Below are 55382 nucleotides of genomic sequence, written 5' to 3'. Positions count from 1 at the left end.
CGCTCCTACAGGAGCAGGCTGCCTGCGTGTGGGGGAGCACCTGTCCAATGCCGTGCGGCAGTGGTTGGCCGCCGCCTCTGGACGTGGTGCAAGTCATCAGCAGCGCCAGCGTTCGCTTCTGTAGGAGCGGCGTAAGCCGCGAAGCTGGCGATGCGGCAGCGTTGGAGAGGGCTGCAATTGCGGGCTCCTGCATGGTCCGAGCCGCTACGAGTCTCGCGGCTGACGCCGCTCCTACAAGAGCAGGCTGCCTGTGTGTGGAGGAGCACCTGCCCAATGCTGCGCGGCAATGGTTGGCCGCCGTCTCTGGACGGGAGGCAATTCATGGGCAGCGTCAGCGTGCGCCTCTGTAGGAGCGGTGTAAGACGCGAAGCTCGCAATACGGCAGAAGTGAGGGGGCCTGCAATTGCGGGCTCCCGCCCAGTCGGAATCGCCACTCGCCGCTCGCCTCGCGGCTGAAGCCGCTCCTGCGAGCTGAGGATTGCCTACGTGGCGAGCAGCAACTGCTGCACCTGCGCCAATGTCGCGCGCGGCAGTGGCTTGCCGTTGTCGCCGGAGACCGGGGGGTGGCGCAGGGCGTCTTCGGGCAGGACGATCAGTTCGAAAGCGATGCCGTCGGCAGCAAACTCCCAGCCGGGGTAGTGCTGCCTGGAGGTGTGACCAGCCAGTTGCAACGGCCAGGCGCGCGCTTCGATGGGAATGCGTTGGTCATGCAGAAACTGCTGCACCGCTTCGGTGTCATCACAGTGCAGGTGCAGGATCACCGGGCTGTTGTCACCGGCCACGCCGGTCAGTACCGGCCCACTCAGTCGCGGCTGGAACGCATGCAGGAACTGCATCGCCTGCGCGGCCGATTGGCGGCGCTCGTGCAAGGCGCCAGGCTGGGTGGTGGAGGCAAACAGGCGTTGATGTTCGCGCAATGCCTGTTCGACTTCGCTCAGGCGCGGCCATAGCGCTTCATCGTGAATACCCAGGCGGGTGGCGGCCTTGCGTCGTGCGTGCTCGAAATCCTGGATGCCGCTTTCGACGATCAGGCGTGCCGCCTCCTGCGCCACGCGCTGGCGGCCGCGTTCAATGCGCTGGGCACTCTGGGGGCTGGATGGCATCGGTGTCTCCTGGTGGCTGCTGCGGGCCCGCACAGGCGGGCGGCAGGATGGTCCATCCCGCCGCCCGTGGCCCGGCTCAGAAGATATCGAAAGCGGCGTCGTCGGTCTTCTGTTCGTGCTGGCCGAAGTCGAAGTCCTGCACGCGGTCCATGTCTTCGTTCTTGACCCACTCGACCGCGCCGTTGAGGGTGGCCTGGACCATGCCCGAGGGCGGGTCGTTGCTGGCGATCGGCGCGTCCTTCAAGGCCACGCGCATGTAGTCGATCCAGATCGGCAGGGCTGCCTTGCCGCCGTACTCGCGGTAACCCAGCGAGCGGAAGTCATCACGGCCGACCCATACGGTGGTGGCCAACGGGCCGCCGAAGCCGGAGAACCAGGCGTCGCGGTGGTCGTTGGTGGAGCCGGTCTTGCCGCCGACATCCTCGCGTCCCAGTACCTTGGCTTGGGCGCCGGTGCCGCGCTGGACCACATCGCGCATCATCGATACCAGCTGATAGGCGGTGCGTTCATCGATTGCGCGCGGTGCGATGCGGGCATCCGGATTGACCGGCTTGGGCGCTTCCGTGGCTTCTTCCTTGCCCGTCGCGGGCGTGGCCGTGGCCGGGGGTGCTTCGGCGCCAAAGTTGAAGCCGTCGACCACCTGGCTGGCCGGGCTGGTGCTGCTGCTACCGGCGACGCCGCCGCAGCCGCGGCAGGCCAGCGCGGGATCTTCCTTGAAGATGACGTTGCCGTCGCGGTCGTTGATCTCGTCCACCACCCAGGTGTCCACGCGCGAGCCGCCGTTGGCGAACACGGCGTAGCCACGGGCCACCGACAGCGGCGTCAGCGAGGCGGTGCCCAGCGACATCGACAGGTTGGGCGGCAGCTCGGCTTCCTGGAAGCCGAACTCGCTGATGTACTTGCGCGCGTAGTCCACGCCGATGCTGTCGAGCAGGCGCACCGAAACCAGGTTGCGCGACTGCACCAGCGCTTCGCGCAGGCGCATCGGGCCGCGGAAGCCGCCGCCGTCGTTCTGCGGTTGCCAGGTCTTGCCACGACGGTCGCGGAACACCACCGGTGCGTCGAGCACGATCGAGGCCGGGTTGAAACCCTTGTCGAATGCGGCCGCGTAGATGAACGGCTTGAAGCTGGAGCCGGGCTGGCGCCGGGCCTGGGTGGCGCGGTTGAACTTGTTGCCGGCAAAGCTGAAGCCGCCCACCAGTGCACGCAGTGCGCCGGTTTCGGCATCCAGCGAGACCAGTGCGGCTTGGCCGCGCGGGATCTGGTCGATCAGCCACTGGCCCTCCTTGTCGCCGGCGCGCACGCGGATCATGTCGCCGCGCGTGACCAGCTTTGCAGGGCTGCGGTTGGTCCAGCGGCTGGCAGCGACCGGCAGCACCAGTTCGCTGCGGTCAGCCAGCACCACGCTGATGCTGCCGTCGGCATGGGTCGCCGAGACCACGGCCGGGATCAGGCCGGACTGGGCGGGGATGCCGGCAATATGCCGTGCCAGCGCAGTGGCGTCAGCGTCGGCAGCCACGTCGAAGTGCTGCTCCACGCCGTGCCAGCCGTGGCGGTGGTCGTACAGGATCAGGCCATCGCGAACGGCGGTGTTGGCCGCGTCCTGCAGTGCACCGTTGATGGTGGTGGTGACGTGGTAACCCTTGTTGAGTACGTCGCCGCCGTATTTGGCCACCATCTCCTGGCGCACCATTTCGGCCACGTAGGGTGCGTAGATCTCCACCGGCGGCTCGTGCGGCGTGGCGTGCATCGGCACCGCCTTGGCGGCATCGGCCTCGGCCTGGGTGATGAAGTTCAACTCGGCCATGCGTTGCAGCACGTAGTTGTCGCGACGCTGGCGGGCACGTTCGGGATTGCTGATCGGGTTGCCGCTGGAGGGGAACTTGGGAATGCCTGCCAGCGAGGCCATTTCGTCCAGATCCAGCTCGTTGAGCTTCTTGCCGTAGTAGTACTCGGCGGCAGCGCCCACACCGTAAGCGCGGTTACCGAAAAAGCTCTTGTTCAAATACAGCTCGAAGATCTCGTCCTTGCTCAGTTCGCTTTCGATCTTACGAGCGAGCAGGATCTCGGCCAGTTTGCGCGTGTAGCTGTACTCGGAGCTGAGGAAGAATTGGCGCGCGACCTGCTGGGTGATGGTCGAACCGCCCGGTACGCGCTTGGCGTCGGTGGTGGCCAGCAACCAGATCGCGCGGCCCACGCCCTTGTAATCGACGCCGTCGTGCTCGTAGAAACGCGCATCCTCGGTGGCCAGGAACGCCTGTTTCAGGCGCTCGGGAACGTCCTTCATCTGGATGGGGTAGCGCCGGGTCTCACCGAACACCGCCATTAGTTTCCCTTGGCTGTCATAGACATACATCGGCTCCTGCAACTCGACGTCGCGAAGGGTCTGTACGTCCGGCAGCTTGGAAGAGACAACGTAATAGAGCGAGCCGGCTGCGATCGCACCCACCAGGGCGAGGGCGACACACAGGGCCAGCAGCCAGCGCAGCCAGCGACGGAAACGTGCCATCCAGTAGGTTCCAATTGCGGTTTTTGTGGCCGCAGAGTATAGATTACGCAGGGGAGCGGCTGGGGCCGGGTCCTTGGGGAGAGCAAAAAGCAAACCTGACCGGGAGTGCGTGACGCGCATCGCGTCTCGTGTTCGGAGCGGTTGCCAATTGCTGTAAAACCGTTATTAATGCGCGGGCGCAAAAAGTGCGTCCAAGTGCCCATCGGCAGGGGAGAATCCGTGGGGCTTATCCCAAAGAGCCAGACGCCAATCATTGGTGTCGACATCAGTTCGACTGCGGTGAAGCTGCTTCAGCTTTCACGCAACGGCAACCGTTTTCGCGTGGAACATTACGCTGTGGAACCATTGCCGCCGAATGCGGTCGTGGAAAAGAACATTGTTGAGGTCGAAGCGGTCGGGGAGGCCATTCGACGAGCCGTAGCGCGTTCCGGGACCAAGGCCAAGAGCGCAGCCGCGGCAGTGGCCGGTTCGGCCGTGATCACCAAGGTGATCCCGATGCCGTCGGACCTGGACGAGGGTGAAATGGAAGCGCAGGTCGAGCTGGAGGCGGTGAATTACATTCCGTATCCGATCGAGGAAGTGAACCTCGATTTTGAAGTGCTCGGAGCAGTGCCGAACAATCCGGAAATGGTGCAGGTGCTGTTGGCCGCCTCGCGTTCGGAGAACGTGGAGTTGCGTCAGTCGGCGCTTGAACTGGGCGGATTGACAGCCAAGGTGATGGATGTGGAGGCGTTCGCGGTTGAGAACGCGTTCGCGCTCGTCGCCAGCGAGCTTCCGGTGGCCAGTGATGCGGTGGTGGCGCTGGTGGATATCGGCGCGACCATGACCACGCTCAACGTTCTGCGCGGCGGTCGCAGCCTGTACAGCCGCGAGCAGGTGTTCGGCGGCAAGCAGCTCACCGACGAAGTGATGCGCCGTTACGGGCTCAGCTACGAGGAAGCAGGCCTGGCCAAGCGCCAGGGCGGGCTGCCGGAGAGCTACGAGGTTGAAGTGCTGGAGCCGTTCAAGGAAGCGACGGTGCAGCAGATCAGCCGCCTGTTGCAGTTCTTCTATGCCGGCAGCGAGTTCAATCGCGTCGATCACATCGTGTTGGCAGGCGGCTGTGCTGCACTGGCCGGGTTGCCGACGATGGTGGAAGAACAGCTTGGCGTGGCTACCTCGGTCGCCAACCCGTTGGCACAGATGACATTGGGGCCGAAGGTGCAGGCACATGCCCTGGCACAGGACGCACCGGCGTTGATGATTGCCACCGGCCTGGCCATGAGGGGATACGACTGATGGCACGGATCAATCTTCTGCCGTGGCGCGAGGAGCGCCGCAAACAGCGTCAGCGTGAGTTCTACGCGATGCTGGGTTTTGCCGCGTTGACGGGTGTTTTCCTGTCCGGCCTGCTGTGGTTCTTCTACAGCCAGCAGATCAGCGGGCAGAACGAACGCAACGCCTATCTCGATACGGAAATCGCCAAGGTCAAGCAACAGAACGAGGAAATCCAGCGCCTGGACAAGCAGAAAGCACGTCTGCTTGCACGCAAGGCGGTGATCGAGGAGTTGCAGGGCAAGCGGTCGCAGATGGTGCACCTGTTCGATTCGCTGGTGCGCACCATCCCTGATGGCGTGGTGTTGACCGCGCTCAAACAGGAAGGCGACATCCTCACCCTGGAAGGTCGGACCCAGTCCAATGCGCGCGTGAGTACCTACATGCGCAACCTGGAAGGGTCGGGTTGGATGAGCAGCCCCGAGCTTTCGATCATCGAAGCCAAGGCCCAGGAAAGTACCGGCGCTGCGGTGGACATCAAATCGTTGCCTTACGTGTTCACCCTGCGGGTGAAGCTGCCGGCACCTGGTGAGAATCAGGAGCAGCAGCCTGCTACCGAAGCGGCAGGTGCGGCAACGGTACCGACTGATGCTGCTGCCAGCACCACGGGTGAACCCAAGGCCAGCGAGCCAGCGGCTGCGCCCGTGCAGAAGGAGGCGCGTTCGTGAGCAAGAAGTTCAACGCCAAAGAGCTGGATTTCAACAACATCGGCAACTGGCCACAGAAAGCGAAGATGGTTTTCTGCGCCTTGTTGGCAGTGCTGATCGTAGGCTTGTCCTACCTGGCGGTCGTCCGTGGCCAGGCGGAAGAGCTGGAAACGCTGGAAGGGAAGGAGGTCAAGCTGCGCGAGGAGTTCTCCAGGGAGCAGCAGCGTGCCGCCAACCTGGAGCCGCTGAAGCAGCAGCTGGCGCAGATGGAGCAGGTGTTGCAGCAGATGCTGCGGCAGCTGCCCAGCAAGACCGAGATGCCGGACCTGATCATCGACGTGTCGCAGACGGCGCTGTCCAGCGGTTTGAACAACGAGCTGTTCCAGCCCGGTGCCGAATCGCTCAAGGAGTTCTACGCCGAGAAGCCGATCGCACTGCGTCTGGTGGGCAGCTACCACCAGTTCGGTGCCTTCGTCAGCGGTGTGGCCTCGCTGCCGCGGGTGGTGATCCTGACCATGCACGACATCAACCTCAAGCCGCGCGATCCCAAGGGAGTGATCTCCAGGGGCGGGGCATTGGAGTTGTCCGGCACGGTCAAGACCTATCGCTACCTGGATGATGGTGAGCTGGAAGACCAGGAAAAGATGCTGGCCGAAGCCGAGAAAGCCAAGAAAAAGGGAGGGAAGTAAGACATGAACAAGACTTCCTCCCTCGCCATGGGCATCACTTGTCTGATGGCGCTTGCCGGCTGTACGCGAAGCGTGACCAGCACGCCGGGCGAAGCACCCAATCTGGAAAAGTGGGTGGCCGACGAACGCGCGCGCCCGGCCGAGGCTTTGCCGCCGCTGCCGGTCATGCAGCAGTTTGAAACCTTTGAATACGCAGCACAGGGGATGCGTGATCCTTTCAGTGATGCCTGGGTGATGGCCGATGGTGGCAACCAGCTGCGGCCCGATCCGGACCGTCGCAAGGAGCCGCTGGAAGCTTTCCCGCTCGACAGCCTGGACATGGTTGGCACGCTCGGTGGCGGCGGCGCTGGCATGGTCGCCCTGGTGATGGGGCCGGACAAGGTCACCTATCGCGTTCGTCCGGGTGTGTACCTGGGCCAGAGCGATGGCCGCGTCACCGGTGTGCGCGAGGACGGGATTGAACTGATTGAACTGGTGCCGGACGGCGCTGGCGGTTGGCTGGAGCGTCCAGCCTCGCTTGCGCTGGACGATCGTTGATTGATTAGGGGATAGCACGATGACTTTTACCAAAGCCCTGAGCCTGCGTCCCATCCGGCGCCATGCACTGGTCCGCGTCTGCGCCTTGGGAGTGGCGTTGGCAGCGGTGTGCGGCTCTTCGTTCGCAGCGCAGCCGATGGCTGCCGGTGGCAGTGCCGCCGGTACCCAGCAGGCGGCGTCGGCGGTTGCCGTAACCAAGATCGACTTCAAGCGCGGGGATGACGGCGCCGGTCGGTTGATCCTGCAGTTCGACGGACAGGGCGCGAGCCCTGACCTGCGCAACCAGGGCAACAGCGTGGTGGTGGATGTGGGTAATGCCACGCTGCCGGCCGAACTGCAACGCCCGCTCAACGTGGTGGATTTCGCCACGCCGGTGCAGCGCATCGACGCCAAGCCTTCTGGCGGTGGTTCGCAATTGGTGCTGAGCACCAATGGCCCGTTCGAGTCGTTGGCTTATCAGGCCGGCAATGAGTATGTGGTGGAGATCTCGCCGCGCCAGGAAGCATCCGCAACCGGTGCGATCACCGCAAAGACCGTGGCCCAGGCCGCAGCGACCGTCGCCGCCCGTGGATACAGCGGTCGCCCGGTGACCTTCAACTTCCAGGACGTGCCGGTGCGCACCGTGCTGCAGTTGATCGCCGAGGAGTCCAATCTCAATGTGGTGGCGTCTGACACCGTGCAGGGCAACGTCACGTTGCGCCTGGTCAACGTGCCGTGGGACCAAGCACTGGACATCGTGCTGCGTGCCAAGGGCCTGGACAAGCGTCGCGATGGCGGCGTGATCTGGGTCGCCCCGCAACCGGAGTTGGCCAAGTTCGAGCTGGAAAAGGAAGACGCACGCATCGCGATTGAAAACCGCGAAGGCCTGATCACCGACTACGTGCAGATCAACTACCACAACGCCGGCGTGATCTTCAAGGCGCTGACCGAGGCCAAGGGCATCGGCAGCAACGGTGGTGGCGGTGGCAATGGTGGAAGTGGCGACAAGCAGGAAAACGGATTCCTGTCGCCGCGCGGCATGTTGGTGGCTGATGACCGCACCAACACGCTGATGATCAGCGACATCCCGAAGAAGGTCGCGCAGATGCGCGAGCTGATCAGCGTGATCGACCGCCCGGTGGATCAGGTGTTGATCGAGGGTCGCATCGTCATCGCCTCGGACACGTTCGCACGTGACCTGGGTGCGCGCTTCGGCTTCCAGGGGCGTCGCATCGGTGACCGTACCCAGGCTGTCAGTGGTTCGCTGGAAGGCAACACCACGATCATCGAGGATGGCGAAGTCAGCACTGACGGCCTGAACGTCAATCTGCCGGCCAAGATCTTCACTTCGAATCCTGCGGGTGCCCTTGCGTACACCTTGCTGGGCCGCAACTTCTCGCTGGACGTCGAGCTGTCGGCCATGCAGGAAGAGGGCCGTGGCGAGGTGGTTTCGAACCCGCGCATCGTCACCGCCAACCAGCGTGAAGGTGTGATCAAGCAGGGTAAGGAGATCGGCTACGTCACCATCAGCGGTGGCGGCTCCGGCGGTGCAGCCACCGCCAACGTGCAGTTCAAGGAAGTATTGCTGGAACTGCGGGTCACCCCGACCATCACCCAGGACAACCGCGTCTTCCTCAACATGAACGTGAAGAAGGACGAAGTGGATTCCTACATGGACGTGGAGGAGTACGGCAACGTGCCGATCATCAACCGTCGTGAAGTGAATACGGCGGTGCTGGTGGAGGACGGCCAGACCGTGGTGATCGGCGGCGTGTACGAGTTCAGTGATCGCAGCAGCGTGGCCAAGGTACCTTTCCTGGGCGACATCCCGTTCCTGGGTGCGCTGTTCAAGAAGCGCGGCCGCAGCAAGGAAAAGGCTGAGCTGCTGGTGTTCGTCACGCCCAAGATCCTGCGTGTGGCCAAGGGCACCTGAGTCAGTTGACCAAAACCTGAAGAAGGGCCGCCCATGGCGGCCCTTCTTCGTTTGGCGCCAGCAGAATTGAAACTATTTCACAGCAAGTCGGTCAAACTGCGCCTATGGACCTGTCCCCCTCGCTGCCTACCCCGATGGACGCGCCGGCCGCTGATGCTGGCCTGCACCAGGAATTCACCGAACTGCGCGAAGCGCTGGCCAGCGAGATCGTCGGCCAGCAACTGCTGATCGACCGGTTGCTGATCGCGCTGCTGGCTGACGGCCACCTGCTGGTCGAAGGCGCGCCCGGCCTGGCCAAGACCACCGCGATCCGCGCCTTGGCCTCGCGCATCGATGCCAGCTTCGCGCGCATCCAGTTCACCCCGGACCTGCTGCCGGCCGATCTCACCGGCACCGATATCTGGCGCGCGGCGGAGGGGCGTTTCGAGTTCCAGCCCGGCCCGATCTTCCATCCGATCCTGCTGGCCGACGAGATCAACCGTGCGCCGGCCAAGGTGCAGTCGGCATTGCTGGAAGCGATGGGCGAGCGGCAGGTGACCGTAGGCAGGAACACCTACCCGCTGCCGGATGTGTTCCTGGTGATGGCCACGCAGAACCCGATCGAGCAGGAGGGCACGTTCCCGTTGCCGGAAGCACAGTTGGACCGCTTCCTGATGCACGTGCGGATCGGCTATCCCGACGCGAACGCGGAGACCGAAATCCTGCGGCTGGCACGCGAGCGGGCATTGCGCGCGGTGCAGCATATCGTGGCGGTCGAGCAGAAGTTGTCGTTGCAGAAGATCGAACAGGCACGACGTGCGGTGCTTGAACTGCATATGGCGCCGCAGCTGGAGCGCTATCTGGTGGCGCTGGTATTGGCTTCGCGCGATGCGCGTCCCTATGACGTTCGTCTGGCCGCGCGGATCGCATGGGGCGCGAGCCCACGCGGTTCAATTGCCTTGGAGCGTTGCGCACGTGCGCGTGCCTGGCTGGCAGGCCGTGACTATGTCACGCCGGATGACATCCGCTCGGTCGCGCCGGACGTGCTGCGTCACCGCGTTTTGCCCAGTTACGAAGCTGCGGCCGAGGGCTGGGATGGTGAGCGTCTGGTGGCGGCGTTGCTCGATTGCGTGCCGTTGCCTTGAGGCCGGCCCGATGGACCGCAGCCAAGGGCCAGCGCGGCGCGATGATGCCCGGATGATGTGGGGCGTTACATGAGTAGCCATGTGGCGGATGCAGCTGTTGCCGCCAGCGAGCCGGGCAACGGAATCGTTCCACGGCTGGCCGAGTTGATCGCCTTGCGCCAGTCCGCTGTGCAGGGGCGGCAGGGGCGCCGCGGGCATTACGTGGTGAGCGGTCGCGCCGCTTCGACACAGCGTGGCCGTGGCATGGAATACGCCGAGTCACGCGAGTATGTGGCCGGCGATGATGCGCGCCACATCGACTGGAAATTGACCGCGCGCACCGATGCGACACACACCAAGACTTTCCAGACCGAGCGCGAGCGGGTCACGTTGATCGTGGCCGATACCGCTGCCGCGCTGTACTTCGGCACGCGTGTGCGCTTCAAGTCGGTACAGGCCGCACGAGCCGGTGCGGTCGCGGCCTGGTCGGCGCTGCGCGATGGCGATCGCCTTGCCGCCCTGCGCGGGTCGCAGCAGCAGTCGCTGGTGCCGCCAGCCGGTGGAACGCGGGGCGTGCTTCGGGTGCTGGATGCATTGAGCCGTTGGTATGCCGAGCCACCGGCTGATGATGCCGGGCTGCAGTTGGCGCTGGAAAGGGCGACGCGCGTGCTGCACCCCGGCGCGCGAGCGGTGGTACTGGCCGATCCCGCCAGTGCCGTGGCGGTGCCGGCGGCAGTCTGGTCGGCGCTGTCGATGCATGTGGAAGTGCATCTCGTGCTGCTGCTGGACCCCTTGGAAACCACCCCACCACAGTGCGTGCTGCCGCTGGCCACCTCGGCCGGACGCATGCAGGTGGATCTGGGTTCCGAAAGCGTACGGCAGGGTTGGCACGCGGCGATGGTTGGCCCGGTGGAAACGTTGGCCCGGCAATTGCCCGGGCGACGAATCAGGGTCAGCAGCCTCGTCAGCGACGAAGCCAGCGATGCCTGGCTGACCGCGCCGATGCAGCGGGTGGTGGGCTGATGGCTGCGCAGTTGCCCCTGCGCGATGTGCATCTGCCGGCCGCACCGGCCTGGTGGCCGCCGGCTCCGGGCTGGTGGTGGGTGATCGCCGTCGTGGTTGCGCTGGCCGTGCTGGTGTTGGTCATGTACGGGCGTAGGCGACGCCAGCGTCAGCGTTGGCTGGCGTTGTTCGACCAGCAGGTGATGCGCGCGGCCACCGATGCCCCGGCACGATTGGCCGCGGCATCGGAACTGCTGCGGCGTGCCGCGCGGCGGGTGGATGCGCAGGCGGTGTTGTTGCAGGGGCAGGATTGGTTGCGCTTCCTGGATGGCCGCAAAGGCAATGATTTCAGTGCCGGTGATGGTCGGCTGCTGCTGGATGGTGGGTTTCGTGCAAGCGTGGATGCCGGGGCCGCCGATCGTGCCTGCCAACTTGCGCAGGCGCGTTTCCTTGAATTGATGGCGGGGCGGCGCTGATGCAGGCTTGGCTGGATGCGCTGCTGGCTACGCTGCCCGGTTTTGCCTGGCCGTGGTTGTGGCTGTTGTTGCCGGTGCCGGTGTTGATGCGTTGGTGGCCGTTGCGCGAGCAGGCCGATACGCCGGCCTTGCGCGTGCCTTATGCGCCGTCCCGGTTGCAGTTGCAGCATGTCGACGGGAAAGGTTCGGCCTGGTTGCGCGGCCTGCTGCTGTGGCTGGCCTGGTTCTTCCTGTGCGCAGCCATCGCACGGCCGCAGCAATTGGGCGAGCCGGTGGAGCCGCCGCGACAGGCGCGGCAGATGATGCTGGCGGTGGACCTGTCCGGCAGCATGAGCGAGCCGGACATGCAACTGGGCGGGCAGATCGTGGACCGGCTGACCGCTGCCAAGGCGGTGCTGGCCGACTTCCTGGAGCGCCGCGAAGGTGACCGCATCGGTCTGGTCGTGTTCGGCCAACAGGCTTATGCATTGACGCCGCTCACCGCCGACCGCGCCACCGTGCGCGAACAGCTGCGCGACAGCGTGGTCGGCCTGGCGGGGCGCGAAACCGCATTGGGGGATGCCATTGCGTTGTCGGTCAAACGTCTGCGCGACCAGCCACAAGGCCAGCGGGTGTTGATCATGCTGACCGATGGCGTCAATACCGCCGGCGTGCTGGACCCGCTGAAGGCCGCCGAGTTGGCCAAGACCGAAGGCGTGCGCGTGTACACGGTGGCCTTTGGCGGCAGCGGTGGCGTCTCGCTGTTTGGCGTGCAGCTGCCCGGTGGCGAAGACCCGGTCGACGAGCAGACCCTGCGCGGTATCGCAGAACAAACCGGTGGCCGTTTCTTCCGCGCGCGTGATACCGACGAACTGGTTGGCATCTACGCCGAGCTGGATCGGCTTGAACCGGTCAGGAGCGAAGGCCCGGCAGTGCGCCCGCGCATTGAACGTTATGCATGGCCGTTGGCGGTTGCCCTGCTGCTGGGTGTACTGGCGCTGGCCTGGCGTGGGGTGCGTGCATGAACCTGTGGCAGCAACTGCATTTCCTGCGCCCGGAATGGCTGTGGGCATTGTTGCTGGTGCCAGCGGCACTGCTCGGCAGCTGGTATCGGCGTCGGCGGCGCACGCGCTGGCATGAAGCGGTGGACCCGCATCTGCTGCCGCACCTGCTGGCCGGCAGCGGCAAGCACGGCTGGCTGGGTAGCGCGGCGTTGGTGCTTGGTTTGTTGCTGGCGGTACTGGCGTTGGCCGGGCCGAGTTGGCGCCAACTGGAACAGCCATTGTGGGAAGCAAAGACACCGTTGGTGGTGGTGCTGGACCTTTCCAACAGCATCCGCGCCACCGACCTTCCACCCTCACGGTTGTTGCAGGCACGCAGCAAGCTGGCAACGCTGCTGCGCGAGCGCAAGGGTGGCGAAGTGGCGCTGGTGGCGTTCGCCTGGGAGCCGTTCACCGTGGCGCCGCTGACCGACGACACCGCCAACGTGGCGTTGTTCCTTGACGCGTTGTCGCCGGAGATCATGCCGGTGGACGGGCACAAGCCGGACAAGGCATTGGCCTGGGCTGGCGAACTGCTCAAGCAGTCCGGCGCGCGTCAGGGGCAGGTACTGTTGATGACCGATCACAGCGATGCGGCTGCGCTTGCCGCTGCCGCGCAGCTGCGTGCGGGCGGTTATCAGGTGTCGGCACTGGGCTTGGGCACGCTGCAAGGTGCCGCGTATCGCGATGCGCGTGGCGCCATCGCGCACGCGCATCTGGATGAGGGCTCGCTACGTGCGTTGGCTGTTGCCGGCGGCGGTCGCTACCAGCGCATCGCCAGCACCGATGCGGATCTGCGCGCACTGGACGTGCTGGAGCCACTGGCACAGGCCACGAAGAACGCGCAGGACAAGACCGGCAAGGCCTGGCTGGACGAAGGTTACTGGTTGCTGCCGCCGGTGCTGCTGCTGGCGTTGCTGGCGTTCCGTCGGCCGCGTCGGGTCTTGCCCGTGGTTGCGTTGTGCCTGTTGTTGCCGATGATGCAGCCGGCGCACGCGGCCGAACCCGGTGGTTGGTGGCAGCGTGCCGACCAGCGCGAACATCAACGCCTGGCCGAGGGCGTTGATGCCTACCGGCGCGGTGATTTCGCCGCCGCACAGCAGCGCTTTGAAGGCATCCAGAGCGACCAGGGCAGATACAACCTGGGCAATGCACTGGCCCGCCAGGGCAAGTACGACGAAGCCATTGCTGCCTACGATCAGGCGCTGAAGCTGCAACCGGGCATGCCGGATGCGCTGGCCAATCGTGCGGCGGTCGATGCTGCGCGCAAGCGCGACAAGTCGCAGGGCCAGCAGCAAGGCCAGAAGGGCGACGCAAAACAGAATTCTTCGGATTCTCAGCAGGGCCAGGGGGCGAATGACCCCGCCGCGCAGCAGGGCCAACAGGGCCAGCAGTCCCAGCAATCGCAACAGGGGCAGGCGCAGGATCAGCAGCCGTCACCGGCGTCGAAACAACCGGGCAAGGATGAGCCGTCTTCACCACGTTCCGGTCAGCAGAAGCCGGAAACCGAAGATGCCGGCAAGCAGCAGCAGGCCGACCAGGCACAGCGTCAACGCATGGAGCAGGCGATGCGCCAGCAACAGGCACAGGCCGATCAGAACAAGGCCCAGAAGGATGCCGCGCGCGCGGCGATGACCCCGCAGCAGCGTGAGCAGCAGCAGGCGGTCGATGCGTGGATGCAACGTGTGCCGGACGAACCGGGGAATCTGTTGAAAGCGAAATTCCAGCTCGAGTACGAGCGACGGATGCGGGAAGGCCGATGAAGACGAACAACGGACGCGGTTACGCGAGGCTGTGGTTGCTGATGGTCCTGCTGGCCTGTGTAAGTGTGGTGCAGGCGCAGACCCGCGCCTGGCTGGACCGCGACAGCATCAACCAGGGTGAAACCGTCACCTTGAACATCGAGACCGACCAGGCGGGGGCGCCCGACTACCGGCCGTTGCAGGCCGATTTCGAAGTGAGCGGGCACAGCAGCAACCGCCAGATGCAGATGGGCAATGGCGGCATCCGCAGCAGCGCTTTGTTTGGTGTGGTGCTGAAGCCGCGTCGCAGCGGAACATTGAACGTCCCTGCATTGCAGGTGGGCAGTGCGCTGACCACGCCGCTGCAATTGGTGGTTCGCGAGGTGGCGGTGGCCACGCGCGGCAGCAACGCATTGGCCTTCATCGAAACCGAGGTGGATGACCCGCAGCCCTACGTGCAGCAGAGCGTCGGCGTGGTGGTGCGGCTGTACTTCGCCACCCAGTTGGCATCCGGTGAACTGGTGCTCGACACGCCGGCCGGTGCTTCTCTGCAGCGTGTTGGTGATGACCGTACTTCGACGCGCGATGTGGGCGGGCGGCGCTACAACGTGGTCGAGCGTCGCTTCCTGCTGATACCCGAGCGTAGTGGTCCGCTGGTGGTGGCCGGTGCGCGTTTCAGCGGCAAGGGCGTGGGCGGTTTCTTTGACGATTTCTTTGAACGTGACAGCGGCCAGCTCAGTGCACGCGCACCCGACCAGACCCTGCAGGTGCAGGCCATTCCGACCGATGCACCGCAACCATGGCTGCCGTTGAAGAACCTGCAGCTGCGATACATCGCTGCGCCGGACGCAGGCCGCACCGGTGAGGCGATCACCTTCGAAGTGCAGGCCACCGCCAGCGGCGCGACCAAGGCGCAGTTCCCGGAACTGCCGGTGCCTTCGCTGGGCGATGTGGCGCAGGTGTTCGCCGAGCCGCCGCAATACGATGAAACCTTCAGCGGTGGCAGCCCGCAGCTGACACTCAAGCGCCGCTATTCGATCGTGCCGCAGCAGGCCGGTGCCTTGATTGTGCCGGGTATCCGCATGCAATGGTGGGACGTGCAGGCCGGCCAGTTGCAGACCGCCGCGTTGCCGGAGCAGCGCGTGCAGGTGGCGCAGGGCAGCGGTGGGCTGGTTCCGCCGCCGCTTCCACAAGCCGCGCAGGCCACCTCGGTACTGGATGCGAACGCGCTGCCTGTGGCGCCTGCCAGCGGCGTGGGCTGGTTGTGGCCGGCCTTGGCCGCTGGCTTTGCATTGTTGTGGTTGGTCACCTTGATCTGGGGATTGTCGCGACGACAGCCGGCCGCGCCCGTGGACGCGCCGCAGGGCGGTGAGCGTTCTTCGCCGGGAACCACCTACAGCCAGACCGATCTGCGTCGTGCGCTGGATTCGGGTGGATTGGACGAGGTGGTCCACATCCTCGCGTCGATGGCCGGCGTGGCCGACCTGGATGGCGTGATCGCGCGGCTGGACGACGCTGGGCAACGGCAGGCGCTCGAGCGCATGCAACGCGCCCGCTGGGCCGGTGAGGGCGACGTGTCGCAGGCCCGTGCGCGCCTGCGCGAGGTGTTCCGCAAGGGCCCGCGATGGTCGAAGGCGGTGGCAACAACGGCGGAAAAACCGACGCTGGATCCCCTCTATCCAGAGCAAAGCTGAAAAGGACGGCCGTTCACTGTCTGTTAGGCTGTTCGATTCTCTGGAGGGAGCAACCCATGGGTCATGCAGCACCATCTAGCGGCAAGATGCCGTTCCACTGGAAGATCGGAATCGGCTTCGCCATCGGTCTGCTGCTCGGCCTGATCGTTCACTTCGTGAGTCCCGGCGCCAGTTGGGTGCACGGGGTCACCACGTACCTGACCACCCCGGTTTCCGGGCTGTTCCTGAGCCTGATCTTCATGCTCATCGTGCCGCTGATCTTCTCGGCGCTGGTGATGGGCGTGTCGGAGATGGGCGACATCCGCGCGCTGGGCCGCATCGGCTGGAAGTCGCTGGCCTACACGGTGGTGTTGTCCGGTGTGGCGGTGCTGATCGGCCTGGTGCTGGTCAACCTGCTCAAGCCTGGTGCGGGTGTCGATCCGAACGTCGCCGCGCAGCTGCTGGCCGAGAATGCCGAGCGCAGCAAGGAGATCGTGGCCGGTGTCGGCTCCCAGCCCAAGGGCTTGGAAATGCTGCTGTCGATCGTGCCGAACAACGTGCTCGAAGCGGCTTCCGACAACGGCAAGATTCTGTCGCTGATGTTCTTCGCACTGATGCTGGGCATCGGCATGGTGCTGTCGCCGGCCGAAAAGGTGGCAACGCTGCGCAAAGCCATCGAGGGCTTGTTCGAAGTCTCGATGACCCTGATCAACCTGGTCATCCGCCTGGCGCCGTATGCGGTGGCCTGCTTCATGTTCAACCTGGCGGCCATTTTCGGTTTCAGCCTGCTGATCAAGCTGGGTGCCTATGTGGGCGTGGTGGTGCTGGCGCTGGCGCTGCACATGTTCGTCAGCTTTGGTATTGCTGTGAAGCTGGCCGGCCGCTCGCCGCTGGCGTTCTTTCGTGAGACTCAGGAAGCCACGTTGATGGCGTTCTCCACCGCCTCGTCCAACGCGACCCTGCCGACCGCGCTGCGCGTGGCCGACCAGATGGGCTTCCCACACAAGGTTTCGCGCTTCGTGCTGACCGTGGGTGCCACCGCCAACCAGAACGGCACGGCGCTGTTCGAGGGCGTGACGGTGATCTTCCTGGCGCAGTTCTTCGGCGTGGACCTGAGCATCGGCCAGCAGCTCATGGTGATGGTGGTCTGCATCCTGGGCGGCATCGGCACCGCCGGCGTGCCGTCCGGTTCGCTGCCGGTGGTGGCGCTGATCTGTGCCATGGTCGGCGTCAACCCGGTCGGAATCGGCCTGATCCTGGGCGTGAACCACTTCCTGGACATGTGCCGTACCGCGCTCAACGTCACTGGCGATCTGGCCCTGACCACCCTGGTGGCGCGGGGTGAGAGCGACGACAGCCTGGGCCGGCACCACCCGCAGGGCTGAGCTTTCGACCAGCGCACGGCCAAATGGCCACCCTGAACGGGTGGGCATTTTGTTGGCCGATTGTGCAGCTTCCGGCTGCCGGCGGGGCCTTTCACGGACTGAACCGCGCGGTGGCTTGTGGGACAATAGGCCGCCCGCAGTTCCGCGGGAGCCTCCCGATTCCGACGAACCATGACGCAGCCCACCCGCCGCCAGTTGGCGAACGCCATCCGTTTCCTTGCCGCTGATGCGGTCGAAGCCGCCAAGTCCGGTCATCCCGGCATGCCGATGGGCATGGCCGATATCGCCGAAGTGCTCTGGAACGACTATCTCCGCCACAACCCGAACAACCCGAAGTGGTTCAACCGCGACCGCTTCGTGCTGTCCAACGGCCACGGTTCGATGCTGCAGTACGCGCTGCTGCACCTGAGCGGCTATGACCTGCCGATCGAGCAGCTCAAGGCCTTCCGCCAGCTGGGCAGCAAGACCGCCGGCCACCCGGAGCGTCATGAAACCCCGGGCGTGGAAACCACCACTGGCCCGCTGGGCCAGGGTCTGGCCAATGCCGTGGGCTTCGCCCTGGCCGAAAAGCTGCTGGCACAGCGTTACAACCGCCCGGAATTCGAAGTCGTTGACCACCGCACCTGGGTGTTCATGGGCGACGGCTGCCTGATGGAAGGCATCTCGCACGAAGCTGCGTCGTTGGCCGGCACCTGGGGCCTGGGCAAGCTGGTCTGCTTCTGGGACGACAACAACATTTCCATCGACGGTGAAGTGGAAGGCTGGTTCACCGACAACACCCCGGAACGTTTCGAGGCCTACGGCTGGAACGTGGTGCGCGACGTGGACGGCCACGATCCGGAAAGCATCAAGGCCGGCATCGATGCGGCGCTGTCGCAGTTCGACAAGCCGACCCTGATCTGCTGCAAGACCACCATTGGCTTCGGCTCGCCGAACAAGGCCGGCCAGGAATCCAGCCACGGCGCACCGCTGGGCAAGGACGAACTGGAAGCCACCCGCAAGGCGTTGGACTGGTCGTATGGCCCGTTCGAGATTCCGGAAGACATCTACGCTGGCTGGCGTGCAGGTGGCACCGGCACGCTGCGTCAGGCCGAGTGGGAACAGCTGTTCGACAAGTACGCCGCACAGTTCCCGGAACAGGCCGAAGAGCTGACCCGCCGTTCGCACGGTGAGCTGCCGGACGACTTCATTGCCAAGGCCGATGCCTACATCGCCCAGGTGCAGGCCGAAGCGCCGAACATCGCCTCGCGCAAGGCCTCGCAGAACGCGATCCAGGCCTTCGCACCGCTGCTGCCGGAGATCGTCGGCGGCTCGGCCGACCTGGCCGGTTCCAACCTGACCCTGTGGAAGGGCGCGCAGACCGTGGTCGGCGAAGATCCCAACGCCAACTACGTGCACTACGGCGTGCGTGAGTTCGGCATGAGCGCCATCGCCAACGGTCTGGCCCTGCACGGCGGTTTCCTGCCGTTCGACGCCACCTTCCTGGTCTTCAGCGACTACGCCCGCAACGCGCTGCGCATGAGCGCGCTGATCCCGGCGCACGTCATCCACGTGTTCACCCACGACTCCATCGGTCTGGGCGAAGACGGCCCGACCCACCAGCCGGTCGAACACGTGTCCTCGCTGCGCTACATCCCCAACAACGATGTGTGGCGCCCGTGCGACGCCGCCGAGTCGGCGGTCAGCTGGAAGGCTGCCATCGTGCGCAAGGACGGCCCGAGCTGCCTGATCTTCAGCCGCCAGAACCTGGCCCCGCAGCAGCGCAGCGCCGAGCAGGTCAAGCAGATCGAACGCGGCGGCTACGTGCTGGCCGATGCCGCCGGTACGCCGGACGTGATCCTGATCGGTACCGGTTCGGAAATCGGCCTGGCCATGGCTGCCAAGGCCGAGCTGGACGCCGCCGGCATCAAGACCCGCGTGGTGTCGATGCCGTGCACCGACGTGTTCGATCGCCAGGACGCGGCCTACCGTGAATCCGTGCTGCCCAACGCCGTGCGCAAGCGCGTCGCCGTCGAGGCTGGCGTCACCGGTTTCTGGCGTCAGTACGTGGGCTTGGACGGTGCGGTGGTCGGCATCGATACCTTCGGTGCTTCGGCCCCGGCCGACAAGCTGTACCAGCACTTCGGCATCACCACCGAAGCGGTGGTCGCCGCTGCCAAGGCCGTGGTCGCCAACTGATCGCTGTTGTCGGTTTTAGACGAAAAGGCCGGGGAATTCCCCGGCCTTTTTTGTTGCCCGGCCTGAAAGTGTGATCGGGACAGCACGGGCAGGGGCACATTGCAGACTCAATGAAGTGCGGCGTGTCCGGTGCTTGCGTCATCACGCTGCAGGACGATCAGCCTGCGCGCGAGCCGTCATGACAATGGCAATGGCGGAAAGACACTGCTTGCTGCTCTACTGTCGGCACAGCGAGCGCCGCAGCGACGGCGCTGATCTTGGCTTGAAGGGTGCTGGCGGTTGTCGGCAACGGGAGGACGTGGGATGGGGTTGGTATTGCTGCGGCGCATGGCCTGCGCGGCGTTGTTGATTGGTGTTGGCATGGGGCAGGCGGTTGCCGCCGCGCCGTCGCCAAAATCACATTTCGGTTTCGATATCGGCGATGACTACATGCTCGCCACGTACACGCAGACCGAAGCGTACTTCCGCAAGGTCGCAGCCGGCTCGGACCGCTTTCGCCTGGTGGAGCTGGGCAAGACTTCCGAAGGTCGCCCGCAATTGATGTTGATCGCCTCCTCGCCGGCCAACCTGGCGCGGCTGGAGGAATACCGCGGCATTTCCGAGCGTCTGGCGCGGGCGCGCGACGATGCCGATGCGGCGCGCGCGCTGGCCGCGCAGGGCAAGGCGGTGGTGTGGATCGATGGTGGTCTGCATGCCAATGAGACCGTTGGCCCGCACCAGCTGATCGAAACGGTGTGGCAGCTGGCCAGCCGTGACGACGCCGAGACCCGCCGCATCCTCGACGACACCATCGTGCTGCTGGTGCATGCCAACCCGGACGGCCAGGAGCTTTACTCCAACTGGTACATGCGCGAGCCGGTGCCGGCCAAGCGCGTGCTGGACAAGCCCGAGCGCCTGTACCAGAAGTACGCCGGGCACGATAACAACCGCGATTTCTACATGGCTGCGCTGCAGGAAACGCGCAACATGAACCTGGCGATGTACACCCGCTGGTATCCGCAGATCGTCTACAACCATCACCAGACCTCGCCCAAGGGCACGGTGATCGTGATTCCGCCGTACCGCGACCCTTACAACTACAACATCGACGCGATGATCCCGGTCGGGCTCGAAGCGCTGGGCGCGGCGATGAACCTGCGCTACCTGCAGGAGAACAAGCCCGGTGCGGTCTCCAAGGGCGGCAGCGTCTACTCGACGTGGTGGAACGGCGGCCTGCGCACCATGCCGTACTTCCACAACATGCTGGGCGTGCTGACCGAGATCACCGGCAACCCGACGCCGATGCAGATCCCGTTCATGCCCGAGCGGCAGCTGCCCGACAGCAACCTGCCGGCGCCGGTGGCCGCGCAGACCTGGCATTTCCGCCAGTCCATCGATTACAGCCTCACCGCCAACTGGGCGCTGCTGGATTACGCCTCGCGCGACCGCGAGCAGCTGCTGTGGAACATCTACCGGATGGGGCGCAACTCAATCGAGCGTGGCAGTGGCGACAGCTGGACCGCCAGCCCGACATTGCTGGCCAAGGCGGCCGAGCGCGCCAAGACGGAATCGGCCGGCACGCCGGCCGCCAAGTCCGGCGAACTGAATGGTGCCCAGGTGGCGTCTCTGCTGCGTCGTCCCGACCAGCGTGATGCGCGTGGCTACATCCTGCCGGCCGACCAGGCGGATCTGCCGACCGCGGTGGCCTTCATCAACGCCCTGCAGTTGGCGGGCGTGGAGGTGATGCAGGCCAGCAAGCCGTTCCACGCGGCCGGCAAGGCTTACCCGGCCGGCTCGTTCGTGGTACGTGCCGATCAGGCCTTCCGGCCGCATGTGCGTGACATGTTCGAGCCGCAGGACCACCCGCACGATTTCGAGTACGAAGGTGGTCCGCCGATCGCTCCCTACGACTCGGCCGGCTGGACCCTGGCGTTCCAGATGGGCGTGGCGTTCGATCGCGTGCTGGAGGGCTTCGACGGGCCGTTCGTGCCGCTGCCTGTCGGCACGCTGTGGACGCCCGACGACCAGGCCGTTCCTGCATCGGGCAAGGGCTGGGTGCTGGATGCCCGGCAGAACAACAGCTTCATCGCGGTCAATCGGCTGCTCAAGGCGGGCGTCGCGGTGCGACGCGTGCCGGCGCTGGATGGTGCGTTCCTGGTCCCGGCTGGCAGCCAACAGGTGCTGGTCACCGCATTGAGGGGTACCGGCGTGGCGGCCCGGCCGGCCAGTGGTGGAGAAGTGGCGGGCGCACCGCTGCGGACCCCGCGCATTGCGCTGTGGGACCACTACGGTGGCTCGATGGTGTCCGGTTGGACCCGGCTGGTGCTGGAAAACTTCGGTTTCGACTACGAAGTGGTCCACCCGCGCCAGATCCTGGCCGGCAATCTGCGTGATCGTTTCGACGTATTGCTCCTGCCCAGCGGCGCATTGCCGTTGCCGCAGGCACTGGCCATCGAAGGCAAGGCCGGGCGGACTGCGGCATCGCCCGATCCGGCGACCATTCCGGCGCAGTTCCATCCCCTGTTGGGCGAACTGGAGGGCGAGCCGGCGGTCGCTGTGCTGCGCCAGTTCCTGGACCAGGGCGGGCACGTGGTGACCACCGGGTCCTCCAGCGGCCTGGCCCTGCAACTCGGCCTGCCGGTGACCAGTCACCTGCGCAGGGCCGGGGAGGGCGGCCAGCCGCAGCCCCTGAACCCGCGCGAGTACTACATCCCGGGCAGCATCCTGCAGGTGGCGGTGGACAAGCGCAGTGCTGCCAACTGGGGGCTTTCCTCGCGGCTGGACGTGTATTTCTCCGACGGTCGCTGGGATAATGCGCCGGTCTTCAATCTGCCCGCCGGGCGCGGCGACATCCGGCCGCTGCTGCGTTTCGACACGGCAACCCCGCTGCGCAGTGGCTGGGCCTGGGGCCAGGAGTACCTGCAGGGCGGGGTGCTGGCCGCCGAGGCGGACGTGGGGAAGGGCAGGCTGACGTTCTTCGGAACCGACATCACCTTCCGTGCGCAGACCCACGCATCCTTCAAACTGTTGTTCAACAGTCTGCTGTGGGCCGGGGCGGAGCCATCCGGGCAGCCTGAATAGGCGCAGTGCCAATGGCGGCGGGCATCATCAAGCCTGCCGCCAGCTGAAGCCTCCGTAGCACCGATGGGGGGTGACTTGCAAACCCCAGAAAACACTGACAGAATGCACGACCACTCGCGAAGGTGCGTCTTACGCATGCTTCGCAACCAGCGAAAGGAGGAGCAGGACGCGCCTCGTATTCGCCAGACAAGGACAGGTCGCGTGGCTCACTCCGGGATTCCGGGGTGAATCTGCGCGTTTGAACATGTCTGGGGCGGGCCGGGTAACCGGGCCGCCTTGCTGTTTTGAAGGGATTCTCGTTGACGGGAGGTGCTTCGGTGCCGACCGTCGTTTTCATGGGGCCTGGTACACACAGAGATCAGGCCCGTCGCTCTTTAGACCTATAGGAACACCGTCATGGCGGACCAAAAGATCCGGATTCGGTTGAAGGCGTTCGATCATCGTTTGATCGACCGTTCGGCCAGCGAGATCGTTGAAACGGCCAAGCGGACCGGCGCGCAAGTGCGTGGCCCGATCCCGCTGCCAACCAAGATCGAGCGTTACACCATTCTCGTCTCCCCGCACGTCGACAAGGACGCGCGTGACCAGTACGAGACCCGCACGCACAAGCGCGTGCTCGACATCGTCGACCCCAACGACAAGACCGTGGACGCGCTGATGAAGCTCGAACTGGCTGCCGGCGTCGACGTGCAGATCAAGCTGACCTGAGGACTACGACCATGACGAAGAAATATTCGTTGGGCTTCGTGGGCCGCAAGGCTGGCATGAGCCGCGTTTTCACTGAAGATGGCCGCTCCATCCCGGTGACCCTGATCGAAGCAACCCCGAACCGCATCGCGCAGATCAAGACCGTTGAAGTTGACGGCTACAGCGCAGTGCAGGTGACCGTCGGCGCCCGTCGCGCTGCGCTGGTCAACAAGCCGGAAGCCGGCCACTTCGCCAAGGCGAAGGTGGAAGCGGGCCGTGGCCTGTGGGAATTCCGCGTTGAAGACGCCCAGATCGGCGACTTCGCCGTCGGTGGCGAAATCAAGGCAGACATCTTTGAAGTCGGCCAGACGGTTGACGTCCAGGGCGTCACCAAGGGTAAGGGCTTCCAGGGCACCATCAAGCGCCACAACTTCCGTATGGGCGATGCAACCCACGGTAACTCGCTGTCGCATCGCGCGCCGGGTTCGCTGGGTCAGCGCCAGACCCCGGGTCGCGTTTTCCCGGGCAAGAAGATGTCCGGCCACATGGGTGCTGTGCAGCAGAGCACGCAGAACCTGGAAGTGGTCAAGGTCGACGTCGAGCGTGGTCTGATTGCCATTCGCGGCGCCGTGCCTGGCGCAGCCGGTGGTGACGTGATCGTGCGTCCGGCGAGCAAGGCATAAGGAGAGATGACGATGGAACTCGTTATCACGGGTAGCAATAACAAGGTCTCGGTCTCCGAAGCCGTGTTCGGTCGCGATTTCAGCGAAGATCTGGTTCACCAGGTCGTCGTTGCTTACCGCAACGCCGCTCGCGCCGGCACCAAGGCACAGAAGACGCGCTCTGAAGTGGCTGGTACCACCAAGAAGTCGAAGAAGCAGAAGGGTGGTGGCGCACGTCACGGTGCCCTGACCGCTCCGATCTTCGTCGGCGGTGGTGTCACCTTCGCGGCCAAGCCGCGTAGCTTCGAGCAGAAGGTCAACCGCAAGCAGTATCGCGCCGCCATGTGCGCCATCCTGTCCGAGCTGAACCGCCAGGGTCGCCTGACCATCGTTGAGTCGTTTGATGTCGAAGCGACCAGCACCAAGGCACTGATCGGCAAGCTGGCTGGCCTGGAAGTGGGCAAGCGCCCGCTGATCGTCACCGAAGAGGCTTCCGAGCATCTGTACCTGTCGGCCCGCAATCTGCCTTACGTGCAGGTGCGTGACGTCCAGGGCCTGGATCCGGTTGCGCTGGTCGGTGCCGACACGGTCGTCATCACCGCTGATGCGGTCAAGAAGGTCGAGGAGTGGCTGGCATGAGCAGCAACGAAAAAATCTTCAGCGTGCTGCGCGCTCCGCGAGTCTCCGAGAAGACCGCGCGCCTGCAGGAAATCTCCAACCAATACGTCTTCGAAGTTTCGAACGAAGCCACCAAGGCCGATGTAAAGGCCGCGGTTGAGCAGCTGTTCGACGTCAAGGTCGAGTCGGTCAACGTGCTGAACGTCAAGGGCAAGAACAAGTCCTTCCGTAACCGCGCAGGCCGCCGCGGCGATTGGCGTAAGGCGTACGTGCGCCTGGCCGATGGCCAGTCCATCGATGTAACGGCCAAGGCCTGAGGTACATCCCATGCCATTGATGAAATTCAAGCCCACCTCCGCAGGCCGTCGTTCGGCCGTGCGCGTGGTCACGCCCGATCTGCACAAGGGCGCACCGCACGCAGCGTTGCTGGAGCCGCAGAGCAAGTCCGGTGGTCGTAACCACCACGGTCGCATCACTACCCGTCACGTGGGTGGTGGTCACAAGCAGCACTACCGTCTGATCGACTTCAAGCGCAACAAGGAAGGTATTCCGGCTCGCGTGGAACGTATCGAATACGATCCGAACCGCACCGCCCATATCGCCCTGCTGTGCTACGTCGACGGCGAGCGTCGCTACATCATCGCCCCGAAGGGCCTCAAGGCAGGTGACCAGGTCATCTCGGGCGCTCACGCCCCGATCAAGACCGGCAACACCCTGCCGCTGCGCAACATCCCGGTCGGTACCACCGTCCACGGGATCGAGCTGAAGCCGGGCAAGGGCGCTCAGATCGCTCGTGCTGCTGGTGCAGCCGTGCAGCTGGTCGCTCGTGAAGGCATCTACGCCACCCTGCGTCTGCGCTCGGGTGAAATGCGTAAGGTGCCGGTCGAATGCCGCGCCACCATTGGTGAAGTTGGCAACGACGAGCACAACCTGGAAAAGCTGGGCAAGGCCGGTGCCAAGCGTTGGCGCGGCGTCAAGCCGACCGTCCGCGGTGCAGCCATGAACCCGGTTGACCACCCGCACGGTGGTGGTGAGGCCAAGGCTGGCCAGGGTAATCCGCATCCGGTCACCCCGTGGGGTGTCCCGACCAAGGGTTACAAGACGCGCCATAACAAGCGCACTCAGCAGTTCATCGTCCGCGATCGTAGGGGCTAATCGACCATGGCACGTTCACTCAAGAAGGGCCCGTTCGTCGATCACCACCTCGTCAAGAAGGTGGAGGCCGCTGCGGGCAGCAAGAAGCCGATCAAAACCTGGTCGCGCCGTTCGATGATCCTGCCTGAAATGGTTGGCATCACCATTGCCGTGCATAACGGTAAAAACCACGTCCCGGTTCTCGTCAACGAGAACATGGTCGGTCACAAGCTCGGCGAATTTGCCGTCACCCGGACCTTCAAGGGTCACGGTGGCGACAAGAAGTCGGGCAAGTAAGGAGAGATGACAATGGAAGCGAAAGCAATCCTGCGCACCGCGCGCATCTCCCCGCAGAAGGCTCGTCTGGTCGCTGACCAGGTGCGTGGCCTTCCGGCCGAGCGTGCGGTCAACCTGTTGAAGTTTTCGGACAAGAAGGCTGCCCACCTGATCAAGAAGGTGGTGGAGTCGGCTATTGCAAATGCCGAAAACAATCAGGGCGCTGACGTCGACGAGCTGAAGGTCAAGACCATCATGGTTGATGAAGGTCCGACCCTGAAGCGTTTCATGGCGCGGGCGAAAGGCCGCGGTACCCGCATCCTCAAGCGCACCAGCCACATCACTGTGGTTGTGGGCGCCGGCAAGTAAGCGGAAAGGATAAAGACCATGGGTCATAAAGTTCATCCGATTGGTATCCGCCTCGGTATTTCCAAGGATTGGAACTCCAAGTGGTACGCCAACAAGGCCGAGTTCGCTGGTTACCTGGCGGCCGACCTGAAAGTGCGCGAAATGCTGCGCAAGAAGCTGGCTCAGGCCGGCATCTCCAAGATCCTGATCGAGCGTCCGGCCAAGACGGCGCGCGTGACGATTCACACCGCCCGTCCGGGCGTGGTGATCGGCAAGCGTGGCGAGGACATCGAGAAGCTGCGCAAGGAAGTGAGCGAGATGATGGGCGTCCCGGCGCACATCAACGTCACCGAAGTTCGCAAGCCTGAGTTGGACGCACAGCTGGTTGCCGAGTCGATCGCGCAGCAGCTGGAGCGCCGCATCATGTTCCGCCGTGCAATGAAGCGCTCGGTCGGCAACGCGATGCGCCTGGGTGCCCTGGGCATCAAGGTCAACGTGGCTGGCCGCTTGAACGGCGCTGAAATCGCCCGTTCGGAGTGGTACCGCGAAGGCCGCGTGCCGCTGCACACCCTGCGCGCCGACATCGACTACGGTTTCGCTGAAGCCAGCACCACCTACGGCATCATCGGCATCAAGGTCTGGATCTACAAGGGCGAAGTCTTTGATTTCTCCCAGGTTGGCCAGGAAAAGCAGGACGACAGCCCGCGCAACGATCGTAACGATCGCGGCGACCGTGGCGACCGTCCGTCGCGCCCGGCTCGTGAAGCGAGGTAACGGCAATGTTGCAACCCAAGCGAACCAAATACCGCAAGATGTTCAAGGGCCGCAATGACGGTCTGAGCTGGAGCGCGAATGCCGTCAGCTTTGGCGAGTACGGCCTGAAGGCAACTGCCCACGGTCAGCTGACCGCGCGTCAGATCGAAGCGGCTCGCCGCTCGATCAGCCGCTACGTCAAGCGCGGCGGCAAGATGTGGATCCGCGTGTTCCCCGACAAGCCCATTACCAAGAAGCCCATCGAAGTTCGAATGGGTGCCGGTAAGGGTGGCGTGGAGTACTGGGTCGCTCAGATCCAGCCGGGCCGCATGATTTATGAAGTCGAGGGCGTTACCGAGGAAGTGGCACGCGAGGCGTTCCGCCTGGCCGCTGCCAAGCTCTCGGTGACCACCACTTTCGTGACCCGGACGGTGCGCTGATGGACATCAAACAACTCCGCGAGAAGTCGGCTGACGAACTCAAGGCCCACCTGACCGATCTGCGTAAGGAGCAGTTCTCGCTCCGCATGCAGCAGGTCACCGGCCAGCTGCCGAAGACCCATGAAACCCGCCGGGTGCGCCGCGAGATTGCTCGCGTCAAGCACCTGATCGGCAGCACGAAGTAAGGATGGCTGCTATGAGCGAAAATACTGAAGTGAAAGCGCTGCGCACGGTCGAAGGCCGTGTCGTCAGCAACAAGATGGACAAGACGGTCACCGTGTTGGTGGAGCGCCAGGTCAAGCACGCCCTGTACGGCAAGTACATCAAGCGCTCGACCAAGCTGCACGCACACGACGCCGACAACGCCTGCAAGGAAGGCGATGTCGTTCGCGTGACCGAGATTGCTCCGATGTCCAAGACCAAGAACTGGCGCGTGGTGGAAGTCATCACGCGTGCGGCTGAATAAGGAGATCTGAATCATGATCCAGATGCAGAGCTACCTCGACGCCGCGGACAATTCCGGTGCCAAGGAACTGATGTGCATCAAGGTGCTGGGTGGTTCCAAGCGCCGTTATGCCCACATCGGCGACATCATCAAGGTCACCGTGAAGGACGCAATTCCGCGCGGCAAGGTCAAGAAGGGTGAAGTGTATGACGCCGTCGTGGTGCGTACCCGTAAGGGTGTGCGTCGCGCCGATGGCTCGCTGATCCGTTTCGACGGCAACGCCGCGGTCCTGCTCAACAACAAGCAAGAGCCGATCGGCACCCGCATCTTTGGGCCGGTGACCCGTGAACTTCGTTCCGAGAAGTTCATGAAGATCGTCTCGCTCGCTCCCGAAGTTCTGTGAGCGCCAGGAGATAATCATGGCTAACCGTATCAAGAAGGGCGACCAGGTTGTCGTCAACACCGGCAAGGACAAGGGCAAGCAGGGCGAAGTCGTCCGCGTCGACGGCGACCGTGTGGTCGTCGCCAACGTGAACATCGTCAAGCGCCACACCAAGCCGAACCCGCAGGCAGGTGTTGCCGGCGGCGTGGTCGAGCGTGAAGCTTCGATCCATATCTCCAACGTCAATGTCCTGAACCCGGCTTCGGGCAAGGGCGAGCGCGTTGGCTTCAAGGTGCTGGAGGATGGACGCAAACTGCGTGTGTTCCGCTCCAGCGGTGAGGCGCTCGACGCCTGAGGAATGAATTGATGAATTCCCGTCTCGAAAAGTTTTACAAGGAAGAAGTGGTGCCGGCGCTGACCAAGCAGTTCGGCTACACCAATCCGATGGAAGTGCCGCGCCTGGTCAAGGTCACCCTGAACATGGGTGTGGGCGAAGCTGCGACCAACAAGAAGGTTCTTGAGAACGCCGTTGCCGACATGACCAAGATCACCGGCCAGAAGCCGGTGGTCACCAAGTCGCGCGTCTCGGTGGCTTCGTTCAAGATCCGTGATGGTTGGCCGATCGGCTGCAAGGTCACGCTGCGTCGTGACACCATGTTTGAGTTCCTGGATCGCCTGATCAACATCTCGCTGCCGCGCGTGCGTGACTTCCGCGGCGTGTCGGGTCGTTCGTTCGACGGTCGTGGCAACTACAACATGGGCGTGAAGGAACAGATCATCTTCCCGGAAATCGACTTCGACGCCGTCGACGCGATCCGCGGTATGGATATCGCCATCACGACCACCGCCAAGACCGACGCGGAAGCCAAGGCGCTGCTGGCAGCGTTCAAGTTCCCGTTCCGTAACTGATTCGTCGAGGATACCGAAATGGCAAAGACCTCCATGGTCAACCGCGACATCAAGCGGGAAAAGCTGGCCAAGAAGTACGCCGACAAGCGTGCAGCTCTGAAGAAGATCGTGTCCTCCGTGGACGCGAGCTACGAAGAGAAGATCGAAGCCGCAACCAAGTTGTCCAAGCTGCCGCGCGATTCGTCGCCGAGCCGCCAGCGCAACCGTTGCGAGCTGTCGGGCCGTCCGCGTGGCGTCTACAGCAAGTTCGGCCTGGGCCGTAACAAGCTGCGTGAAGCCACCATGCGCGGCGATGTGCCGGGCCTGCGCAAGGCGAGCTGGTAAGACTTCCGTGCCGGGCCGCAAGGCCCGGCCGGAACACCGGAGGGGCAACCTGAAGGTGACTCAAAGAGTCCGACGCAAGTCGGACTTTTTGTCGTATAATCCCGCTCCTTGCCTGTCCGAAACTGACTGGCTGGTGTGGTAGGGGCCCTGGCCCATCCCAGGAAAACACGAGATTTTCGCGAAAGCGGATATCGGTGCACTCAAAGGTATCTACATGAGCATGACTGATCCCATCGCCGACCTGCTGGTTCGCATCAAGAATGCGGCCGCGGTTGGTAAGCAGACGGTGAAAGCCCCGTCGTCCAAGATCAAGGTGGCAATCGCCCAGGTCCTGAAGGACGAGGGTTACATTGCTGACCTGCGCGTCAACAAGCTGGAAAACAACAAGGCCGAGCTCGAAATCGTCCTGAAGTACTTCGAGGGCAAGCCGGTCATCGCTACCCTGAAGCGCTTCTCGCGTTCGGGTCTGCGCCAGTACCGCGGCAAGTCCGAGCTGCCGAAGGTCCTCAACGGCCTGGGCATCGCCATCATTTCCACCTCCAAGGGCATCATGACTGATGCGCAGGCGCGCCAGCACGGCGTCGGCGGCGAAGTCCTGTGCTTCGTGGCCTAAGGGAAGGAGTCCACTATGTCCCGTGTAGCCAAGAAGCCGGTCAACCTGCCCAAGGGCGTTGAACTGAACATCCAGCCGGAATTTGTCAGCGTGAAGGGCCCGAAGGGCACCCTGTCGCTGAACAAGGCCGCTGGCGTCGAAATCACTCTTGAGAACGGCGTTGCCACGCTGAACCCGAAGGACATCTCCTTCGATGCGCTCACCGGCACCGTGCGTTCGATCCTGGCCAACATGGTGCAGGGCGTGTCCGAAGGCTTCGAGAAGAAGCTGGAGCTGGTGGGCGTGGGTTACCGCGCTGCCATGCAGGGCAAGGACCTGAACCTGTCGCTGGGTTTCTCGCATCCTGTCGTGTTCGTGGCGCCGGAAGGCATCACCCTCTCGACCCCGACGCAGACGGAAATCGTCGTGCAGGGCGCTGACAAGCAGGTCGTGGGTGAAGTCGCAGCCAAGATTCGCGGTTACCGTCCGCCGGAGCCCTACAAGGGCAAGGGTGTGAAGTACGCCGGTGAAGTCATCATTCGCAAGGAAGCCAAGAAGGCCTAATTCTTAGGTTTTCAGCTTTCGAGGATAAAGAACATGAACAAGAACATTGCTCGTCTGCGCCGCGCCAAGTCGACCCGTTCGCACATCCGTACCCTGGGTGTGGCACGTCTGTCGGTCCTGCGCACCGGCCAGCACCTGTACGCACAGGTCTTCACCGCCGACGGTTCCCTGGTGCTGGCTGCTGCCAACACCGCCCAGGCTGAAGTCAAGGAAGGCCTGAAGAGCGGCAAGAACTGCGAAGCCGCTGCAAAGGTCGGCAAGCTGATCGCCGAGCGCGCCAAGGCTGCGGGCATCGAGAAGGTCGCTTTCGACCGCTCGGGCTACCGCTACCACGGTCGCATCAAGGCGCTGGCTGATGCCGCCCGTGAAGGCGGTCTGCAGTTCTAAGTAATCAGGGAAGGGGCCTTGCGCCCCTTCCTGTCTGCCTGCCGTCACGGGAAGTGCCGGGCGGCCGTGGTTCTTCTGCAACCGCGGCTGATTCAACGCTTCACTTCACAACCATAAGCGGCCCCGAGCCGTACATACCCAACCAATCAAGGAATCAACATGGCAGAAGAACGTCAGTCGCGGGGTCGCGATCGCGATCGCAACCGCGAAGAGAAGATCGACGACGGCATGATCGAAAAGCTGGTCGCGGTCAACCGCGTCAGCAAGACCGTCAAGGGCGGTCGCCAGTTCACCTTCACCGCTCTGACCGTGGTCGGCGATGGCGAAGGCAAGGTCGGTTTCGGCTATGGCAAGGCGCGCGAAGTGCCGGTTGCCATCCAGAAGTCGATGGAGCAGGCCCGCAAGAACCAGGTCAGCGTTGATCTGAACAACGGCACCCTGTGGCACACCATCAAGGATGGTCACGGCGCTGCTCGCGTGTTCATGCAGCCGGCTTCGGAAGGTACCGGTGTGATCGCCGGCGGTGCCATGCGCGCCGTGCTGGAAGCCGTTGGCGTGAAGAACGTGCTGGCCAAGGCCACCGGTTCGCGCAATCCGATCAACCTGGTGCGTGCCACCGTGAAGGGCCTGTCTGCTGCGCAGTCGCCGGCTCGCATCGCGGCCAAGCGCGGCAAGAAGGTGGAGGATCTCAACCATGGCTAATGAGACCAACAAGACCGTGAAGGTGCGCCTGGTGCGCGGCCTGCGTGGAACCCAGTCGCGTCACCGTCTGTCGGTGCGTGCCCTGGGCCTGAACAAGCTCAACGATGTGCGTGAACTGAAGGACAGCCCGCAGGTTCGCGGTCTGATCAACAAGGTTCAGTACCTCGTCCAGGTTGAGGAGTAATCGACCATGACTATGCGTCTCAATGAACTGAGCCCGGCACCGGGCGCCCGCACCGAGCGCACCCGCGTCGGTCGTGGCATCGGCTCCGGCTTGGGCAAGACCTGCGGCCGCGGCCACAAGGGTTCGTTCGCTCGTAAGGGCGGCGGCAAGATCAAGGCTGGCTTCGAAGGCGGCCAGACCCCGATGCAGCGTCGTCTGCCGAAGATCGGCTTCAGCTCCCGGACTGCCAAGGACACCGCCGAAGTGCTGTCCTACCATCTGGACCGTCTGGAAGCCGGTGAGATCGATTTCGCCGCACTGCGTGCAGCGAAGCTGGTCCCGTCGACGGCCAAGAAGGCGAAGATCGTCCTGAAGGGCGAGCTGACCAAGGCATTCACCCTGAAGGGTGTTGCGGCTACCGCCGGTGCCAAGGCTGCGATCGAAGCTGCCGGCGGCAGCGTACAGGAGTAACTGGAACATGGCGCAAGCTGGCATCGGTAACCTCGCGGGCGGGATGGGCAAGTTCACGGAACTTCGCCAGCGTCTTCTGTTCGTACTCGGGGCATTGCTCGTCTATCGCATCGGCTGCTACGTGCCGGTGCCGGGCGTCAATCCCGATGCCATGCTTGCGCTGATGCAGGCGCAGGGCGGCGGTATCGTGGACATGTTCAACATGTTCTCGGGCGGCGCCCTGCACCGTTTCAGCATTTTCGCGCTGAACGTGATGCCGTACATCTCGGCATCGATCGTGATGCAGCTGGCTGTCCACATCTTCCCCGCGCTCAAGGCGATGCAGAAGGAAGGTGAATCGGGCCGTCGCAAGATCACCCAGTATTCGCGCATCGGCGCGGTGCTCCTGGCGGTGGTGCAGGGCGGCAGTATTGCGCTAGCACTGCAGAACCAGGTGTCGCCGGGCGGTGCTCCGGTCGTCTACTCGCCGGGCATGGGCTTTGTGCTGACCGCCATTATTGCCCTGACCGCCGGCACCATCTTCCTGATGTGGGTGGGTGAGCAGGTTACCGAGCGTGGCATCGGCAACGGTGTTTCGCTGATCATTTTCGCCGGCATCGTCGCCGGCCTGCCGGCCGCGGTCATCCAGACCGTGGAGGCGTTCCGTGATGGCAGCATGAGCTTCATCTCGCTGCTGATCATCGTGCTGGTGGTGCTGGCCTTCACCTACTTCGTGGTGTTTGTCGAGCGCGGCCAGCGCCGTATCACGGTCAATTACGCCCGCCGTCAGGGTGGTCGTAATGCCTACATGAACCAGACCTCGTTCCTGCCGTTGAAGCTGAACATGGCGGGCGTGATTCCGGCCATCTTCGCCTCCAGCATCCTGGCTTTCCCGGCCACGCTTGCAATGTGGTCCGGCCAGGCCAGTTCGGCCACGTGGCTGCAGAAGGTTGCCAACGCGCTGGGCCCGGGCGAGCCGCTGCACATGATTGTGTTCGCTGCGCTGATCAGCGGCTTTGCGTTCTTCTACACCGCGCTGGTGTTCAACTCGCAGGAAACCGCGGACAACCTGAAGAAGTCCGGTGCTCTGATTCCGGGCATCCGTCCGGGCAAGGCGACCGCCGAGTACATCGACGCCGTGCTGACCCGCCTGACGGCCGCCGGTTCGCTGTACCTGGTCATCGTCTGCCTGCTGCCGGAAGTCATGCGCACCCAGCTCAATGCCTCGTTCTACTTCGGTGGCACGTCGTTGTTGATCGTGGTGGTGGTGGTGATGGACTTCATTGCCCAGATCCAGGCGCACCTGATGTCGCACCAGTACGAAAGCCTGCTCAAGAAGGCGAACCTGAAGGGTGGCAACCGCGGCGGTTTTGCACGCGGCTGATTCACCGGTTATAATTTCCGCTTCATTGCGTGAAGGCTGTCCCGGTTCCCGGGGCAGGGCCTTCAAAACAGAAGGGCGGCCCCTGCAGCGGTTTCGGGTGGGGGTGTGATGTGGTTGTTCCGCGCGGGAGTAGCGCGGGCGGCTCGGGGAAACTTCCCCTTGCCAGGCACATCCGGCGCCGGAGCGCGGGCACACTCCCCACGCCGGGCTCATGGAACCTTGTGTTCCACGGGCTTCCAAGCAAACCGAGACCTTGTTAGTATCGCTAGTTCACTTTTTTGATCCATCCTGCCGGATTGGCGCGCCCATTGGTGCGCATTCGGCCATCACTCAGCTGGAGAACCGCGTCATGGCGCGTATTGCAGGCGTCAACCTGCCAGCCCAGAAGCATGTCTGGGTCGGGTTGCAAAGCATTTACGGCATCGGCCGTACCCGTTCGAAGAAGGTCTGCGAAGTCGCAGGCGTTGCTTCGACCACCAAGATCCGTGACCTGTCGGAGCCGGAAATCGACCGACTGCGTCTGGAAGTCGGTAAGTACATTGTCGAAGGCGACCTGCGCCGTGAAATCGGCATTGCCATCAAGCGTCTGATGGACCTGGGCTGCTACCGCGGTCTGCGTCACCGCCGCGGTCTGCCGCTGCGCGGTCAGCGCACCAAGACCAATGCTCGCACCCGTAAGGGTCCGCGCAAGGCTCTGAAGAAGTAAGGGACCTAGAAAATGGCTAAGCCCGCTGCTGCTAAGACCAAGAAGAAGATCAAGCGCGTCGTCACCGACGGCGTTGCCCACGTCCACGCTTCGTTCAACAACACCATCGTGACCATCACCGACCGTCAGGGCAATGCATTGTCCTGGGCGACCTCCGGTGGCGCCGGTTTCCGTGGCTCGCGTAAGTCGACTCCGTTCGCCGCTCAGGTTGCCGCCGAAAAGGCTGGCAAGGCTGCGCTGGATTACGGCCTGAAGTCGCTGGAAGTCCGCATCAAGGGTCCGGGTCCGGGCCGTGAGTCGGCCGTGCGTTCGTTGAACAACGTCGGCTACAAGATCACCAACATCATCGACGTGACGCCAATCCCGCACAACGGGTGCCGTCCGCCGAAGAAGCGTCGCGTCTAAAGGAGCGATAAGAAATGGCTCGTTATATCGGTCCTACCTGTAAGCTCGCCCGCCGCGAAGGCGCCGACCTCTCCCTGAAGAGCCCGGCCCGCGCGTTGGACTCCAAGTGCAAGCTGGAGCAGAAGCCCGGCCAGCACGGCGCGACCGCCCGCAAGGGCAAGCTGTCCGACTACGCCACCCAGCTGCGTGAAAAGCAGAAGGTCAAGCGTATCTACGGTCTGCTGGAGCGTCAGTTCCGCAACTACTACAAGAAGGCCTCGACCAAGAAGGGCAACACCGGCGAGAACCTGCTGCAGTTGTTGGAAACCCGTCTGGACAACGTCGTCTACCGCATGGGCTTCGCTGTGACCCGTCCGGCTGCTCGTCAGCTGGTCTCGCACCGCGGCGTCACGGTCAACGGCAAGTCGGTGAACCTGGCTTCGTACCAGGTCAAGGCTGGCGACGCGATCGCCCTGTCCGAAAAGGCTGCCAAGCAGCTGCGCGTCCAGGAAGCCCTGGTCGTTGCCGAGCAGCACGACCTCAGCCCGTCGTGGGTCGAAGTCGATTCGAAGAAGTTCAGCGGCGTCTTCAAGGCTGTGCCGGATCGTGCCGACCTGCCTGCGGATATCAACGAAGCGCTGATCGTCGAGTTGTATTCGAAGTAATTCACAATGGAGAACCTCCGGGTTGCACCGGAGGTTCGCAGGAGAACCCGCAACATGACGGTTACCGCAAACCAGGTTCTGCGTCCTCGCGGTCCGCAGATCGAACGCCTTACCGAGACCCGCGCCAAGGTCGTGATCGAACCGCTGGAGCGTGGTTACGGGCATACGTTGGGCAACGCCCTGCGTCGCGTGCTGCTGTCGTCCATCCCGGGCTTCGCCATTACCGAAGTCGAGATCGACGGCGTGCTGCACGAGTACACCACGGTTGAAGGGCTGCAGGAGGACGTGCTTGAAGTCCTGCTCAACCTGAAAGACGTGGCTATTCGCATGCATTCCGGCGACAGCGCCACGCTCTCCCTGTCCAAGCAGGGCCCGGGCATCGTGACCGCTGCCGACATCAAGGTTGACCACAACGTCGAAGTGATCAACGGCGACCATGTGATCTGCCACCTGACCAAGGACGCAGCGATCAACATGCGTCTGAAGATCGAGCGCGGTTTTGGCTACCAGCCGGCGGCTTCGCGCCGTCGTCCGGACGAAGAAACCCGTGCCATCGGCCGTCTGGTTCTGGACGCTTCCTTCTCGCCGGTTCGTCGCGTCGCCTACTCGGTGGAAGCGGCCCGCGTGGAGCAGCGTACCGACCTGGACAAGCTGGTCATCGATATCGAAACCAACGGCACGATCGATGCCGAGGAAGCTGTCCGCACTGCGGCCGACATCCTCAGCGATCAGCTGTCGGTGTTCGGTGATTTCACCCACCGCGACCGCGGTGCGGCCAAGCCGGCCAACAACGGCGTGGATCCGGTGCTGCTGCGCCCGATCGACGACCTGGAGCTGACCGTGCGTTCGGCCAACTGCCTGAAGGCGGAGAGCATCTACTACATCGGCGATCTGATCCAGAAGACCGAAGTGGAGCTGCTCAAGACCCCGAACCTGGGCAAGAAGTCGCTCACCGAGATCAAGGAAGTGCTGGCCCAGCGTGGCCTGTCGCTCGGCATGAAGCTGGAGAACTGGCCGCCGGCCGGTGTCGCCGCTCATGGCATGCTCGGCTGATAAAGCAAGACCTGTTCCCCCGCATGGGTGACCATGCGGGGGAATATTGTTTGCAGTACCCGCGCAGACGGCTGACAAGGCCGCTTCGCAGGCTGTCCAGGAGGGGCGGCCAAGGACCATCCGCAGTCCGTGCAACAGCGCCAGGAAGGCGACAACGAAGTCCAACGTCCCATCATTAACCAAGGAATAGACCCATGCGCCACCAGAAATCTGGCCGTAAGTTCAGCCGTACCAGCGCCCACCGCGAAGCGATGTTCAAGAACATGGCCGCCTCGCTGTTCAAGCACGAGCTGATCAAGACCACCCTGCCGAAGGCCAAGGAACTGCGCCGCGTTGCCGAGCCGCTGATCACCCTGGCCAAGGTCGACTCCGTCGCCAACCGTCGTCTGGCGTTCGCCCGCCTGCGTGACAAGGAAGCCGTCGGCAACCTGTTCACCATCCTGGGCCCGCGCTACGCGGCTCGTCCGGGCGGCTACCTGCGTCTGCTGAAGTGCGGTTTCCGCGCCGGCGACAACGCACCGATGGCCTACGTCGAGCTGGTTGACCGTCCGGCCGCTGTTGCCGAAGAAGTCGCCGAGTAATCGCGCACTTCCATCCTTCGACGGATGAAGCAGAAGCCCGGCCCTGGCCGGGCTTTTTGCATATGCAATCAGGCAATGGCCGGCACTGCTGCCAGCAGTCGATCAGCCTGCTACCCTTGCGGCCTTGTTGAACCGGAATAGCGCGATGAATCCTTTGCGTTGGAGTTTCCGCACGCAGTTCCTGCTGGGTTTCCTGGCATGTGCGGGTTTGTTGGCATTTGCCATCTTCACCCAGTTGCAGATGGGGCTGGAGCCGTGCCCGCTGTGCATCTACCAGCGGATCGCGTTCGCCGCGCTGGGCGTGGTGTTCCTGCTGGGCGCACTGCACGGTCCGACACGACGCGGCGGTCGCGCCGGTTACGGGGTGCTGGCGTTCCTTGCCGCTGCGGTGGGGGCGGGCATTGCCGGGCGCCATGTCTACGTGCAGTTGCTGCCGAAGGACCTGGGTAGCAGCTGTGGCCCGCCGCTCAGTTTCCTGAGTGAGACGATGGGCCCGTTCGAAGTGTTCCGCACGGTGCTGACCGGTACCGGTGACTGCGGCAACATTGACTGGACCTTCCTGGGCTTGAGCATGCCGATGTGGAGCCTGGTGTGGTTCGTGGTGCTGGGCCTGGGTGGTTTGTATGCCGGCCTGCGTGCGCGCAAATCCCGCCGGATCTGATTTTTTCTCGTACTGAAACGGTATTTCCAATGAGTCTGTCCCAACCCCTGTCCCCGGCCGCCATTGATCCGACATGGGCACCTGACAGCTGGCGCGGGAAGCAGGCGCTGCAGATGCCGACCTATCCCGACGCTCAGGCGTTGGATGCTGCGATGGCCGAGTTGCGGCAGCTGCCGCCGCTGGTGACGTCATGGGAAATCTTCGCGCTCAAGCAGCAGTTGGCCGAGGCGCAGGAAGGCAAGCGCTTCCTGTTGCAAGGCGGCGACTGCGCGGAGAACTTTGTCGATTGTGAGTCGGGGACGATCTCCAACCGGCTCAAGGTGCTGCTGCAGATGAGCCTGGTGCTGGTGCACGGGCTGCGCAAGCCGGTGATCCGGGTGGGGCGTTTCGCCGGACAGTACGCCAAGCCGCGCTCGGCCGATACCGAGACGCGCGGCGAGGTGACCTTGCCGAGCTATCGCGGTGACGTGATCAATGCACCGGAGTTCACTGAAGCGGCGCGGGTGCCGGACCCGCAGCGGATGATCACCGCGCATTCGCGTTCGGCGCTGACGATGAATTTCGTGCGCGCCCTGATCGATGGTGGCTTCGCCGACCTGCATCACCCCGAATACTGGAACCTGAGCTGGATGCGCTGCTCGCCGCTGGCCGAGGAGTACCAGAAGATGGTGGCTTCCATCGGTGATGCGGTGCATTTCATGGAGACGCTGTCCGGTTCGCAGGTGCACAACCTCAACCGGGTGGATTTCTACACCTCGCACGAAGCGTTGCTGTTGCACTACGAGCAGTCCTTGACCCGGCAGGTGCCGCGCCAGAGCGGCTGGTTCAACCTGAGCACGCATTACCCGTGGATCGGCATGCGTACGGCGGCACTGGACGGTGCGCACGTGGAATACCTGCGTGGCGTGCGCAATCCCATCGCGATCAAGGTGGGGCCGTCGGTGCAGCCGGATCAGCTGCTGCGTTTGATCGACGTGCTCAACCCCGAGGACGAGCCGGGCAGATTGAGCTTCATCCATCGCATGGGCGCGACGCAGATCGCCGAGAAGCTGCCGCGATTGCTGGAGGCGGTGAAGCGCGATGGACGCCGGGTGTTGTGGGTTTGCGATGCGATGCATGGCAATACCGAGAGCACCAGCAATGGTTACAAGACGCGTCGCTTCGACAACATCCGCAGCGAAGTGGAGTTGTCCTTCGACCTGCACGCCGCAGCCGGCACACGCCTTGGTGGTGTGCATCTGGAGCTGACCGGCGAAGACGTCACCGAATGCACCGGTGGCGCGCGGGAGCTGACCGAGCGTGACCTGGAGCGTGCCTATCGCTCCAGTGTTGATCCGCGCTTGAACTACGAGCAGTCGCTGGAGATCGCGATGGCGATCGTGCATAAGCAGGGCGGCCTGTAGAGCGGAGCCGCCATGCTCCGCTGGGGTATTGCCGAGCATGGTTCGGCAATACCGGGGGCTTGCCTGATTCGTCTGCTGGCTGGTGGTTTAGGATTAGCGGCAATGGCCGTCGGCATCTTGGCCCGATGGCCAGCCCTAGACTTCTGCGCGGACGTGTCTACGTCGTCAATGGGTTTGTTCGATTACCACGGTGACGGCTGGGCGTGCGCCGTTATTCGTCGATCCGCGCAATGCGGAACTGGTGATTGAGGCATTGCGTGACTGCGGGTCCGCAGGCCTGAACCGGCCGTATGCGTGGGTGTTGCTGCCCGATCATCTGCATTGATTGATGCAGTTGCGCGGTGGTTCGCTGAAGACGTGCTTGCAGCGCCTCAAGTCGCGCTCGGGGCGCACTGTTGGCCAATACCTTACTCGCGCTGGTGGGATCTGGCAGGCGGGCTATCACGATCATGCGCTGCGGCGGGATGAGTCGCTGCAGAAGGTTGCCGGGTCTCTGATCTACATCCCGGTTAGGGCAGGGTTGTGCGAGGTGCCGGCGGAGTACCCGTACTTGTGGTGCCGCTGGGGGCTGTAGAGCGGAGCTGGGGCTTTATCGAGATGGCCCGCGATGCCGAGCATGGCCCGGCAGTACCGGTGCTCAGTGTTTGCGGCGCTTGCCGATGTCGCGCGCCAGTACCCATACGACCAGGACATTCACTGCCAGCAGCAGCCAGGAGGCCCAGCCGGGGTGCTTGATGATGGCGTAGATGTCCAGCGGCAGGTACAGCGCGGCGGAGATGCAGCCCAGCCAGGAGGCCCAGACCTTCGCGCGCCACAGGCCCCAGGCTTCAAGCATGCGCAGCAGGCCGTAGGCGACCAGAATGGCGGCGCCAAGGTGGACGGTGTCGGGAGTGATCAGGCCGAGCAGCGAGGAGAACGAGCCGTGCTCGGGGTCGCCGCCGATGCGCAGGATCAGCGCATTGATGATGTTGCGTAGCGGACCGGGCCCGGAGATCTCCAGGCCGGCCGCGGCAGCAAAGGCCAGGATGGCCTTTGCCGCTTCCAGCAGCGCGATGGCTGCCAGACCCGGATGCGCGTGCGGATCCGGGTTGTAGGGCGTGTTGCCGGCCAATGGATCAGCCGCCGCGCGAAGCCTTCTTGCGGTCGCTTTCGGTCAGGAACTTCTTGCGCAGGCGAATTTCCTTCGGGGTGATTTCGACCAGCTCGTCGTCATCGATGAAGTCCAGTGCCTGTTCCAGCGAGAACTTGATGGCCGGGGTCAGCTGGATCGCATCGTCCTTGCCCGAAGCGCGCATGTTGGTCAGCGGCTTGGTCTTGATCGCGTTGACGGTCAGGTCGTTGTCCTTGGAGTGGATACCGATCAGCTGACCTTCGTACACGTTGTCGCCTTCAGCAGCGAACAGCTTGCCGCGTTCCTGCAGCGGGCCCAGCGAGTACGCCGGGGTGGCGCCCGGGGCGTTGGCGATCATCACGCCGTTCAGGCGCTTGGCGATGGCGCCCTGTTCCTTCGGGCCGTAATGGTCGAATACGTGGAACAGCAGGCCCGAACCCTGGGTCAGGGTCTTGAACTCGTTCTGGAAGCCGATCAGGCCACGCGCCGGGATCTTGAAGTCAAGGCGCACGCGGCCCTTGCCGTCCGATTCCATGTTCTCCAGCAGCGCCTTGCGGGTGCCGAGCTTTTCCATCACGCCGCCCTGGTGCTGCTCTTCGACGTCGACCACCAGCTGCTCGATCGGCTCCATCAGCTGGCCATCGATTTCCTTGATGATCACTTCCGGGCGCGACACGGCCAGTTCGTAGCCTTCACGACGCATGGTTTCGATCAGCACCGACAGGTGCAGCTCGCCACGGCCGGAGACCAGGAACTTGTCGGCGTCTTCGAGCTGCTCGACCTTCAGTGCAACGTTGTGCACGGTCTCGCGCTCCAGACGCTCCTTGAGCTGGCGGCTGGTCAGGAACTTGCCGCCGGACAGGTCCTTGTTGCCGGCGAACGGCGAGTTGTTGACCTGGAAGGTCATCGAGATGGTCGGCTCGTCGACGGTCAGGGCCGGCAGCGCTTCCGGGGCTTCCAGGGCGCAGACGGTGTCGGAGATGGTCAGTTCCTGGATGCCGGAGATGGCGATGATGTCGCCCGCCTGGGCTTCCTCGACCTCGATGCGCTCCAGGCCCATGAAGCCGAGCACCTGCAGGACCTTGCCCTGGCGCTTCTTGCCTTCACGGTCGATCACGACCACCGGCTGGTTCTTCTTGACCTTGCCGCGCTGGATGCGGCCAATGCCGATCACGCCGACGAAGTTGTTGTAGTCCAGCTGGCTGATGCGCATCTGGAACGGGCCGTCGGCCTCGACTTCCGGCACCGGCACGTACTTCATGATCGCTTCGTACAGCGGGGTCATGTCGCCGTCGCGCACGGTGTCTTCCAGGCCGGCGTAGCCATTCAGGCCCGAGGCGTAGACGATCGGGAAGTCCAACTGCTCATTGGTGGCGCCGAGCTTGTCGAACAGGTCGAACACCTGGTCGATGACCCATTCCGGACGTGCGCCCGGGCGGTCGACCTTGTTGACCACGACGATCGGCTTGAAGCCCATCGCGAAGGCCTTCTGGGTGACGAAGCGGGTCTGCGGCATCGGGCCGTCCATGGCGTCAACCAGGATCAGCACCGAGTCCACCATCGACAGCACGCGCTCCACTTCGCCGCCGAAGTCGGCGTGTCCGGGGGTGTCGACGATGTTGATGCGGTTGCCATTCCACTTGATGGCCGTGTTCTTGGCCAGAATGGTGATGCCGCGTTCCTTTTCCTGGTCATTGCTGTCCATCACGCGCTCGGCAAGCACCGTACGCTCGGACAGGGTCCCGGACTGCTTCAGCAGCTGGTCGACTAGGGTGGTCTTGCCATGGTCAACGTGGGCGACGATGGCGATGTTGCGAAGATTTTCGATGGACATGCGAAAGACGGCCAGCCGGCGCCGTGAATGGGGAAAAGAAGTCCAACATTATACGGATATGTGTGGCCAACGGGAAAAGTTCCCGTTCATGCCCCCAATGGGGCATTCAGCTGGGGTCGGAAGGGCCTGGGGATTCGACCGGACGGGGGCCGGGTGTATCCTATGGGGCTGGCGAAAGCCGTCTTCTTTCACAAGGATTCCCATGTCCCTGACCGCTAATTTCGACACCTCCCGCGGCCTGATCAAGGTTGAGCTGTTTGCCGACAAGGCGCCGCTGACCGTGGCCAACTTCGTCAACCTGGCCAAGCATGGCTTCTATGACGGCCTGGCGTTCCACCGCGTGATTGCCGACTTCATGATCCAGGGCGGCTGCCCGGAAGGTTCCGGCCGCGGCGGCCCGGGCTACCGTTTCGAGGACGAGACCAACAACGGCGTGCGCCATGATCGCGGCGTGCTGTCCATGGCCAATGCCGGCCCGAACACCAACGGCAGCCAGTTCTTCATCACCCACATCAAGACCGATTGGCTCGACGGCAAGCACACCGTGTTTGGCAAGGTGACCGAGGGCCTGGACGTGGTGGATGCGGTCAAGCAGGGCGACGCCATCAACAAGATCACCATCGAAGGCGACGTCGATGCCGTGCTGGCCGCCAAGGCCGACCGCGTGGCGGAGTGGAACAAGATCCTCGCCGCCTGATCTGCCCCCGACGGCCACCTTGCAGGTGGCCGTTTCTGTTTTCGATCTGATTCCGGCCCTGGTGCCGCTCCCGCGCGGTGGCAGGGCTACAACCCCACGACACGCTTCTTAGCAGAGGAAACCCCCATGAAAGCACCCGTACGTGTTGCCGTAACCGGCGCTGCCGGCAATATCGGTTACGCCCTGCTGTTCCGCATCGCTTCCGGCGAAATGCTCGGCAAGGACCAGCCGGTCATCCTGCAGCTGCTCGAAATCGACAACGAAAAGGCCCAGGCCGCCCTGCAGGGCGTGGTCATGGAACTGGAAGACTGCGCCTTCCCGCTGCTGGCCGGCGTGGTGACCACCGCTGATCCGCTGGTGGCCTTCAAGGACGTCGACGTGGCCCTGCTGGTCGGCGCGCGTCCGCGCGGCCCGGGCATGGAGCGCAAGGACCTGCTGCTGGAAAACGCCAAGATCTTCACCGTGCAGGGCAAGGCCCTGAACGCCGTCGCCAAGCGTGACGTGAAGGTGCTGGTGGTCGGCAACCCGGCCAACACCAATGCCTACATCGCCATGAAGTCGGCTCCGGACCTGAACCCGAAGAACTTCACCGCCATGCTGCGCCTGGACCACAACCGTGCCCTGAGCCAGCTGGCTGCCAAGACCGGCAAGACCGTGGACAGCTTCGAGAAGTTCACCGTGTGGGGCAACCACAGCCCGACCATGTACCCGGACTACCGCTTCGCCACCACCGGCGGCGCTTCGGTGGCCGAGCTGATCAACGACCAGGAATGGAACGCCAACAACTTCATCCCGACCGTTGGCAAGCGCGGCGCGGCGATCATCGCTGCCCGTGGCCTGTCCTCGGCTGCCTCGGCTGCCAACGCCGCCATCGACCATGTCCATGACTGGGTGCTGGGCAGCAACGGCAAGTGGGTGACGATGGGCGTGCCGTCCGACGGCTCCTACGGCATCCCGGAAGGTGTGGTGTTCGGCTTCCCGGTGACCACCGAGAACGGCCAGTACACGATCATCAAGGACCTGCCGATCGACGACTTCTCCAAGAAGTACATCGACATCACCCTGGGTGAGCTGGAAGAAGAGCGCGCTGGCGTTGCCGACCTGCTGTAACCGCAGCGGTTCAGTGTGACGCAATGAACGGGGGAGCTTCGGCTTCCCCGTTTTTTGTGGGGAAGAATGATGTGTGGAGCGGAGCCATGCTCCGTTGTGGCATAAGCGATGGAGCCCCTGTCGAGCCCAGCTCGGCACTACCGCTGCAAATTTTGTGAATGGCATGAACAACGAAATCACGCTGCATTACATCGACGACGCGCTGCTGGTGGCCGAGAAGCCGACCGGCCTGTTGTCCGTGCCCGGGCGCCTGCCGGAGAACCAGGATTGCCTGGTGTCGCGCTTGCAGGCGCAGTATCCGGATGCGTTGACGGTGCACCGCTTGGACCAGGTGACTTCGGGGCTGATGTTGTATGCGCGTGGCAAGGAAATGCAGGCGGCGTTGTCGAGCCAGTTCGAGAAGCGTCTGGTCAGCAAACGCTACGAGGCCGTGGTGCAGGGGCTGATCGAAGGTGATGCCGGTGAAGTCGCGTTGCCGTTGATCTGCGACTGGCCGAACCGACCCAGGCAGATGGTGGATTTCGAGCGTGGCAAACCGGCGTTGACGCGGTGGCGGGTGCTGGCGCGGGATGTGGAAGCGCAACGCACGCGGGTCGAGCTGGAGCCGGTGACCGGGCGCAGCCATCAGCTGCGGCTGCATATGGCGAGTCTGGGGCATCCGATCATCGGCGACGTGCTGTACGGAGCGGAGCCGGCGGCGCGGGTGCAGCTGCATGCGTGCCGGTTGCAGTTTGTGCATCCGGTGAGTGGGGAGGTTGTTGGGTTTGTTTCGGAAAGCCCTTTTTGAGGCCAAAGCAGCCCTCACCCCACCCCCTCTCCCGCAAGCGGGAGAGGGGTCAGTTCACTGCGAGTCGACGCATTCCGAGCCCCTCTCCCGTACACGGGAGAGGGGCCAGTTCACTGCGAGCCGATGCATTCCGAGCCCCTCTCCCGCTTGCGGGAGAGGGGGTGGGGTGAGGGCCGCTTTGGCCTTTGGTCTTAAGACCAAAGACGCAAGGAGAACGATGACGGCTGCGGACTATGCTCGGCTCAGATCAGGCAGGTTCCGGAGGGTGTCATGCAGTACGAGCAGATCTACCGCCGTTCCATCGAGGCGCCCGAGGAATTCTGGGCCGAGGAGGCCAAGGCGATTCACTGGCATCGCCCGCCGCAGCAGATCCTCGATTACTCCAACCCGCCATTCCGCCGCTGGTTCGTTGGTGGCGAAACCAACCTCTGCTACAACGCGGTGGACCGCCATCTCGTCGAGCGCGCCGACCAGCTCGCACTGGTCGCCATTTCCACCGAAACCAACATCACCCGCGAGATCACCTACCGCGAACTGCATCGTGAAGTGAATGCCTTCGCCGCCGTGCTCAAACAGCTCGATGTGGGGCGCGGTGATCGTGTCGTCATCTACATGCCGAACATGGCAGAAGCGGTGTTCGCGATGCTGGCCTGCGCACGCATCGGTGCAGTGCATTCGGTCGTTTTTGGCGGCTTTGCCGCGCACAACCTGGCGCTGCGTATCGATGATGCACAGCCCAAGCTGCTGATCGCCGCCGATGCCGGCATGCGCGGCGGCAAGGTGATTCCGTACAAGGCGATGGTGGACGCTGCCTGCGCCGAAGCGCAGAGCCCTCCGCCGAAAGTGCTGATCGTGTCGCGTGGTCTGGATGCGGCAGAGCCGAAGGTCGCCGGGCGTGATGAGGACTACGCAGCACTGCGTACGCAGGTGGGCGATGCCGAAGTGCCGGTGGAATGGCTGGAGTCCAACGAACCCAGCTACCTGCTGTACACCTCCGGCACCACCGGCAAGCCCAAGGGCGTGCAGCGCGATGTTGGCGGTTACGCGGTGGCGATGGCGCAGTCGATGCGCACCGTGTTCGACTGCGCGCCGGGGCAGGTGATGTTTTCCACGTCCGATGTCGGCTGGGCGGTGGGTCATTCCTACAACGTGTATGGGCCATTGATCGGCGGCTGCACCTCGTTGTTGTACGAAGGCCTGCCGATCAATCCGGACGCCGGTATCTGGTGGGCGCTGTGCGAGCAGTACGGCGTGCGCACGATGTTCTCTTCGCCTACCGCGATCCGCGTATTGAAGAAGCATGATGTGGACTTCATCGACCGCCATGATCTGTCTGAACTGAAGTACCTGTTCCTGGCCGGCGAGCCGTTGGACGAGCCCACCGCGCAATGGATCAGTGGCGCGCTGCGCAAGCCGGTGATCGACAACTACTGGCAGACCGAAACCGGCTGGCCCGCACTGACGTTGTTGCCTGGCGTGGATATGAAGCCGGTGAAGTTCGGTTCGCCCGGCTTTCCCAACCTCGGCTACAGGATGAAGGTGATCGACGAGCAGAGCGGGGTGGAGGTGGCGCCTGGGCAGAAGGGCGTGCTGGTGATCCAGCCACCGCTGCCGCCGGGCTGCATGAGCACGGTGTGGAACGACGATGAGCGTTTCCTCAAGAGTTACTTCAGTCACTTCAAGGAGCTGCTGTACAGCTCGCTGGACTGGGCCATCCGCGACGAGGACGGCTACACCTTCATCCTTGGCCGCACCGATGACGTGATCAACGTGGCCGGCCATCGGTTGGGCACGCGGGAGATCGAGGAGGCCATCAGCGGGCACCCGCGGGTGGCCGAAGCGGCGGTGATCGGCGTGCATGACGAATTGAAGGGCCAGGTGCCGCTGGTGTTCGTCACTCTCAAGCAGGCCGCGGACGCGGAGGAAGCGCCCATGCTGGCAGCGGAAATGATGCAGCGGGTCACCGCGTCGCTGGGGGCGGTGGCGCGGCCGGCGCACATCCATATCGTCAACGCGCTTCCCAAGACGCGTTCAGGTAAGCTGCTGCGGCGTTCGCTGCAGGCATTGGCGGAACGGCGTGACCCGGGCGATCTGTCGACACTCGACGATCCGGGCGCGCTGGAGGAAATCCGCCGCGCGCTGGGGACATAGCGCAGGCCGCAGGCGCAGCGATCGCAAGGGGGCGGCACGTATACAGGCAAGTCAGTCGGGGCGGGGGCCCCGGCCAGCGTTTGCGCGTGCCGTGGTTGCGATGCACAAAGTGGGAGGGGAAATGGCACTGATTCATGCCAAGACGGCGGCTGGCCGTCGTGAGATCGAGGACCGTGGCCTGCGCCTGGCGCCGGGGTTGCGTTCGGTGCTGCTGCTGGTGGACGGGCAGCGTGACGGGCACGAACTGCAGCAGATGGCGCAGGGGCTGCGCGCGCCGGACGACGTGCTGGAACAGCTGGCGGCGCTGGGCCTGATCGAGGTGGTGGGAGGCAGCGTCGAACGCAAGCCGGCGGTGCCGCTCACCACCCATCTCGGGGATGACCCGTTGCGCTACCAGCAGTTGCGTGACTGGATGGCCGAGTCGGTGCGCAAGCACCTGGGTCTGAAGGGCTACCTGATCCAGCTCAAGATCGAGCGCAGCCGCAACGCGGTGGGGCTGGAACAGCTGTGGCCGGAAGTGGCCTCGGCGCTGGGCAAGGCCAAGAGCCCGGCCTTCGCCAACCGTTGGCTCGAGGAAACCCGGGCATTGGTGCTGACGTGACGGACGGTCGCGCCGCTGCCCTGCCTGCGGCGGCCCTGTCCGGGGTATGTCATGGGGCCGCAGGACCGGAACTATGATGGCGGCTTGTACCCAGTGGAGTGCCCGGCATGGATCAGCAGCACCGCGGTGACATCAGCACGGCCGGCTGGGATGCCATCAATGCCGCAATGGCGGCGGTGCATCCCGGGCAGACGCCGAAGCATTACGGCACGCTGCTGTCCTACACGCTGGGCGGCAACGACCCGCTGGACGGCATCAGCATCTACTGGAGCGAGGTGCCGCGCCCGCACTGGCACTACGTCACTTATGGCTTCTCCGAGCTGTACGACAAGCAGAGCGACGACCTTGCCGAAAGCGGCTTCGGTTTCGAGCTGACCTTCCGCCTTGCCGCAGCGGCGGGTGATGGTCCGGATGGCGAGCCACCGCTGTGGCCAATGAACCTGCTGCAGAATGTGGCGCGCTATGTGTTCAGCAGCGGCAACGTGTTCGAGACAGGACACCATCTCGATGCCAACGGCCCGATCGCGCAGGATGCCCAGACGCAGTTGCGCCACCTGGCTCTCGTGGCCGACCCGCAGCTGCCGGCGATCGATACGCCCAATGGCCGGTTGAGCTTCCTACAGTTGGTGGGGGTGACCGATGACGAGATGGGGGCGATCAAGCGCTGGTCGACGCTGGGCGTGCTGGACGTGTTGATGCCGGCGATGCCGCTGTGGATCACCGAGCTTGAACGCGACTCGCTGCTGGCCGATCCGGCGCTGGCCGCGCAGGTGGAAGCAGGCAGCCAGCGTGAAGGTTCCAGCACCGGCATGTTGTTCGTGGAAACGCTGGACTGGTCGGTGGACGAACAGATCACGACGCTGGTGCTGGGCGCCGGGCAGGTGGCCAGCGTGCTGGAGCTGCTGCCGCTACGCCTGCTTCACGACAAGCCGCTGGTGGTACTGGGCCGCGAGCAGCAGTGGCGCTTCGAGCCGGGCGTGGCCGATGACCTGCAACTGGACGACGACAGCGCACGCTGCGTGCTGTCCGATGACAGCCTGCGGGCGATGCTGCAGGACATGCGCGCCGAACGCGGCATCTATCCGTTGCCGGGCGGCAGGCTGCAGGTCGAGGTGAAGCCGACGCTGCTGCGCGACGGCGAAGGCAACGTGATCCTCGAGATCGGCTGACAGCGCCGCCGATACCACGCTGCTTCGATCGGCGCTTCAGCGGTTGCCTGAGCGGTTGCCGGCCGTCGCCAGCGAGAACACGAACACCGCACCTTCGCGGCTGTCGGCCAGCGCGATGGAGCGGTGATGCAGCTGCAGGATGCGGTGCACGATCAACAGGCCAAGGCCGCCGCTGTCCGGGCGCTGGCTGCCGAGTGCGGGCGGAGTGATGAACAACTGCGCGTGCCGCTCCGGTGCGATGCCGGGGCCGCTATCGGAAACGGTGACCTGCACCTGTCCATCGGCAGCGTGCAGTGCCACCTGGATGTGGCCGCCTTCGGGCGTGTGACGAATGGCGTTGTCGAGCAGGTTGGTCAACACGCGCTCGATCAGGCCAAGGTCGGCTTCCACCGCAGGCAGTCCGGCGGGAATGTCGGCGGTGAGTGATTGCCGTCGTGACTGCGCGGCCAGCTCGAATTTCTGGAACACGTCCTGCACCAGGTCCGGCAACGAGAACGCCTGCAGTTCCAGCACCACGCCACCGTGCTCCAGCCGCGCCAGTTCGAACAGCGCCTGCGCCAGATGGCCGACCTTGTTGCTCTGCGAAAGTGCGATGGACAGGTAACGTTGGCGCTCATCGGCACTGAGCGTGGCGTCTTTCAGTGCCAGCGTTTCCAGATAGCCGTGCAGCGACGACAGCGGCGTGCGCAGGTCGTGGGAGATGTTGGCGACCAGTTCACGGCGTTGCAGGTCCTGCTGACGCAGCTGCTGCCATTGCTCGCCGATGCGCTGCGCCATGTGGGTGAAGCTGTGCTGCAGGATGGTGAGCTCGTCACGCTCACCGGGCCGCAGCGGTGCGGCAGGCACGGGTAGTGCCGGAGCGCCGCCTTCGACGTCGAAGGCCTGGATATCGCGGGTGAGTTGGCGCAGTGGCCGGGTCACCCAGCGGAAGGCGATGACGCCGGCCAGCAGTCCAATGATTGCCACGATTGCCAGCGACCACAGCGTGGTTCGCAGGCTGGCATTGGCCGCGATATCTGCTGCCAGTGCTTCGCGTTGCTCGCCGACCAGCACCACGTAGATGTAGCCGACCTGCTTGCCCTGCACACGCAGCGGTGCGGCGTTGAAGACCTTGCGTCCGTTGCTGCGAGGGTCATCGCCGAGGATGGGCAAAGGCGCGCCGGCAAGCAGCGCCTGCACGGGTGCCAGGTCGACACGGTCGCGTTTGAGATGCCCATCGGGTGCGTCATGGCCGAGGATTCGGCCCTGGTCATCAAGCAGGTAGACCTCGACGCTGGGGTTGACCGCCATCAGTTTACCGAACAGTGCGCGCACTTCACCATCGCGCATGCCGCGTGCATCCATCAGCTCGCCACTGCGTGCGATATGTTCGGCAAGCCCACGGGAAAGACGCTGCACGGTTTCCTGCTCGTGCATGCGCGTGCTGCGCATCTGGATCCACGCCAATGCGCCACAGCAGATCAGTAGCAGCCCGAAGAACGCCACCGACAGGCGTTGGGAGAGGGTCAGCCGGTTCATGCGCCGCTCCCGTCACCACCGGCCAGCTTGTAGCCGCGCCCCCACACGGTGAGGATGCGCTGCGGTGCAGCCGGGTCACGCTCGATCTTGTTGCGCAGGCGGTTGATGTGGGTGTTGACGGTGTGTTCGTAGCCGTCGTGGCGATGGCCCCAGACCTGGTTGAGCAGGTCCATCCGCGAGTACACCTGCTCCGGATGCTGGGCGAAGAAATAGAGTAGGTCGAATTCGCGCGGGGTCAGGTCCAGTGCGTTGCCATCCACCTGCGCGGTGCGCGCGATCGGATCGATACGGATGCCGGCGATGTTGATCTCGCCTGCATCGATGCGCGCGTTCTGTGCCATCGCCTCGACCCGCCGCAACAACGCCTTGACCCGCGCCACCAGCTCCAGCATCGAGAATGGTTTGGCCAGGTAGTCGTCGGCACCCAGCTCCAGGCCGAGGATGCGATGCACTTCACTGGCGCGTGCACTGGTGATGATGATGGGCGTGTATCGCGTCATCGCACGTGCGCGCCGGCAGATTTCCAGGCCGTCCACGCCGGGCAGCATCAGGTCCAGTACGAGTGCGCTCCACGCCGTTTCCTCGAGCAGGCGCAGGCCTTCGTCGCCGGTAGCCGCGTGCGTGACCTCATAACCCTCATCGCGCAGATGCATGCGCAGCAGGCTGGCGATGTGGACATCGTCCTCGACGATCAGGACACGTTTTGCACTGCTCATCGACAGGACTGGCCGGCGGGAAGATGGGCTCCATTGTCGGCGGATATCGCCGGCGATGTGTCACGGAAAATTTAACTCTGCGTGAGGATTCGTTGACCGGCCGGGGCGCAGCATGCACCTGTCGCTTCTGTCTGGAGACCGGTCATGTCCCTCACCCGTCGCAAGCTGCTGGGCATCGGTGGCGCAGTGGCCGCGGCCAGCCTGTTTGGGCTGGGGGCCTGCGGCCGGGCGGCACCGGTGTCGCCTGCCAGCCGGGGCAACTTCGAAGTCATGCGCAGCGATGCCCAATGGCGGCAGCAGCTGACGCCCGCGCAGTACGCGGTGCTGCGCGGGCAGGGCACCGAACGTGCCTTCAGCAGCCCGCTCAACGACGAACACCGACGCGGCACCTTCCATTGCGCCGGCTGCGCACTGGCGTTGTTCTCATCAGCCACCAAGTTCGACAGCGGCACCGGTTGGCCCAGTTTCTGGGCGCCGCTGCATGGTGCGGTCGGCGAGGACCGCGACACCACCTTCGGCATGCTGCGGGTAGCGGTGCATTGCCGGCGCTGTGGCGGTCACCTGGGTCATGTCTTCAACGATGGCCCGCGTCCGACCGGACTGCGCTACTGCATGAACGGCGTGGCCATGAACTTCATTGCGGCCTGAGCGCCGCCATCTTCGATTCCGCATAAGGACGCTTCCATGCTGCTTCTGCTGGCCTACCTCGGTGGTGTGCTCACCATCCTCAGCCCGTGCATCCTGCCGGTGTTGCCGTTCGTGTTCGCGCGCTCGGATCGGCCGTTTCTGCGCAGCGGACTTCCGTTGCTGGTCGGCATGGCACTGATGTTCGCGGTCGTGGCCAGCCTGGCAGCGGTCGGCAGCCAATGGGTGGTGCAGGCCAACCAGGTCGGGCGCTGGATCGCCCTGGTGGTGATGGCGGTGTTCGCGCTGGCCTTGCTGTGGCCTGCACTGGCCAATCGCTTGTTGTCACCGTTGCAGCGGCTGGGCGTGCGGCTCAGTGCGTCGGCTGACGAAGGGCGTGGCGGGATCGGCAGTTCGTTGTTGATCGGTGTGGCCACCGGCCTGCTGTGGGCGCCGTGTGCCGGGCCGATCCTTGGACTGATACTCACCGGCGCAGCGTTGCAGGGCGCGAACGTCGGCACCAGCGGGTTGTTGCTGGCGTATGCGCTGGGGGCGGCGACGTCGTTGGCGCTGGCGGTGTGGATTGGCGGCCGCGTGTTCGCCGCATTGAAGCGGCACCTGGGGGCCGGTGAGTGGATCCGGCGCGGGCTGGGCGTTGCCGCGTTGCTGGCAGTGGTCGCCATTGCGATGGGCTGGGACACCGGTGCGCTGACCCGGCTGTCGACGGTGAGTACCGCGCGCCTGGAGCAGGGCCTGCTCGATGTGCTTCCCGCACAGGAAGCGGCGGTGGGTAGCTCGATGATGATGATGTCCGGCAACGATGCCGCGATGCCGGCGCTGCCGGTCGAAGGTTCGCTGCCGTCACTGGCCGGCGCCACTGGCTGGCTCAACAGCCCGCCACTGGATGCGCAGGGTTTGCGCGGCAAGGTGGTGCTGGTCGATTTCTGGACGTACTCCTGCATCAACTGCCTGCGTGCGCTGCCGCATGTGCGCGAATGGGCGCAGCGCTATCGCGATCATGGGTTGGTGGTGATCGGCGTGCATGCGCCGGAGTTCGCGTTCGAGCGTGATGTGCGCAACGTGCAGCGCGCGGTGGAGGATCTTGGCGTCAGCTATCCGGTGGCGCTCGACAATGATTTCGCGATCTGGCGCGGCTTCAACAACCGCTACTGGCCCGCGCACTACTTCATCGATGCGCAGGGACAGATCCGCGCCCATCACTTCGGCGAAGGCAACTACGCACAGTCCGAACAGATCATCCGCCAGCTGTTGCGCGAAGCGGGCAACACGCTGCCCGGTGACGTCGCACCGGCAATGACGATGTCCGCTGCGCGCAGTGGCGTGGAGCGCGAGGCGGACATGGGCAACCTCAAGTCGCCTGAAACCTATATCGGCCACGCGCGTGCCGAGCACTTCGCTTCACCGGGCGGGCAACGTGCCGACAGCGCGTTCGACTACACCGTGCCGGCCACGTTGACGCTCAATCAATGGGCACTGGGTGGGCGCTGGGTCGTCGATGACGAAGACGCGCAGTTGCAGCAGGCAGGTGGACGCATCGCATTCCGCTTCCATGCGCGTGATCTGCATCTGGTGCTGGCGCCGCAGGTGGCCGGCAAGCCGGTGCGGTTCAAGGTGCGCATCGACGGGCACGCACCGGCTGCGATGGCGGGCGGCGACGTGACTGCCGATGGCGATGGAAAGGTGGACGGCAACCGCCTGTACCAGCTGATACGCCAGGACGGCGAAGTGAAGGAGCGCAGCTTCGAGATCGAATTTCTCGACCCGGGCGTGCGCGCCTATGCCTTTACGTTTGGTTGAACCACGGAGGCCAGCGATGAAACCCGCAATGGACAAATTGATTGCCGGCGGCATTGCCGCCTTGATCGCGGGCCTGCTGCTGCTCGGAGTGTTCAGCCTTGATCGCCCCGTGCATGCCGCATCGGCAACGGTGAACGTTCCCGCGCCCAGTGGCACTGCTGATCTGCAGCAGCCCGGCGTCCGCCGTGCGCGCGTGGTTTTCGCCGGCGGTTGCTTCTGGGGCGTGCAGGGCGTGTTCCAGCACGTTAAGGGCGTGGAGAGCGCGGTGTCCGGTTACATCGGCGGCAGTGCGGCCGATGCCAGTTATCCGCGGGTGAGCCGTGGTGATACCGGTCACGCCGAAGCCGTGCAGGTGACCTACGATCCGGCGCAGGTCAGTTACGCGCAGTTGATGCAGGTGTTCTTTTCGGTCGTGCATGACCCCACGCAGCTGGACCGGCAGGGGCCGGACCGTGGCAGCCAGTACCGTTCGGCGGTCTATGCGGACGACGCACCACAACGCGCGGCGACGTTGGCCTACATCGACCAGTTGCAGCGCAGTGGTGTGTTCAGGACAGCGCTGGCGACGCGGGTTGATGGCGGCAAGCGCTTTTATACGGCGGAGGCTTATCACCAGAATTACCTCACGCTGCATCCGGACGCGCTGTACATCCGCATCAACGACCTGCCCAAGATCGAAGCGCTGAAGCGACAGTACCCGGCGCTCTATCGTGACAAGCCGCAGTTGCTGGCGACATTGTCGGTGCGTTGAAACCCGGCCTTCTTGGCAGTGCCCTGAAACGCGACGGGCCGCCGGTCATGCAACCGGCGGCCCGTTGGCTTTCATGCGTTGGCGTGCGGCCTCAGCTCAGGCCTTCGGCCTTCATTGCCGCCTGCACGGCCGGATCGGCCTGCATGCGCTGCTCGAAGCGGTCCAGTGCGTCCATGCCGGCCAGGTCCAACTGCAGGCCACGTGCCCAGCGCAGGGTCACGAAGGTGTAGGCGTCGGCGATGGACGGACGCGGCGTGCCGCCCAGCCAGTCGACCTGCGCCAGTCGGTCATTGAGGCGCTGGTACAGGGCCTTGAGCTTGTCGCGCGAGTTCTGCTGGGTGCGGGCGATGACCGCTTCGTCTTCCAGGTACTTGGTCGAGCCGAAGATCGGGTAGTACACCGGGTGCAGGTCGGCGTTGACGAAGGACAGCCAGCGGTTCACTTCGGCACGGGTGCGCGGATCGGTGCCGCCGTCCAGGCCGGCGCCCGGTGCCTTGTCGCAGATGTAATGCAGGATGGCCGCGTTCTGGGTCAGCACCCAGCCGCCGTCTTCGAGCACCGGCACCGCACCAGCCGGGTTCATGGCCAGGTAGGCCGGCGACTTCATCGTCGCGTGGTCCACGATCTGCACATCGAAGGGCAGGCCGGACCAGATCAGCGCGATGTGATCGGCCAGGGAGCAGGCGCCGGGTTTGGTGTAGAGCTTCATCGGGTACCTCGGGGTGAAAAGTCCCCGCATTATCGCCAGCGCCGCGTTGCTGCGGCGTGGTGACTGGTATGACCGTGAAGAAAGATGTGTTTCAGGACGCGCGCGGCTTGAGCGATTGCACCTTGAAGAAGGTGTGCCCGCCGATGGTGGCGACCTGGTAGGCATTGCGCCAGCTGGGGCTGGCAATGGACAGCGCCGCGAAATGGCTGGCGCCAGGCACGATTTCCTTGCGCTCACCGGCCGGCAGCGCCCAGTTGCGTTCGGCGGCAAAGGCCACGTCCACCGCCTCGGCCCAGGCGTCGTTGTTGCGCAGCTGGGTGCCGGGGGCAACCAGGGTCGGGGCGAACTGCTTGCGCGCGGTCACCACCTTGCACATCGAGTCACCCCACAGACCGCTGTCCAGTCGCCGCAGGGCGACTTCGGCCACGGCCTGCTGGCCGCGAAGGGTCTGGTCGCGGGCTTCCAGGTAAACGGTGGTGCTCAGACACAGCGAGTCGGCGGCAGGCTGCGGCAACATCTGTGACAGCCAGAGAATCCAGGCCAGTTTCATAAATCTCCTTGCTCCGTATGGGCCGCAGCTCGCCTGTTCCTTGAAACGAATGGAACCGGTCGACTGAAGGCTTGGCGTTATGGGGAGGCGGCCGTGGCATCGGGGCCGCCCCGTGGGCGGCCCTCAAGTAGTTGGGGGAGGTCCGCGCCTTGCTCACCAGAACTGGTGGGTGAGCGATGAAGTGCGCGCAAGGTAGGGGGCGGAACCCAAACTC

General features: G+C 64.2%; 60 protein-coding genes. 52 read left to right on the top strand and 8 right to left on the bottom strand.

Annotated elements, in window-relative coordinates; genetic code table 11:
• Positions 1-482: 482 nt before the first annotated feature.
• On the bottom strand, positions 483-1103 hold the full coding sequence (locus LR961_RS14715; RefSeq protein WP_232150696.1) for a hypothetical protein: 621 nt from the start codon (positions 1101-1103) through the stop codon (positions 483-485).
• Between the two features lie 76 nt (positions 1104-1179).
• Positions 1180-3612, bottom strand: coding sequence for a penicillin-binding protein 1A (locus LR961_RS14710; RefSeq protein ID WP_232150695.1), 2433 nt, complete (start codon positions 3610-3612; stop codon positions 1180-1182).
• Between the two features lie 219 nt (positions 3613-3831).
• Here LR961_RS14710 and LR961_RS14705 point away from each other — a divergent pair, with 219 nt between their 5' ends.
• From LR961_RS14705 to LR961_RS14495, 43 genes are all read left to right on the top strand, one after another.
• On the top strand, positions 3832-4890 hold the full coding sequence (locus tag LR961_RS14705) for a pilus assembly protein PilM (RefSeq protein WP_345778059.1): 1059 nt from the start codon (positions 3832-3834) through the stop codon (positions 4888-4890).
• Entirely contained in the window at positions 4890-5594 is a 705-nt protein-coding gene (locus LR961_RS14700) for a PilN domain-containing protein (protein WP_232150694.1), read from the top strand. The genes LR961_RS14705 and LR961_RS14700 overlap by 1 nt, the downstream gene beginning before the upstream one ends.
• Positions 5591-6262, top strand: a complete 672-nt coding sequence (gene pilO, locus LR961_RS14695; protein ID WP_232150693.1) for a type 4a pilus biogenesis protein PilO — start codon at positions 5591-5593, stop codon at positions 6260-6262. The genes LR961_RS14700 and pilO overlap by 4 nt, the downstream gene beginning before the upstream one ends.
• 27 nt (positions 6263-6289) lie before the next feature.
• Positions 6290-6799 carry a pilus assembly protein PilP gene (locus tag LR961_RS14690; RefSeq protein ID WP_232151160.1) on the top strand — a complete coding sequence of 170 codons (510 nt, stop codon included), beginning with the start codon at positions 6290-6292 and terminating at the stop codon, positions 6797-6799.
• 19 nt (positions 6800-6818) lie between these two features.
• Positions 6819-8711 (top strand): type IV pilus secretin PilQ family protein, encoded by a 1893-nt coding sequence (locus tag LR961_RS14685; RefSeq protein WP_232150692.1) that lies wholly within the window; start codon positions 6819-6821, stop codon positions 8709-8711.
• A gap of 104 nt (positions 8712-8815) precedes the next feature.
• Positions 8816-9835: a MoxR family ATPase gene (locus LR961_RS14680; protein ID WP_232150691.1), complete on the top strand. Its 1020-nt coding sequence runs from the start codon at positions 8816-8818 to the stop codon at positions 9833-9835.
• A gap of 69 nt (positions 9836-9904) precedes the next feature.
• The gene (locus LR961_RS14675; RefSeq protein ID WP_232150690.1) at positions 9905-10837 is read left to right on the top strand and encodes a DUF58 domain-containing protein; all 933 of its coding nucleotides are present in this window, start codon (positions 9905-9907) and stop codon (positions 10835-10837) included.
• Positions 10837-11292 (top strand): DUF4381 family protein, encoded by a 456-nt coding sequence (locus LR961_RS14670; protein WP_232150689.1) that lies wholly within the window; start codon positions 10837-10839, stop codon positions 11290-11292. The genes LR961_RS14675 and LR961_RS14670 overlap by 1 nt, the downstream gene beginning before the upstream one ends.
• Positions 11292-12296, top strand: coding sequence for a VWA domain-containing protein (locus LR961_RS14665; RefSeq protein ID WP_232150688.1), 1005 nt, complete (start codon positions 11292-11294; stop codon positions 12294-12296). Before LR961_RS14670 ends, LR961_RS14665 begins: the two co-directional genes overlap by 1 nt.
• A complete protein-coding gene (locus tag LR961_RS14660) occupies positions 12293-14074 on the top strand; it encodes a tetratricopeptide repeat protein (protein WP_232150687.1) in 1782 nt (593 codons plus the stop codon). Before LR961_RS14665 ends, LR961_RS14660 begins: the two co-directional genes overlap by 4 nt.
• Positions 14071-15747, top strand: a complete 1677-nt coding sequence (locus tag LR961_RS14655; RefSeq protein ID WP_232150686.1) for a BatD family protein — start codon at positions 14071-14073, stop codon at positions 15745-15747. Before LR961_RS14660 ends, LR961_RS14655 begins: the two co-directional genes overlap by 4 nt.
• Before the next feature lie 56 nt (positions 15748-15803).
• Positions 15804-17111 (top strand): dicarboxylate/amino acid:cation symporter, encoded by a 1308-nt coding sequence (locus LR961_RS14650; protein ID WP_232150685.1) that lies wholly within the window; start codon positions 15804-15806, stop codon positions 17109-17111.
• Positions 17112-17282: 171 nt separating this feature from the next.
• On the top strand, positions 17283-19289 hold the full coding sequence (tkt, locus tag LR961_RS14645; protein ID WP_232150684.1) for a transketolase: 2007 nt from the start codon (positions 17283-17285) through the stop codon (positions 19287-19289).
• Positions 19290-19592: 303 nt separating this feature from the next.
• Positions 19593-22349, top strand: coding sequence for a M14 metallopeptidase family protein (locus tag LR961_RS14640; RefSeq protein WP_232150683.1), 2757 nt, complete (start codon positions 19593-19595; stop codon positions 22347-22349).
• A gap of 396 nt (positions 22350-22745) precedes the next feature.
• Positions 22746-23057 (top strand): 30S ribosomal protein S10, encoded by a 312-nt coding sequence (gene rpsJ, locus LR961_RS14635; RefSeq protein WP_010341589.1) that lies wholly within the window; start codon positions 22746-22748, stop codon positions 23055-23057.
• Between the two features lie 11 nt (positions 23058-23068).
• Positions 23069-23719: a 50S ribosomal protein L3 gene (gene rplC, locus LR961_RS14630; RefSeq protein WP_232150682.1), complete on the top strand. Its 651-nt coding sequence runs from the start codon at positions 23069-23071 to the stop codon at positions 23717-23719.
• Positions 23720-23731: 12 nt separating this feature from the next.
• Complete coding sequence (rplD, locus tag LR961_RS14625) at positions 23732-24337, top strand: 50S ribosomal protein L4 (RefSeq protein ID WP_232150680.1); 606 nt, start codon at positions 23732-23734, stop codon at positions 24335-24337.
• Positions 24334-24633 (top strand): 50S ribosomal protein L23, encoded by a 300-nt coding sequence (rplW, locus tag LR961_RS14620; RefSeq protein WP_232150678.1) that lies wholly within the window; start codon positions 24334-24336, stop codon positions 24631-24633. Before rplD ends, rplW begins: the two co-directional genes overlap by 4 nt.
• Before the next feature lie 10 nt (positions 24634-24643).
• On the top strand, positions 24644-25471 hold the full coding sequence (gene rplB, locus LR961_RS14615) for a 50S ribosomal protein L2 (RefSeq protein WP_232150676.1): 828 nt from the start codon (positions 24644-24646) through the stop codon (positions 25469-25471).
• A gap of 6 nt (positions 25472-25477) precedes the next feature.
• Complete coding sequence (rpsS, locus tag LR961_RS14610; protein ID WP_057649294.1) at positions 25478-25747, top strand: 30S ribosomal protein S19; 270 nt, start codon at positions 25478-25480, stop codon at positions 25745-25747.
• 12 nt (positions 25748-25759) lie between these two features.
• Complete coding sequence (gene rplV / locus LR961_RS14605) at positions 25760-26095, top strand: 50S ribosomal protein L22 (RefSeq protein ID WP_132866034.1); 336 nt, start codon at positions 25760-25762, stop codon at positions 26093-26095.
• 18 nt (positions 26096-26113) lie between these two features.
• Positions 26114-26848 (top strand): 30S ribosomal protein S3, encoded by a 735-nt coding sequence (rpsC, locus tag LR961_RS14600; protein WP_232150674.1) that lies wholly within the window; start codon positions 26114-26116, stop codon positions 26846-26848.
• Between the two features lie 5 nt (positions 26849-26853).
• Positions 26854-27267 (top strand): 50S ribosomal protein L16, encoded by a 414-nt coding sequence (gene rplP, locus LR961_RS14595; protein ID WP_057629593.1) that lies wholly within the window; start codon positions 26854-26856, stop codon positions 27265-27267.
• Positions 27267-27452: a 50S ribosomal protein L29 gene (gene rpmC, locus LR961_RS14590; protein ID WP_054657204.1), complete on the top strand. Its 186-nt coding sequence runs from the start codon at positions 27267-27269 to the stop codon at positions 27450-27452. The genes rplP and rpmC overlap by 1 nt, the downstream gene beginning before the upstream one ends.
• 11 nt (positions 27453-27463) lie before the next feature.
• A complete protein-coding gene (gene rpsQ / locus LR961_RS14585) occupies positions 27464-27733 on the top strand; it encodes a 30S ribosomal protein S17 (protein ID WP_232150672.1) in 270 nt (89 codons plus the stop codon).
• A gap of 13 nt (positions 27734-27746) precedes the next feature.
• Positions 27747-28115 (top strand): 50S ribosomal protein L14, encoded by a 369-nt coding sequence (gene rplN, locus LR961_RS14580; protein WP_019186153.1) that lies wholly within the window; start codon positions 27747-27749, stop codon positions 28113-28115.
• 16 nt (positions 28116-28131) lie between these two features.
• Entirely contained in the window at positions 28132-28449 is a 318-nt protein-coding gene (gene rplX / locus LR961_RS14575; protein WP_053519745.1) for a 50S ribosomal protein L24, read from the top strand.
• 11 nt (positions 28450-28460) lie between these two features.
• Positions 28461-29003 carry a 50S ribosomal protein L5 gene (gene rplE, locus LR961_RS14570; RefSeq protein ID WP_062169033.1) on the top strand — a complete coding sequence of 181 codons (543 nt, stop codon included), beginning with the start codon at positions 28461-28463 and terminating at the stop codon, positions 29001-29003.
• 18 nt (positions 29004-29021) lie between these two features.
• Positions 29022-29327 carry a 30S ribosomal protein S14 gene (gene rpsN, locus LR961_RS14565; RefSeq protein ID WP_232150670.1) on the top strand — a complete coding sequence of 102 codons (306 nt, stop codon included), beginning with the start codon at positions 29022-29024 and terminating at the stop codon, positions 29325-29327.
• 214 nt (positions 29328-29541) lie between these two features.
• Complete coding sequence (rpsH, locus tag LR961_RS14560) at positions 29542-29940, top strand: 30S ribosomal protein S8 (protein ID WP_232150667.1); 399 nt, start codon at positions 29542-29544, stop codon at positions 29938-29940.
• 15 nt (positions 29941-29955) lie between these two features.
• Positions 29956-30483, top strand: a complete 528-nt coding sequence (gene rplF, locus LR961_RS14555; protein ID WP_232150666.1) for a 50S ribosomal protein L6 — start codon at positions 29956-29958, stop codon at positions 30481-30483.
• 33 nt (positions 30484-30516) lie between these two features.
• Positions 30517-30870, top strand: coding sequence for a 50S ribosomal protein L18 (gene rplR, locus LR961_RS14550; protein ID WP_232150664.1), 354 nt, complete (start codon positions 30517-30519; stop codon positions 30868-30870).
• Positions 30871-31029: 159 nt separating this feature from the next.
• Positions 31030-31572, top strand: coding sequence for a 30S ribosomal protein S5 (rpsE, locus tag LR961_RS14545; RefSeq protein WP_232150661.1), 543 nt, complete (start codon positions 31030-31032; stop codon positions 31570-31572).
• Positions 31565-31756: a 50S ribosomal protein L30 gene (gene rpmD / locus LR961_RS14540; protein WP_232150660.1), complete on the top strand. Its 192-nt coding sequence runs from the start codon at positions 31565-31567 to the stop codon at positions 31754-31756. Before rpsE ends, rpmD begins: the two co-directional genes overlap by 8 nt.
• A gap of 6 nt (positions 31757-31762) precedes the next feature.
• Entirely contained in the window at positions 31763-32206 is a 444-nt protein-coding gene (gene rplO, locus LR961_RS14535) for a 50S ribosomal protein L15 (protein WP_232150658.1), read from the top strand.
• 7 nt (positions 32207-32213) lie between these two features.
• A complete protein-coding gene (gene secY, locus LR961_RS14530; RefSeq protein WP_232150656.1) occupies positions 32214-33569 on the top strand; it encodes a preprotein translocase subunit SecY in 1356 nt (451 codons plus the stop codon).
• A 349-nt stretch (positions 33570-33918) separates the two neighbouring features.
• On the top strand, positions 33919-34275 hold the full coding sequence (gene rpsM / locus LR961_RS14525) for a 30S ribosomal protein S13 (protein WP_057629605.1): 357 nt from the start codon (positions 33919-33921) through the stop codon (positions 34273-34275).
• A gap of 12 nt (positions 34276-34287) precedes the next feature.
• Positions 34288-34680 carry a 30S ribosomal protein S11 gene (gene rpsK, locus LR961_RS14520; protein WP_054657227.1) on the top strand — a complete coding sequence of 131 codons (393 nt, stop codon included), beginning with the start codon at positions 34288-34290 and terminating at the stop codon, positions 34678-34680.
• Between the two features lie 14 nt (positions 34681-34694).
• Positions 34695-35324, top strand: coding sequence for a 30S ribosomal protein S4 (gene rpsD / locus LR961_RS14515; protein ID WP_057633112.1), 630 nt, complete (start codon positions 34695-34697; stop codon positions 35322-35324).
• A 54-nt stretch (positions 35325-35378) separates the two neighbouring features.
• Positions 35379-36377 carry a DNA-directed RNA polymerase subunit alpha gene (gene rpoA, locus LR961_RS14510; protein ID WP_232150654.1) on the top strand — a complete coding sequence of 333 codons (999 nt, stop codon included), beginning with the start codon at positions 35379-35381 and terminating at the stop codon, positions 36375-36377.
• Between the two features lie 194 nt (positions 36378-36571).
• On the top strand, positions 36572-36958 hold the full coding sequence (gene rplQ, locus LR961_RS14505; RefSeq protein WP_232150652.1) for a 50S ribosomal protein L17: 387 nt from the start codon (positions 36572-36574) through the stop codon (positions 36956-36958).
• Positions 36959-37103: 145 nt separating this feature from the next.
• Positions 37104-37619, top strand: a complete 516-nt coding sequence (locus LR961_RS14500; RefSeq protein WP_232150651.1) for a disulfide bond formation protein B — start codon at positions 37104-37106, stop codon at positions 37617-37619.
• 35 nt (positions 37620-37654) lie between these two features.
• A complete protein-coding gene (locus LR961_RS14495) occupies positions 37655-39022 on the top strand; it encodes a 3-deoxy-7-phosphoheptulonate synthase class II (protein ID WP_232151159.1) in 1368 nt (455 codons plus the stop codon).
• Positions 39023-39659: 637 nt separating this feature from the next.
• On the opposite strand, the gene LR961_RS14490 is transcribed toward LR961_RS14495, so the two are convergent.
• Together LR961_RS14490 and typA are read right to left on the bottom strand one after the other, a co-directional pair.
• On the bottom strand, positions 39660-40133 hold the full coding sequence (locus LR961_RS14490) for a DUF2127 domain-containing protein (RefSeq protein WP_232150649.1): 474 nt from the start codon (positions 40131-40133) through the stop codon (positions 39660-39662).
• Positions 40134-40137: 4 nt separating this feature from the next.
• Complete coding sequence (typA, locus tag LR961_RS14485; protein WP_232150647.1) at positions 40138-41967, bottom strand: translational GTPase TypA; 1830 nt, start codon at positions 41965-41967, stop codon at positions 40138-40140.
• Positions 41968-42169: 202 nt separating this feature from the next.
• Here typA and LR961_RS14480 point away from each other — a divergent pair, with 202 nt between their 5' ends.
• The 6 genes from LR961_RS14480 to LR961_RS14455 all read left to right on the top strand — a co-directional run bounded on the left by LR961_RS14480 (position 42170) and on the right by LR961_RS14455 (position 48482).
• Positions 42170-42664, top strand: a complete 495-nt coding sequence (locus LR961_RS14480; protein ID WP_232150645.1) for a peptidylprolyl isomerase — start codon at positions 42170-42172, stop codon at positions 42662-42664.
• A 126-nt stretch (positions 42665-42790) separates the two neighbouring features.
• On the top strand, positions 42791-43774 hold the full coding sequence (locus tag LR961_RS14475) for a malate dehydrogenase (protein WP_232150643.1): 984 nt from the start codon (positions 42791-42793) through the stop codon (positions 43772-43774).
• A gap of 163 nt (positions 43775-43937) precedes the next feature.
• Entirely contained in the window at positions 43938-44561 is a 624-nt protein-coding gene (locus tag LR961_RS14470) for an RluA family pseudouridine synthase (RefSeq protein WP_232150641.1), read from the top strand.
• A gap of 270 nt (positions 44562-44831) precedes the next feature.
• On the top strand, positions 44832-46712 hold the full coding sequence (prpE, locus tag LR961_RS14465) for a propionate--CoA ligase (protein WP_232150639.1): 1881 nt from the start codon (positions 44832-44834) through the stop codon (positions 46710-46712).
• 121 nt (positions 46713-46833) lie between these two features.
• A complete protein-coding gene (locus LR961_RS14460) occupies positions 46834-47313 on the top strand; it encodes a hypothetical protein (protein ID WP_232150637.1) in 480 nt (159 codons plus the stop codon).
• A gap of 107 nt (positions 47314-47420) precedes the next feature.
• Positions 47421-48482, top strand: a complete 1062-nt coding sequence (locus LR961_RS14455) for a suppressor of fused domain protein (RefSeq protein WP_232150635.1) — start codon at positions 47421-47423, stop codon at positions 48480-48482.
• Between the two features lie 36 nt (positions 48483-48518).
• Here the strand turns inward: LR961_RS14455 and LR961_RS14450 are convergent, their stop codons facing one another.
• Positions 48519-50000, bottom strand: coding sequence for an ATP-binding protein (locus LR961_RS14450; protein ID WP_232150634.1), 1482 nt, complete (start codon positions 49998-50000; stop codon positions 48519-48521).
• Positions 49997-50716: a response regulator transcription factor gene (locus LR961_RS14445; RefSeq protein WP_232150632.1), complete on the bottom strand. Its 720-nt coding sequence runs from the start codon at positions 50714-50716 to the stop codon at positions 49997-49999. The genes LR961_RS14450 and LR961_RS14445 overlap by 4 nt, the downstream gene beginning before the upstream one ends.
• 144 nt (positions 50717-50860) lie before the next feature.
• Between LR961_RS14445 and msrB the strand changes: the two genes are divergently transcribed.
• The 3 genes from msrB to msrA are packed head-to-tail and all read left to right on the top strand — an operon-like array spanning position 50861 to position 53909.
• A complete protein-coding gene (gene msrB / locus LR961_RS14440; protein WP_232150630.1) occupies positions 50861-51364 on the top strand; it encodes a peptide-methionine (R)-S-oxide reductase MsrB in 504 nt (167 codons plus the stop codon).
• Positions 51365-51400: 36 nt separating this feature from the next.
• On the top strand, positions 51401-53158 hold the full coding sequence (locus LR961_RS14435) for a cytochrome c biogenesis protein DipZ (protein WP_232150628.1): 1758 nt from the start codon (positions 51401-51403) through the stop codon (positions 53156-53158).
• Positions 53159-53174: 16 nt separating this feature from the next.
• Positions 53175-53909: a peptide-methionine (S)-S-oxide reductase MsrA gene (gene msrA / locus LR961_RS14430; protein ID WP_232150626.1), complete on the top strand. Its 735-nt coding sequence runs from the start codon at positions 53175-53177 to the stop codon at positions 53907-53909.
• 91 nt (positions 53910-54000) lie between these two features.
• Here the strand turns inward: msrA and LR961_RS14425 are convergent, their stop codons facing one another.
• Together LR961_RS14425 and LR961_RS14420 are read right to left on the bottom strand one after the other, a co-directional pair.
• Positions 54001-54618 (bottom strand): glutathione S-transferase N-terminal domain-containing protein, encoded by a 618-nt coding sequence (locus LR961_RS14425; protein WP_232150624.1) that lies wholly within the window; start codon positions 54616-54618, stop codon positions 54001-54003.
• A 91-nt stretch (positions 54619-54709) separates the two neighbouring features.
• Entirely contained in the window at positions 54710-55168 is a 459-nt protein-coding gene (locus LR961_RS14420) for a cell wall hydrolase (protein ID WP_232150623.1), read from the bottom strand.
• Positions 55169-55382: the final 214 nt, after the last annotated feature.

Origin of the sequence: Stenotrophomonas sp. SY1 (genome assembly GCF_021202945.1) — a bacterium.
In the GTDB taxonomy this organism is placed as follows: Bacteria; Pseudomonadota; Gammaproteobacteria; order Xanthomonadales; family Xanthomonadaceae; genus Stenotrophomonas.
This window is presented reverse-complemented; position numbering and strand designations above follow the sequence as displayed.

Coding starts and splice junctions, on each gene's coding strand:
- LR961_RS14715 (WP_232150696.1), bottom strand. CDS start 1,103: ATGCCATCCAGCCCCCAGAGTGCCCAGCGCATTGAACGCGGCCGCCAG.
- LR961_RS14710 (WP_232150695.1), bottom strand. CDS start 3,612: ATGGCACGTTTCCGTCGCTGGCTGCGCTGGCTGCTGGCCCTGTGTGTC.
- LR961_RS14700 (WP_232150694.1), top strand. CDS start 4,890: ATGGCACGGATCAATCTTCTGCCGTGGCGCGAGGAGCGCCGCAAACAG.
- LR961_RS14690 (WP_232151160.1), top strand. CDS start 6,290: ATGGGCATCACTTGTCTGATGGCGCTTGCCGGCTGTACGCGAAGCGTG.
- LR961_RS14685 (WP_232150692.1), top strand. CDS start 6,819: ATGACTTTTACCAAAGCCCTGAGCCTGCGTCCCATCCGGCGCCATGCA.
- LR961_RS14680 (WP_232150691.1), top strand. CDS start 8,816: ATGGACCTGTCCCCCTCGCTGCCTACCCCGATGGACGCGCCGGCCGCT.
- LR961_RS14675 (WP_232150690.1), top strand. CDS start 9,905: ATGAGTAGCCATGTGGCGGATGCAGCTGTTGCCGCCAGCGAGCCGGGC.
- LR961_RS14670 (WP_232150689.1), top strand. CDS start 10,837: ATGGCTGCGCAGTTGCCCCTGCGCGATGTGCATCTGCCGGCCGCACCG.
- LR961_RS14665 (WP_232150688.1), top strand. CDS start 11,292: ATGCAGGCTTGGCTGGATGCGCTGCTGGCTACGCTGCCCGGTTTTGCC.
- LR961_RS14660 (WP_232150687.1), top strand. CDS start 12,293: ATGAACCTGTGGCAGCAACTGCATTTCCTGCGCCCGGAATGGCTGTGG.
- LR961_RS14655 (WP_232150686.1), top strand. CDS start 14,071: ATGAAGACGAACAACGGACGCGGTTACGCGAGGCTGTGGTTGCTGATG.
- LR961_RS14650 (WP_232150685.1), top strand. CDS start 15,804: ATGGGTCATGCAGCACCATCTAGCGGCAAGATGCCGTTCCACTGGAAG.
- tkt (WP_232150684.1), top strand. CDS start 17,283: ATGACGCAGCCCACCCGCCGCCAGTTGGCGAACGCCATCCGTTTCCTT.
- LR961_RS14640 (WP_232150683.1), top strand. CDS start 19,593: ATGGGGTTGGTATTGCTGCGGCGCATGGCCTGCGCGGCGTTGTTGATT.
- rpsJ (WP_010341589.1), top strand. CDS start 22,746: ATGGCGGACCAAAAGATCCGGATTCGGTTGAAGGCGTTCGATCATCGT.
- rplC (WP_232150682.1), top strand. CDS start 23,069: ATGACGAAGAAATATTCGTTGGGCTTCGTGGGCCGCAAGGCTGGCATG.
- rplD (WP_232150680.1), top strand. CDS start 23,732: ATGGAACTCGTTATCACGGGTAGCAATAACAAGGTCTCGGTCTCCGAA.
- rplW (WP_232150678.1), top strand. CDS start 24,334: ATGAGCAGCAACGAAAAAATCTTCAGCGTGCTGCGCGCTCCGCGAGTC.
- rplB (WP_232150676.1), top strand. CDS start 24,644: ATGCCATTGATGAAATTCAAGCCCACCTCCGCAGGCCGTCGTTCGGCC.
- rpsS (WP_057649294.1), top strand. CDS start 25,478: ATGGCACGTTCACTCAAGAAGGGCCCGTTCGTCGATCACCACCTCGTC.
- rplV (WP_132866034.1), top strand. CDS start 25,760: ATGGAAGCGAAAGCAATCCTGCGCACCGCGCGCATCTCCCCGCAGAAG.
- rpsC (WP_232150674.1), top strand. CDS start 26,114: ATGGGTCATAAAGTTCATCCGATTGGTATCCGCCTCGGTATTTCCAAG.
- rplP (WP_057629593.1), top strand. CDS start 26,854: ATGTTGCAACCCAAGCGAACCAAATACCGCAAGATGTTCAAGGGCCGC.
- rpmC (WP_054657204.1), top strand. CDS start 27,267: ATGGACATCAAACAACTCCGCGAGAAGTCGGCTGACGAACTCAAGGCC.
- rpsQ (WP_232150672.1), top strand. CDS start 27,464: ATGAGCGAAAATACTGAAGTGAAAGCGCTGCGCACGGTCGAAGGCCGT.
- rplN (WP_019186153.1), top strand. CDS start 27,747: ATGATCCAGATGCAGAGCTACCTCGACGCCGCGGACAATTCCGGTGCC.
- rplX (WP_053519745.1), top strand. CDS start 28,132: ATGGCTAACCGTATCAAGAAGGGCGACCAGGTTGTCGTCAACACCGGC.
- rplE (WP_062169033.1), top strand. CDS start 28,461: ATGAATTCCCGTCTCGAAAAGTTTTACAAGGAAGAAGTGGTGCCGGCG.
- rpsN (WP_232150670.1), top strand. CDS start 29,022: ATGGCAAAGACCTCCATGGTCAACCGCGACATCAAGCGGGAAAAGCTG.
- rpsH (WP_232150667.1), top strand. CDS start 29,542: ATGAGCATGACTGATCCCATCGCCGACCTGCTGGTTCGCATCAAGAAT.
- rplF (WP_232150666.1), top strand. CDS start 29,956: ATGTCCCGTGTAGCCAAGAAGCCGGTCAACCTGCCCAAGGGCGTTGAA.
- rplR (WP_232150664.1), top strand. CDS start 30,517: ATGAACAAGAACATTGCTCGTCTGCGCCGCGCCAAGTCGACCCGTTCG.
- rpsE (WP_232150661.1), top strand. CDS start 31,030: ATGGCAGAAGAACGTCAGTCGCGGGGTCGCGATCGCGATCGCAACCGC.
- rpmD (WP_232150660.1), top strand. CDS start 31,565: ATGGCTAATGAGACCAACAAGACCGTGAAGGTGCGCCTGGTGCGCGGC.
- rplO (WP_232150658.1), top strand. CDS start 31,763: ATGACTATGCGTCTCAATGAACTGAGCCCGGCACCGGGCGCCCGCACC.
- secY (WP_232150656.1), top strand. CDS start 32,214: ATGGCGCAAGCTGGCATCGGTAACCTCGCGGGCGGGATGGGCAAGTTC.
- rpsM (WP_057629605.1), top strand. CDS start 33,919: ATGGCGCGTATTGCAGGCGTCAACCTGCCAGCCCAGAAGCATGTCTGG.
- rpsK (WP_054657227.1), top strand. CDS start 34,288: ATGGCTAAGCCCGCTGCTGCTAAGACCAAGAAGAAGATCAAGCGCGTC.
- rpsD (WP_057633112.1), top strand. CDS start 34,695: ATGGCTCGTTATATCGGTCCTACCTGTAAGCTCGCCCGCCGCGAAGGC.
- rpoA (WP_232150654.1), top strand. CDS start 35,379: ATGACGGTTACCGCAAACCAGGTTCTGCGTCCTCGCGGTCCGCAGATC.
- rplQ (WP_232150652.1), top strand. CDS start 36,572: ATGCGCCACCAGAAATCTGGCCGTAAGTTCAGCCGTACCAGCGCCCAC.
- LR961_RS14500 (WP_232150651.1), top strand. CDS start 37,104: ATGAATCCTTTGCGTTGGAGTTTCCGCACGCAGTTCCTGCTGGGTTTC.
- typA (WP_232150647.1), bottom strand. CDS start 41,967: ATGTCCATCGAAAATCTTCGCAACATCGCCATCGTCGCCCACGTTGAC.
- LR961_RS14480 (WP_232150645.1), top strand. CDS start 42,170: ATGTCCCTGACCGCTAATTTCGACACCTCCCGCGGCCTGATCAAGGTT.
- LR961_RS14475 (WP_232150643.1), top strand. CDS start 42,791: ATGAAAGCACCCGTACGTGTTGCCGTAACCGGCGCTGCCGGCAATATC.
- LR961_RS14470 (WP_232150641.1), top strand. CDS start 43,938: ATGAACAACGAAATCACGCTGCATTACATCGACGACGCGCTGCTGGTG.
- prpE (WP_232150639.1), top strand. CDS start 44,832: ATGCAGTACGAGCAGATCTACCGCCGTTCCATCGAGGCGCCCGAGGAA.
- LR961_RS14460 (WP_232150637.1), top strand. CDS start 46,834: ATGGCACTGATTCATGCCAAGACGGCGGCTGGCCGTCGTGAGATCGAG.
- LR961_RS14455 (WP_232150635.1), top strand. CDS start 47,421: ATGGATCAGCAGCACCGCGGTGACATCAGCACGGCCGGCTGGGATGCC.
- LR961_RS14450 (WP_232150634.1), bottom strand. CDS start 50,000: ATGAACCGGCTGACCCTCTCCCAACGCCTGTCGGTGGCGTTCTTCGGG.
- LR961_RS14445 (WP_232150632.1), bottom strand. CDS start 50,716: ATGAGCAGTGCAAAACGTGTCCTGATCGTCGAGGACGATGTCCACATC.
- msrB (WP_232150630.1), top strand. CDS start 50,861: ATGTCCCTCACCCGTCGCAAGCTGCTGGGCATCGGTGGCGCAGTGGCC.
- LR961_RS14435 (WP_232150628.1), top strand. CDS start 51,401: ATGCTGCTTCTGCTGGCCTACCTCGGTGGTGTGCTCACCATCCTCAGC.
- msrA (WP_232150626.1), top strand. CDS start 53,175: ATGAAACCCGCAATGGACAAATTGATTGCCGGCGGCATTGCCGCCTTG.
- LR961_RS14425 (WP_232150624.1), bottom strand. CDS start 54,618: ATGAAGCTCTACACCAAACCCGGCGCCTGCTCCCTGGCCGATCACATC.
- LR961_RS14420 (WP_232150623.1), bottom strand. CDS start 55,168: ATGAAACTGGCCTGGATTCTCTGGCTGTCACAGATGTTGCCGCAGCCT.